The sequence below is a fragment of the Bacillus sp. ISL-46 genome, assembly GCF_018613205.1.
The window spans coordinates 1-57,671 of the sequence record NZ_JAGGQR010000027.1 but is presented as its reverse complement, the minus strand read 5'-3'; the positions used below and the strand labels follow the sequence as shown (position 1 = coordinate 57,671).

General features: G+C 38.8%; 57 protein-coding genes and 6 pseudogenes. 7 read left to right on the top strand and 56 right to left on the bottom strand.

Annotation, left to right across the window (positions count from 1 at the left end; genetic code table 11):
- Positions 1-254 precede the first annotated feature (254 nt).
- From J7E67_RS15315 to pabB, 5 genes are all read right to left on the bottom strand, one after another.
- The gene (locus tag J7E67_RS15315) at positions 255-1,904 is read right to left on the bottom strand and encodes a copper resistance CopC/CopD family protein (protein ID WP_251026791.1); all 1,650 of its coding nucleotides are present in this window, start codon (positions 1,902-1,904) and stop codon (positions 255-257) included.
- A gap of 159 nt (positions 1,905-2,063) precedes the next feature.
- Positions 2,064-2,834 (bottom strand): nucleotidyltransferase domain-containing protein, encoded by a 771-nt coding sequence (locus J7E67_RS15310; RefSeq protein ID WP_214732285.1) that lies wholly within the window; start codon positions 2,832-2,834, stop codon positions 2,064-2,066.
- A gap of 2 nt (positions 2,835-2,836) precedes the next feature.
- Positions 2,837-3,703, bottom strand: coding sequence for an aminodeoxychorismate lyase (gene pabC, locus J7E67_RS15305; protein ID WP_214732284.1), 867 nt, complete (start codon positions 3,701-3,703; stop codon positions 2,837-2,839).
- 2 nt (positions 3,704-3,705) lie between these two features.
- Positions 3,706-4,299, bottom strand: coding sequence for an aminodeoxychorismate/anthranilate synthase component II (pabA, locus tag J7E67_RS15300; protein ID WP_098933128.1), 594 nt, complete (start codon positions 4,297-4,299; stop codon positions 3,706-3,708).
- Between the two features lie 6 nt (positions 4,300-4,305).
- Positions 4,306-5,697, bottom strand: coding sequence for an aminodeoxychorismate synthase, component I (pabB, locus tag J7E67_RS15295; RefSeq protein WP_214714767.1), 1,392 nt, complete (start codon positions 5,695-5,697; stop codon positions 4,306-4,308).
- 144 nt (positions 5,698-5,841) lie between these two features.
- Here pabB and J7E67_RS15290 point away from each other — a divergent pair, with 144 nt between their 5' ends.
- Entirely contained in the window at positions 5,842-6,078 is a 237-nt protein-coding gene (locus tag J7E67_RS15290; RefSeq protein ID WP_214732283.1) for a hypothetical protein, read from the top strand.
- 79 nt (positions 6,079-6,157) lie between these two features.
- Here the strand turns inward: J7E67_RS15290 and J7E67_RS15285 are convergent, their stop codons facing one another.
- Entirely contained in the window at positions 6,158-6,352 is a 195-nt protein-coding gene (locus tag J7E67_RS15285; protein ID WP_214714770.1) for an IDEAL domain-containing protein, read from the bottom strand.
- A 362-nt stretch (positions 6,353-6,714) separates the two neighbouring features.
- On the opposite strand from J7E67_RS15285, the gene J7E67_RS15280 reads away from it, so the two are divergent.
- Positions 6,715-7,563, top strand: coding sequence for an alpha/beta fold hydrolase (locus J7E67_RS15280; RefSeq protein WP_214714772.1), 849 nt, complete (start codon positions 6,715-6,717; stop codon positions 7,561-7,563).
- A 52-nt stretch (positions 7,564-7,615) separates the two neighbouring features.
- Here the strand turns inward: J7E67_RS15280 and J7E67_RS15275 are convergent.
- The 3 genes and pseudogenes from J7E67_RS15275 to J7E67_RS15265 form a co-directional block, all read right to left on the bottom strand.
- Positions 7,616-8,847: pseudogene (locus J7E67_RS15275) on the bottom strand (multidrug effflux MFS transporter).
- Between the two features lie 173 nt (positions 8,848-9,020).
- Positions 9,021-9,620 (bottom strand): response regulator transcription factor, encoded by a 600-nt coding sequence (locus J7E67_RS15270; RefSeq protein ID WP_088086152.1) that lies wholly within the window; start codon positions 9,618-9,620, stop codon positions 9,021-9,023.
- Positions 9,617-10,756: a sensor histidine kinase gene (locus tag J7E67_RS15265; RefSeq protein ID WP_214732282.1), complete on the bottom strand. Its 1,140-nt coding sequence runs from the start codon at positions 10,754-10,756 to the stop codon at positions 9,617-9,619. The genes J7E67_RS15270 and J7E67_RS15265 overlap by 4 nt, the downstream gene beginning before the upstream one ends.
- Before the next feature lie 330 nt (positions 10,757-11,086).
- Here J7E67_RS15265 and J7E67_RS15260 point away from each other — a divergent pair, with 330 nt between their 5' ends.
- The gene (locus J7E67_RS15260) at positions 11,087-11,869 is read left to right on the top strand and encodes an alpha/beta fold hydrolase (protein ID WP_251026790.1); all 783 of its coding nucleotides are present in this window, start codon (positions 11,087-11,089) and stop codon (positions 11,867-11,869) included.
- Positions 11,870-11,946: 77 nt separating this feature from the next.
- Here J7E67_RS15260 and J7E67_RS15255 read toward each other — a convergent pair whose 3' ends face one another.
- From J7E67_RS15255 to J7E67_RS15230, 6 genes are read right to left on the bottom strand one after another with little or no spacing between them, the layout of a single operon-like run.
- Positions 11,947-13,020 (bottom strand): alpha/beta fold hydrolase, encoded by a 1,074-nt coding sequence (locus J7E67_RS15255; protein ID WP_214714774.1) that lies wholly within the window; start codon positions 13,018-13,020, stop codon positions 11,947-11,949.
- A 21-nt stretch (positions 13,021-13,041) separates the two neighbouring features.
- On the bottom strand, positions 13,042-13,608 hold the full coding sequence (locus J7E67_RS15250; RefSeq protein WP_214714776.1) for a polyhydroxyalkanoate biosynthesis repressor PhaR: 567 nt from the start codon (positions 13,606-13,608) through the stop codon (positions 13,042-13,044).
- A 22-nt stretch (positions 13,609-13,630) separates the two neighbouring features.
- Positions 13,631-14,254 carry a hypothetical protein gene (locus J7E67_RS15245; RefSeq protein WP_214732281.1) on the bottom strand — a complete coding sequence of 208 codons (624 nt, stop codon included), beginning with the start codon at positions 14,252-14,254 and terminating at the stop codon, positions 13,631-13,633.
- A complete protein-coding gene (locus tag J7E67_RS15240; protein ID WP_214714780.1) occupies positions 14,238-14,720 on the bottom strand; it encodes a hypothetical protein in 483 nt (160 codons plus the stop codon). The genes J7E67_RS15245 and J7E67_RS15240 overlap by 17 nt, the downstream gene beginning before the upstream one ends.
- A 36-nt stretch (positions 14,721-14,756) precedes the next feature.
- On the bottom strand, positions 14,757-15,536 hold the full coding sequence (locus J7E67_RS15235; protein ID WP_214714781.1) for an SDR family oxidoreductase: 780 nt from the start codon (positions 15,534-15,536) through the stop codon (positions 14,757-14,759).
- A gap of 18 nt (positions 15,537-15,554) precedes the next feature.
- Positions 15,555-17,189, bottom strand: coding sequence for a long-chain-fatty-acid--CoA ligase (locus J7E67_RS15230; RefSeq protein ID WP_214732280.1), 1,635 nt, complete (start codon positions 17,187-17,189; stop codon positions 15,555-15,557).
- A 498-nt stretch (positions 17,190-17,687) separates the two neighbouring features.
- On the opposite strand from J7E67_RS15230, the gene J7E67_RS15225 reads away from it, so the two are divergent.
- Both J7E67_RS15225 and J7E67_RS15220 read left to right on the top strand, forming a co-directional pair.
- Complete coding sequence (locus tag J7E67_RS15225) at positions 17,688-18,110, top strand: alpha/beta fold hydrolase (protein ID WP_251026789.1); 423 nt, start codon at positions 17,688-17,690, stop codon at positions 18,108-18,110.
- A gap of 82 nt (positions 18,111-18,192) precedes the next feature.
- A complete protein-coding gene (locus tag J7E67_RS15220) occupies positions 18,193-18,966 on the top strand; it encodes an alpha/beta fold hydrolase (RefSeq protein WP_214732279.1) in 774 nt (257 codons plus the stop codon).
- A gap of 228 nt (positions 18,967-19,194) precedes the next feature.
- Here J7E67_RS15220 and J7E67_RS15215 read toward each other — a convergent pair.
- The 6 genes and pseudogenes from J7E67_RS15215 to yknW all read right to left on the bottom strand — a co-directional run bounded on the left by J7E67_RS15215 (position 19,195) and on the right by yknW (position 25,006).
- Positions 19,195-19,814 (bottom strand): annotated as a pseudogene (locus J7E67_RS15215) (YitT family protein).
- A 168-nt stretch (positions 19,815-19,982) separates the two neighbouring features.
- Complete coding sequence (gene trpB, locus J7E67_RS15210) at positions 19,983-21,146, bottom strand: tryptophan synthase subunit beta (RefSeq protein ID WP_214732278.1); 1,164 nt, start codon at positions 21,144-21,146, stop codon at positions 19,983-19,985.
- A gap of 179 nt (positions 21,147-21,325) precedes the next feature.
- Positions 21,326-22,519 carry an ABC transporter permease gene (locus tag J7E67_RS15205; RefSeq protein ID WP_214718822.1) on the bottom strand — a complete coding sequence of 398 codons (1,194 nt, stop codon included), beginning with the start codon at positions 22,517-22,519 and terminating at the stop codon, positions 21,326-21,328.
- Positions 22,516-23,208, bottom strand: a complete 693-nt coding sequence (locus J7E67_RS15200; protein ID WP_214718820.1) for an ABC transporter ATP-binding protein — start codon at positions 23,206-23,208, stop codon at positions 22,516-22,518. The genes J7E67_RS15205 and J7E67_RS15200 overlap by 4 nt, the downstream gene beginning before the upstream one ends.
- Positions 23,205-24,335 carry an efflux RND transporter periplasmic adaptor subunit gene (locus J7E67_RS15195; protein ID WP_214732277.1) on the bottom strand — a complete coding sequence of 377 codons (1,131 nt, stop codon included), beginning with the start codon at positions 24,333-24,335 and terminating at the stop codon, positions 23,205-23,207. Before J7E67_RS15195 ends, J7E67_RS15200 begins: the two co-directional genes overlap by 4 nt.
- Positions 24,335-25,006, bottom strand: coding sequence for a YknW family membrane protein (yknW, locus tag J7E67_RS15190; protein ID WP_214732276.1), 672 nt, complete (start codon positions 25,004-25,006; stop codon positions 24,335-24,337). Before yknW ends, J7E67_RS15195 begins: the two co-directional genes overlap by 1 nt.
- A 175-nt stretch (positions 25,007-25,181) precedes the next feature.
- Here yknW and J7E67_RS15185 point away from each other — a divergent pair, with 175 nt between their 5' ends.
- A complete protein-coding gene (locus J7E67_RS15185) occupies positions 25,182-26,282 on the top strand; it encodes an AI-2E family transporter (RefSeq protein WP_214732275.1) in 1,101 nt (366 codons plus the stop codon).
- A gap of 85 nt (positions 26,283-26,367) precedes the next feature.
- On the opposite strand, the gene J7E67_RS15180 is transcribed toward J7E67_RS15185, so the two are convergent.
- From J7E67_RS15180 to J7E67_RS15140, 9 genes and pseudogenes are all read right to left on the bottom strand, one after another.
- A complete protein-coding gene (locus tag J7E67_RS15180) occupies positions 26,368-27,123 on the bottom strand; it encodes a TPM domain-containing protein (protein WP_214732274.1) in 756 nt (251 codons plus the stop codon).
- Positions 27,123-27,683: a LemA family protein gene (locus J7E67_RS15175; protein ID WP_214732345.1), complete on the bottom strand. Its 561-nt coding sequence runs from the start codon at positions 27,681-27,683 to the stop codon at positions 27,123-27,125. Before J7E67_RS15175 ends, J7E67_RS15180 begins: the two co-directional genes overlap by 1 nt.
- 171 nt (positions 27,684-27,854) lie before the next feature.
- Positions 27,855-28,412 carry a hypothetical protein gene (locus J7E67_RS15170; RefSeq protein WP_214732273.1) on the bottom strand — a complete coding sequence of 186 codons (558 nt, stop codon included), beginning with the start codon at positions 28,410-28,412 and terminating at the stop codon, positions 27,855-27,857.
- Positions 28,413-28,414: 2 nt separating this feature from the next.
- A complete protein-coding gene (locus tag J7E67_RS15165) occupies positions 28,415-29,047 on the bottom strand; it encodes an SCO family protein (RefSeq protein WP_168242542.1) in 633 nt (210 codons plus the stop codon).
- A 101-nt stretch (positions 29,048-29,148) separates the two neighbouring features.
- Positions 29,149-30,831: pseudogene (locus J7E67_RS15160) on the bottom strand (cbb3-type cytochrome c oxidase subunit I).
- A 14-nt stretch (positions 30,832-30,845) separates the two neighbouring features.
- Positions 30,846-31,313, bottom strand: a complete 468-nt coding sequence (locus J7E67_RS15155; RefSeq protein WP_214732272.1) for a cytochrome c oxidase subunit II — start codon at positions 31,311-31,313, stop codon at positions 30,846-30,848.
- A gap of 15 nt (positions 31,314-31,328) precedes the next feature.
- Complete coding sequence (locus tag J7E67_RS15150; RefSeq protein ID WP_168242539.1) at positions 31,329-31,478, bottom strand: hypothetical protein; 150 nt, start codon at positions 31,476-31,478, stop codon at positions 31,329-31,331.
- A 216-nt stretch (positions 31,479-31,694) separates the two neighbouring features.
- A complete protein-coding gene (cyoE, locus tag J7E67_RS15145) occupies positions 31,695-32,636 on the bottom strand; it encodes a heme o synthase (RefSeq protein ID WP_214732271.1) in 942 nt (313 codons plus the stop codon).
- Between the two features lie 245 nt (positions 32,637-32,881).
- Positions 32,882-33,286 (bottom strand): annotated as a pseudogene (locus J7E67_RS15140) (NAD(P)-dependent oxidoreductase); the annotation flags it as partial.
- Between the two features lie 223 nt (positions 33,287-33,509).
- Between J7E67_RS15140 and J7E67_RS15135 the strand changes: the two are divergent.
- Entirely contained in the window at positions 33,510-34,406 is an 897-nt protein-coding gene (locus tag J7E67_RS15135) for a DNA glycosylase (RefSeq protein WP_374223928.1), read from the top strand.
- Between the two features lie 100 nt (positions 34,407-34,506).
- Here the strand turns inward: J7E67_RS15135 and J7E67_RS15130 are convergent, their stop codons facing one another.
- The 26 genes and pseudogenes from J7E67_RS15130 to J7E67_RS15005 form a co-directional block, all read right to left on the bottom strand.
- Positions 34,507-36,009: an amino acid permease gene (locus J7E67_RS15130; RefSeq protein WP_214717095.1), complete on the bottom strand. Its 1,503-nt coding sequence runs from the start codon at positions 36,007-36,009 to the stop codon at positions 34,507-34,509.
- Between the two features lie 103 nt (positions 36,010-36,112).
- Positions 36,113-36,391, bottom strand: a complete 279-nt coding sequence (locus J7E67_RS15125) for a YokU family protein (RefSeq protein ID WP_214732270.1) — start codon at positions 36,389-36,391, stop codon at positions 36,113-36,115.
- 2 nt (positions 36,392-36,393) lie between these two features.
- Positions 36,394-37,803: a lysine 2,3-aminomutase gene (gene kamA / locus J7E67_RS15120; protein WP_088086127.1), complete on the bottom strand. Its 1,410-nt coding sequence runs from the start codon at positions 37,801-37,803 to the stop codon at positions 36,394-36,396.
- A 73-nt stretch (positions 37,804-37,876) separates the two neighbouring features.
- On the bottom strand, positions 37,877-38,356 hold the full coding sequence (locus tag J7E67_RS15115) for a GNAT family N-acetyltransferase (RefSeq protein WP_214732269.1): 480 nt from the start codon (positions 38,354-38,356) through the stop codon (positions 37,877-37,879).
- Complete coding sequence (locus tag J7E67_RS15110; protein WP_214732268.1) at positions 38,344-39,864, bottom strand: M81 family metallopeptidase; 1,521 nt, start codon at positions 39,862-39,864, stop codon at positions 38,344-38,346. Before J7E67_RS15110 ends, J7E67_RS15115 begins: the two co-directional genes overlap by 13 nt.
- Positions 39,865-39,896: 32 nt before the next feature.
- Entirely contained in the window at positions 39,897-41,357 is a 1,461-nt protein-coding gene (locus J7E67_RS15105; RefSeq protein WP_214732267.1) for an aldehyde dehydrogenase family protein, read from the bottom strand.
- A gap of 42 nt (positions 41,358-41,399) precedes the next feature.
- Entirely contained in the window at positions 41,400-42,695 is a 1,296-nt protein-coding gene (locus J7E67_RS15100) for an aspartate aminotransferase family protein (RefSeq protein ID WP_214717090.1), read from the bottom strand.
- Positions 42,679-44,064: an aspartate aminotransferase family protein gene (locus J7E67_RS15095; RefSeq protein WP_214732266.1), complete on the bottom strand. Its 1,386-nt coding sequence runs from the start codon at positions 44,062-44,064 to the stop codon at positions 42,679-42,681. Before J7E67_RS15095 ends, J7E67_RS15100 begins: the two co-directional genes overlap by 17 nt.
- Positions 44,052-45,242: a thiolase family protein gene (locus J7E67_RS15090; protein WP_214717088.1), complete on the bottom strand. Its 1,191-nt coding sequence runs from the start codon at positions 45,240-45,242 to the stop codon at positions 44,052-44,054. Before J7E67_RS15090 ends, J7E67_RS15095 begins: the two co-directional genes overlap by 13 nt.
- The gene (locus tag J7E67_RS15085) at positions 45,242-45,904 is read right to left on the bottom strand and encodes a 3-oxoacid CoA-transferase subunit B (protein ID WP_285290659.1); all 663 of its coding nucleotides are present in this window, start codon (positions 45,902-45,904) and stop codon (positions 45,242-45,244) included. Before J7E67_RS15085 ends, J7E67_RS15090 begins: the two co-directional genes overlap by 1 nt.
- A 1-nt stretch (position 45,905) precedes the next feature.
- Entirely contained in the window at positions 45,906-46,562 is a 657-nt protein-coding gene (locus J7E67_RS15080) for a CoA transferase subunit A (protein WP_214717087.1), read from the bottom strand.
- A gap of 190 nt (positions 46,563-46,752) precedes the next feature.
- On the bottom strand, positions 46,753-47,082 hold the full coding sequence (locus tag J7E67_RS15075; RefSeq protein ID WP_168242528.1) for a DUF3870 domain-containing protein: 330 nt from the start codon (positions 47,080-47,082) through the stop codon (positions 46,753-46,755).
- 214 nt (positions 47,083-47,296) lie between these two features.
- On the bottom strand, positions 47,297-48,178 hold the full coding sequence (gene pdxS, locus J7E67_RS15070) for a pyridoxal 5'-phosphate synthase lyase subunit PdxS (protein WP_214732265.1): 882 nt from the start codon (positions 48,176-48,178) through the stop codon (positions 47,297-47,299).
- A 469-nt stretch (positions 48,179-48,647) separates the two neighbouring features.
- A complete protein-coding gene (locus J7E67_RS15065) occupies positions 48,648-49,901 on the bottom strand; it encodes an MFS transporter (protein WP_214732264.1) in 1,254 nt (417 codons plus the stop codon).
- Between the two features lie 78 nt (positions 49,902-49,979).
- Positions 49,980-50,252: a protein YhfH gene (gene yhfH, locus J7E67_RS32320; RefSeq protein WP_374102999.1), complete on the bottom strand. Its 273-nt coding sequence runs from the start codon at positions 50,250-50,252 to the stop codon at positions 49,980-49,982.
- Between the two features lie 201 nt (positions 50,253-50,453).
- Complete coding sequence (locus J7E67_RS15055) at positions 50,454-51,377, bottom strand: phytanoyl-CoA dioxygenase family protein (RefSeq protein WP_214717084.1); 924 nt, start codon at positions 51,375-51,377, stop codon at positions 50,454-50,456.
- A gap of 686 nt (positions 51,378-52,063) precedes the next feature.
- The gene (locus J7E67_RS15050; RefSeq protein ID WP_214717083.1) at positions 52,064-53,182 is read right to left on the bottom strand and encodes a Gfo/Idh/MocA family protein; all 1,119 of its coding nucleotides are present in this window, start codon (positions 53,180-53,182) and stop codon (positions 52,064-52,066) included.
- Between the two features lie 28 nt (positions 53,183-53,210).
- Entirely contained in the window at positions 53,211-53,390 is a 180-nt protein-coding gene (locus tag J7E67_RS15045) for a hypothetical protein (protein ID WP_214717082.1), read from the bottom strand.
- Positions 53,365-54,237 (bottom strand): annotated as a pseudogene (locus J7E67_RS15040) (ROK family glucokinase); the annotation flags it as partial. The pseudogene J7E67_RS15040 and the gene J7E67_RS15045, both read right to left, overlap by 26 nt.
- A 21-nt stretch (positions 54,238-54,258) precedes the next feature.
- Positions 54,259-54,618, bottom strand: a complete 360-nt coding sequence (locus J7E67_RS15035) for a hypothetical protein (protein WP_214732263.1) — start codon at positions 54,616-54,618, stop codon at positions 54,259-54,261.
- Positions 54,611-54,862: a hypothetical protein gene (locus J7E67_RS15030; protein WP_214732262.1), complete on the bottom strand. Its 252-nt coding sequence runs from the start codon at positions 54,860-54,862 to the stop codon at positions 54,611-54,613. Before J7E67_RS15030 ends, J7E67_RS15035 begins: the two co-directional genes overlap by 8 nt.
- Positions 54,847-54,996, bottom strand: a complete 150-nt coding sequence (locus J7E67_RS15025; protein ID WP_214717079.1) for a hypothetical protein — start codon at positions 54,994-54,996, stop codon at positions 54,847-54,849. The genes J7E67_RS15030 and J7E67_RS15025 overlap by 16 nt, the downstream gene beginning before the upstream one ends.
- The gene (locus tag J7E67_RS15020) at positions 54,997-55,221 is read right to left on the bottom strand and encodes a helix-turn-helix domain-containing protein (RefSeq protein WP_214732261.1); all 225 of its coding nucleotides are present in this window, start codon (positions 55,219-55,221) and stop codon (positions 54,997-54,999) included.
- Positions 55,222-55,377: 156 nt separating this feature from the next.
- Positions 55,378-55,980 carry a hypothetical protein gene (locus tag J7E67_RS15015; RefSeq protein ID WP_214717077.1) on the bottom strand — a complete coding sequence of 201 codons (603 nt, stop codon included), beginning with the start codon at positions 55,978-55,980 and terminating at the stop codon, positions 55,378-55,380.
- Between the two features lie 254 nt (positions 55,981-56,234).
- Entirely contained in the window at positions 56,235-56,678 is a 444-nt protein-coding gene (locus J7E67_RS15010; RefSeq protein ID WP_214717076.1) for a helix-turn-helix domain-containing protein, read from the bottom strand.
- Between the two features lie 752 nt (positions 56,679-57,430).
- A pseudogene (locus tag J7E67_RS15005) lies at positions 57,431-57,671 on the bottom strand (IS110 family RNA-guided transposase); the annotation flags it as partial.

The window sequence follows — 57,671 nt, the reverse complement described above, 5'->3', positions numbered from 1 at the left end:
TGAAGGACCGATAATATTATTATAGTTCTTTCTTATTTAGAATTATAACAGTTCTAAGGGAAAATTTAGTATTTTTTACAAATAAAAGTATTAGCCATTACAAAATTTTAATTACTTTATATAAGAAAAGCTTATAAAAAAACAGAAGATACACATGGCATCTTCTGTTTTTTTATTATTTTTACGGATTGCTATAACCAAGGCTGCTAATGAAAGCAATGAAGCTATTCCTGATTAAATTAGTGATAAGTTTTTTATTGACTTCCCACTAAAACTTTGAAATCAGTGTCGATACTTTCTAACGACTTGGTTAGAACATGGACATGTACGTTCCAATGACCAGCCATGCTAAAATGCAACCCCTTCACTTCATACTTGCCTTCAGCCGTTTTTGTTAAACTAACGGTTTCTTTTCCCATGTCCATTTCAAGCATGGTAAAGGTTAAGTGAATTTGTTCAATCTCTTTAATTGGTTTTCCTTCTCGGTCTTTTAAGGTAATTTCAAATAAATTCACTCCAATAATATTAGGTGTTGCTTCCAAAGTCACTTGCTTGCCTTGGTTCACTATGTTAGTTTCCTTAAATGGTCCCGGAGATTGAATGGCTGTTGGTAAATTGGTTAAAACAACGGATAGAACTAAGATTAACAAACCAAAGGTAAGCTCACCCTTTAGAGATGCCTTCAGTCCCTTAGTGGTTCCCCTTTTTCCTTTAATAAAATTCACAGCTGCAAGGAGCAGCATCACCAAAAACAAAATAAGTTTCCACATTAAGACTTTTCCATAGTTCGTTTGGATAAGTGCTGAAAGGTTTGGAATATATAAAAAACTGGCAAACAATCCTGTTAAAGTTAAAAAAAGAACAAGGATCAGTCCCCATTTGGAGAAACTTTTTATCATTTTCAAATAATTTTGCTTTATCTCTGTGTTCTTACGTAATGAAAGCAATGAGACAAAACCGGTTAAACTTCCGATCCAAATCGATGCAGCAAGTAAATGAAGAAAATCCATTGCTATTGTTAATAACTGATTTGGTTGTGCTGCGGCATGACTCGTCAATGCCTTTGTCAATAACAAGGCTGCCCCAAGACAAAAGCAAGTCCACAAAATGGCTCGCTTCGTGCTCTCGGCCATGCCTATAAAAGAAGTGAGCAGGGCAAGAGTTATAAGGAGAGCTATTTGAATAACCCAAAATTGACCATAATTTGTGTTCATTAAGATATTTTCGATGATTGAGAAGTTAAACACTTCACTCCAAGGATAACCAGATTCAAGCGTTGCCTGTAATGGCAGACTTAACAGAATACTAAGAAATAGAAGAATCAAACCTGTGCTTATTAGCTTACGGAACTTCTTATCGACTGAACCTGTTTCCCGTAATTCCTTGGGCACAATAACCATATAAAAAAAGATGAGCCCGACATAGAACGCATTGCTCAGATATTGCAGCCATCGGATAATGATTAGATCCGCTTTAGGGGTGTAGCCTTTCGTTTCATTATCAATGGAGGTAGAGTCTTGACCTTTTTCACCAATTTGAAAAGGAATTACACCTTCAACAGGATGGCCGTCGCTTGAAACCACCTTCCACTTTATTCGATAGGATCCATATGGAAGGTTCTTCTTTAATCCGCTCTTTAGGATAAAAGGTTGCTTTGGATCAATCCGTCCATTTTTTTGATCGACTCGATTTCCTTCTGAATCAAAAACCTTAATTGAGTTAAAGGCAGGCTGGATGGTTTCATCAAATTTTATCGTTACTTCGGTTGGTGCTTTTTCCACCGTCTCATTTTCTAATGGTGTCGATTTTTTTATATAGGCGTGTGCTGATGAAATAGACGGAAATAAAAGTAAAAACAGGGACAGGATAAAAAGAAATGAGCTGACTTTTTCTTTTATTTGCAATCCATCACTCCCCTTGTTGTTAGAATCGTGTAGTAGTTGATATATATCACATGCAATAAAGTTTTCACTGTCGATACTATAATAATGATAAATAAGAATATTAACAATATCTTTATAGGAGCAACTTGTGAATAATTGTTGAACTTTTTGCAGTAATATTTAAGCCCAAACCTCATCGAGGACTTCTCTGAATAAATCATCTAGAATTGGAGTCATATCCTCTTTGGAGGCTCTAAGGGTTTTGGTGTATTCTTCAAGCCGGTTGATTTCTTTCTCCAAAAAGTCATTAATGGAAGTAATCTTTGGTTCGAGGTTTAGTTCATCCCCGCTAATTTTCCTTTCTAACAAGGTAAGGATTTCCTTCTTAAGTGGCCCCTCAACAAGGAGTTCCTCTACCAATGTCTGAAATTCAATCGGCGGTACTGAATTATATCTTTCAATCCACATACAAGCTAAAACTGGACGAAGGACATAAAAGTATTTTTTAATTTTCACTTGATCGCTTCGGAGGTAATCACGAAAATTACCTTTTGCCATATTTAAGTAGTGGTAGAGTGCTGACTGTGGCAAAAACACTTGATTTTGAATTGCTTTCAATTTATCTACTAACGAAAAAGCCTGATAATAAACTATCCCCGAATGGAGCCACTCCATTAGCGGGGGATTTGATTTTCTAAAAAGTTGGAGGGCTTTACGCAATTCCCAGCCATTAATATCAAGGAGATCATTAATTGGCAGTTCAATCACATCTCGCTTTTGATCAATGCTCAAATACCAGTCCTTTTTATGGACATAAATAAACCGGACATCGTAATCACTATCCTTGGATGGGAAGCCCCATGCTCTGCTTCCTGACTCTACAGCAAGACAGATTCTTACTCCATATTCTTCTTCTATTTTTTTGATTTCTGTTAGTATTTTTTCTTTCAAAGTTATTCACTCCCTAAACCATTCCTTGACCACAGACTTTGACAATAATGGCGATATTCGCGATGTAATTGTTGAACTACTTGTCCCTGTTTACCTGGTAATTGATGACCCTCAAATGTAGTAATTGGTACGATTTCCTGTATTGAATTGGTCACAAACATCTCATCGGCCTCAAGAACGTGTTTTAATAAGTACAATCCCTCTTTAACACAAAGATTATGTTTCTTCGCTAATTCGATAACAAACTGCCGTGTAATCCCATTTAAAATACCTGTTTGTACTGAAGGAGTATATAAGACGTTCCCTTTTACCCAAAAGATATTAGATACGATCCCTTCAGCCAAGTATCCATCCTCAGTTCGGAAAATACCTTCAATATCAGCAGCAGTTCCAATCTCTCTTTTTGCCAGAATATTATTCATAAAATGATGTGACTTTACTCGTTCAATTCCTTCTGGACTGTTCCGCCTCAACTTCAATAAAACAGCCTTTTTTTCCGATAATTCTCCTGCCAGCGGTAACGGCTTAGGAAAAATAAGGATGTTCGGTTCCTTGTAAGGTTCCACCTGCAAACCAACATCACCTATTCCGGCTGAGACATTCAAGCGGATATAGGCATTAGATAAATTGTTTATTTTCAGTAAATCCTGCAAGATTCTATTCGTTTCTTCACGATGAAATCGGTAGTTAATGTTAAGCACGTCTAAACCTTGATTTAGACGTGCTAGATGATCATCTAATAAAAAGGGAAACCCTTCATATACTCGAAATGTTTCAAATAATCCCATTCCATATAAAAAACCATGATCCAACGGGGAAATCATCGCATCTTCTTTTTTTAAAAATTGTCCGTTTAAATAAATCACCATACTTAATGACCCTTTTGCATTACAATATTTTTATAATGATGGACGAAGTTGCGCAAAAGATCTTTTCCCGAAGTAGTCAAAATAGATTCGGGGTGAAACTGAACTCCTTCAATTGGTAATTCCTTATGACGAATCGCCATAATTTCCCCGTCTTTTGTCCATGCAGAAATCTCAAAACAATCTGGAAGAGTCTCTCTTTTGACAATCAATGAGTGGTATCGTGTCGCTGGAAAAGGGTTCGGTAAACCTTGAAAAATCGTCTTTCCATCATGATACATATCGGATGTTTTCCCGTGCATGAGTCTTTCTGCTCGAATAACCTCTCCATTAAAAGCTTGGGCAATTGCTTGCTGACCTAGACACACACCAAATATCGGGATTTTCCCTGCAAATGCTTTTATTGCATCCAAGCTTATTCCCGCTTCATTTGGACTACATGGCCCTGGAGAAACCATTAAGAATTCAGGCTGTAGTTCTGAAATCTCGGCAATTGACGTTTGATTATTTCGCTTGACCACTAATTCTTCTCCAAGTGCACCTAAATATTGCACTAAGTTAAAGGTAAAGGAATCATAATTATCTATCATAAAAATCATTTTTGCTTACTCCTCTGCCATTTCTTTTGCCTTCCATAATGCAGCAGCCTTTTTCATAGATTCTTTGTATTCATGCTTTGGATTAGAATCAATAACAATCCCGGCACCAGCTTGAACATGTGCCATTCCATCTTTAATGAGCATGGTTCGGATGATAATGTTTAATTCTAGATCACCACTAAAATCAATCCAACCGAGTGATCCCGTATAAATTCCCCGTTGGACAGGCTCAAGCTCTTCTATTATCTCCATTGTTCGAACCTTAGGCGCGCCTGTAATGGTTCCACCGGGGAAAACAGCATCTATAATATCAATGCTAGATTTGTCTTCCGCCAATTCCCCCCTTACATTGGAGACGATGTGCATCACATGTGAGTATTTTTCAATGACCATAAATTCATTGACCTCAACTGTTCCGTACTTACATACCCTTCCAAGATCATTCCGTTCTAAATCCACTAGCATTACATGTTCCGCTCGTTCCTTTTCGTTTTCAATTAATTCATTGGCCAGTTTGATATCTTCTTCGTGGTTCTTACCTCTTGAACGAGTGCCGGCGATGGGTCGGGTGCTTACTTCTTGTCCATTTTTTTTAACAAGCAGTTCTGGTGATCCACTTACAAGCTGAAAGTCTGGTGTATGAAGATAGGCCATATATGGAGATGGATTTAAGTATCTTAATTGTTCATACACTTTAAGTGCCTCAACTTCAATCGGTTTTGATTGGCGGACTGCTAGGTTCACCTGGAACACATCACCTTGTGAAATATATTGTTGTACTTTTGTTACTGCCTGTTTAAATTCATCTTCTGTCATCGAAACCTCTAATTGATCCAAGTCAATCTTATCTGCTTTATGAGGTGGATTAGATGATGATTCATGAAGCCAGCGTTGTTCCCAAAATGCTAACCGATTATCAATATTCTGATCGTTTTCAGCCACTATCAACAGCCATAATAGGTCTTGTTCATGATCGTAAATAAACCATTCCTTTACTATGAAAAAGTAAATTTCCGGCATTTCTAAATCATCTTTTGCTATCTCAGGCAGTTTTTCTATGTTACGAGCATGATCATAGCTTATGTAACCAATCGCACCGCCGAGGAAACTCGGTAGACCTTCTATTTTATCAACATGATACTGGCTCATCCATTCCTTCAATAAATGAAGCGGATTTCCTTCCAACCTCTCAGAACCCTTTTCATTGTGAATTTCAAGTATACGATTCTTACCTTTGATAATCGTTTCAGGCTGGAACGCAGCAATACTGTAACGCCCGCCACGCCCACTTTCCAATAGCACATGATGGGTGCTATTCTCAGCAAGTACACGAAACTGACTGAAAAATCTTGAATAAGAATAAGGAATTTTTTTACTGTACAAATGAAGTTGATGCAAACATTCCACCCCTAATTGTTTTTCTTTTTATATCATACTTGAAATGGGTGTCAGGCACCACTGAAGAATTGGTAACTGACACACATGGAGAGAGAACTTTTATTCAGTCCTTAATGGTTACTTATTTTGGGTGGAGCAGTGGCTGTGGGAGCTTCAAAAAAGGATACTCGAATGGATGACTCGATTCATCAGGATGACAAAAAGATAGGATCAAAAGTTAATGGGAAAAAGGTAGAAATTAAAACAGAACATGGTCAAACAGTGATAAAAGTAAAAGCTGATGATAATAACAGTGGTGATATTACAACTGCCGATGACGGTGCTCATCAGAACAGACACAGCGGTGATGACGATAACAAGGCCGATGACGACAATAGCTGAGCTGAGAACAGAAAGAAGCCCATCCAATGGTTGGATAGGGCTTCTTTTTTAATAGTAATAGGATTAGTTAGTAAATGATTTAAGAAATTTTCTTTAGCTCTTCTGTTAACCTTAGGAATAATTCTTTATCCCCATGTTGTAATGTGTGGTCGATTTCCTTGCGGATTTTCTCCCTCTTAAACTCTAGCAGGGCATTGTTTAGAAACATCTCAGCAACTACAGCATCTGTATTCTCATCCGAATGTTGTGGTGAATTAAGTAATTTCTTTTCCATGGAAATCAACTCCTTACGTTTTTTCTAATTATACAAGGAGTTTTCTAAAAATTCAAACACTTTATTTCAAAAATCTAAAAAAAATTTTTACCAAATGATCAAAATCACAAAAAGCTGGTGTCAGGCACCGCAAAAAGACACTTTCCCCATTTGTCCACGACGGATGGACGCACACCAAAAATATCCATTTATTTTAAATATTATCAGATTTGTATAGGTTTTTTGTACTAACTTTTTGAAAATTTTTATTTTAGAACTATGTTTGGGCTGTTTTGCTATCTGCAGATTTTTTTGTGTATGTATCGATTTTTGGGGAACATTATACTCATCTATTTTATTGACGGAGCAGGTGAGGGATTTAGATGGAACAAACAGTCTTATCAGGTTATCGACCAGTTAATAACATTAATGTATATTATGAATTTTATCCAAATCAAACATCGGAAAAAACGTTTATATTATTACATGGTTTCCTTTCTTCCACCTTCACATTTCGCCATTTGATCTCATTATTGAAGAAAGACTACCAGGTACTATCCGTTGATCTTCCCCCATTTGGGAAAAGTGCGAAATGTAACCGTTATGTCTATTCCTACAAGAATTTAGCCCAAACTGTCATAAAACTTACGGAGTCTTTGGGGTTAAAAAAAATGACCTTTATTGGTCATTCCATGGGTGGGCAAATTGTATTAAATATCCTTCATATGATGCCAGAGCTAGCAGACACAGCCATTCTACTCTGCAGTTCAGCTTATCTTAAACGCTCTAAATTGCCCTTAATCTTGACTAGCTACCTTCCCTATTTCCATCTCTTCGTAAAATATTGGTTTGCACGGACTGGTGTAAAAAAGAATCTTCAAGACGCACTATTTAACCATGCCATTATCAACGAAGAAATGATAAATGGGTACTTACAGCCTTTTTTAGAAGATGAGATTTTCGTCGCGCTTACAAGAATGATTCGTGACCGTGAGGGAGACTTGCCCGTTGAGATCCTAAACCAAATCAAAACACCTTGTTTATTACTTTGGGGGGATCATGATAAATCGATGCCGCTTAATGTAGGAGAAAAGCTAAATAAAGACCTAACCAACTCTGAGTTGATTGTGTTAAAAGATACTGGTCATGCCCTTCCAGAAGAGCGCCCTTTGGAAGTATTTGAATATATTAAAGGCTTTATTGATAATTACAAAACGGCAGCTGAAGCGTAGCTGCCGTTTTTACAGTAGAATTTGAAGCCGAAATTTACTTACCCTTGTAACCTCAATTTGTTTGGTTTCTGTTATGTACAAGAAACATGTATAAAAGGACCGCTCCCCCACCAGCACAAGCGATGACAATTCCCATTGGTATCGCTGTATGTTCTCCTCCTAATCCCACAAGGGGAGCAACAATTCCTCCAAAGGAAAGAGACATGACTCCTAAAAGAGCAGATGCACTGCCTGCAGACTTCCCTTGTTTTTGCATAGCAAGGGAAAATCCTGCCGTATTAACCACCCCGACACTGGTTACCACAAAGAATAGTGGCAGTAAGACAATTAGTAAGTCAGCATGTAAAATCAAAAGAAGCAGTAGTATAATTCCACCAAAAAAAGACATCCCGATTCCAAAAACGAACAGCTTTGACTCGTGTATTCGACCAGCCAATCTTCCTGTCGTTTGACTAGCAATCATGATTCCAATCCCATTTATAGCAAAGATCAAACTAAACATTTGGGCAGAGCCACCATATATATTCTGCACCACAAAAGGTGAGCCTGAAATATACGCAAACATAGCAGCAAAAACAAGTCCTTGTACTAAGCATATCCCATGAAACTGCGATCTAAAATGAGGTTTTTAAAGGTAATAAACGTATTTTTCAACCCTCCTGCAGCCCTTTTTTCTTCAGGATGTGTTTCTGGAAGCCAAAAAAATACAACAATGGACATCAGCAATCCGATTATACTTAAGACGATAAATATACCTTGCCAAGGTACAATTTTTAAGAACTGTGCACCCACAACAGGTGCTAGAATCGGAGCGAGGCCATTAACCAATGCAAGCAACGCAAAGAATTTGGTTAATTCTGAACCTGAATATAAATCCCGAACAACCGCCCGTGAAATAACAATTCCAGCGGAACCTGCGAGCCCTTGAATTAATCGTAAAATAATAAATGTCCAAATCGAGGGACTAAACACACATAATAGTGAAACAACAAAATAAGTGATTAATCCGATAAGCAACGGCTTACGGCGCCCATAAACATCACTAAGTGGACCAGAAAACAGCTGACCAAAAGCTAATCCCAGCAAGAAAAAGGTTAAACTAAATTGAACCAGTGACGGATTTGAGTGAAAATCTTTTGCTAACTCAGGAAGAGCAGGTAAATACATATCAATCGACAAGGGACCGAATGCTGCTAACGTACCGAGGATACCAGCCATCCATAACCGTTGGGAGCGGGGCATTACCTTGCTGCCATCTATCTCATCTTTTATTGATTCTCCCATCAAAAAATCAATCCCTTTCTGTAATAAACTTCCTTTATTTACTTTCTATTATAGTAAACTACACTTTTCAAAAAAATAAAACTTATTTGCAATCTTAATAGAGTGTCTGACCTACTTAGATCATGCGAAAAAAAAAAGTGTTTTAACGGTGCCTGACACCGTAAAAACACTTTTTATTTGAACCAGCCCTTTTCTTTAGATTGAGTAATTGCTTCGATTCTATTTTTAACCTCAAGTTTGTCGAGGATGATCGAGATGTAATTTCTGACAGTTCCTGTTTTGATGCTAAGTTCTTCCGCGATTTCTTTCGTATTTTTTCCGTCAGCTACAAGCTCTAGCACCTCTTTTTCCCGGTCAGTTAACGGGTTTTCTTCTCCATATACATCGTCCATTAATTCTGGCGCATAAATTCGTTTTCCTGACATCACACTTCGGATGGAGTTAGCCAACTCTTCACTAGGACTATCCTTCAACAAATAGCCGCTCACACCAGCTTTTAATGCCCGTTGGAAGTAACCGGTCCGGGCAAAGGTGGTTAAAATGATAACTTTACAGCCAAGACCCTTCAACTCTTCAGCCGCCTCCAGTCCGCTCTTGCCAGGCATTTCAATATCCATAATACAGACATCAGGTTGAAACTTTTTCACCAGCGCAACGGCCTCTTCTCCGTTTGAGGCCTTTCCAACAACTTCCATATCATCTTCTAAATTTAGTAATGAACCAAAGGCTCCTAAAAGCATTTGCTGGTCTTCAGCTATCACGATTTTAATCATTTTTTATCCTCCTTATCCAAACCAGGTTTGACATCATTAGGTACACTTATGATTAACGTTGTTCCCTCTTTTGTCAAAATATCTAGACTTCCATTAATAAATTCCAGCCGTTCTTTCATGCCAATCAGCCCATGACCTGCTGCTAACTTTTCCTTCTCTCCCTTAAAGATACCATCATCCTGAACTCTTATTACCAATTCCTTCATCGTTTGTTCCATCGATATGGAACATGACTTAGCTTCACTATGTTTAACGACATTATTTACGGCCTCTTTCAAACACATGCTTAAAATATTCTCCGTTAACAGCGAGACATTTGATGGTGTAAAATCCCCTTCACGCACAAAATTTATTTGGGCAGCGTTTAGGATTTGTTCAACACGGAGGATTTCGTCCTTCAAGCGGATCCCACGCATCGAAGAAACCATTTTTCTAACTTCACTTAATGCCGTCCGAGCTGTTTGCTGAACATCCTTCAATTCATTCCGTGCCTGATCAGGATCTTTCAAGATTAACTTTCGTGCCAAATCTGACTTCAATCCAATGAGTGAAAGCTTTTGACCGAGTGTATCATGAAGGTCCCGGGCAATCCGCTGGCGCTCTTCTATTTTGACTAGTTCCGAAATCCGTTTATTCGCATCCACTAGCTTTTCTTCAAGCTGCCCTCTCTCCTTCCGGTTATGGATGCTAAACGGGAGAAGGATCACACTAATCCAAATGATGATTACAAAAGGCAATTGCTGTAGAAATAATTTTTCATGCATGACGATACTGAAGTTAATTGATACCGATGTACTAAACAAATGAATAAAATACAAGGTCAAAAAGGCAATCCTATCTTTAATATTGCCGATAAAGTAGGCAAGGAAAAATGCAAAATAAACATAATTGAATAGGCTGTTCGCAGTGATCGAAATACCGATCAAGATCAACGTCCATAGATAAACCGGCCAGCCTTTTGAAATAAACGCAATTCGGTAAAAGATAAAGAATAGCAGCGTGAGTAAAATTCCTACAACAATTTCAATTGTGGAAGGTGATTGAAAAATAAAGTAAAACGGTAATATACCAAGAATTGTCCAAATATACGGTGCAATACCATTATTTTTTTGAAATTTCATATATTTTTTTATCATGAACGAAACCTCATTTTCACTTAAAATCCTCTTATCTATCATAACTCAAAGCAGCTTAGTTTTTCTCCCTTACAGCATTCATTTTAGCTAAAAACTTTACTCCTTTAAACCTGACAACATTTTTTCATTTTAGTTACCATCTGCATTCCTTCCACTTGTTTTCTCACTTTAAAGGATAAGGAGACTACCTGTACCTATATATGTGTTTTACACCCATATGTAATACTTTTCCATTAATATTTATATAATAAGATAATCAGAATATTATACCCGTTTACTCCGTTCCAATATTGGGCATAAAGGTTATTATAAAACAACTAGGAGGAATGAATGATGAGTGAAATATTCAAAAGTTGCTCCGGAATTCCTTATTTGCGTCTTGGTGCAGGTGAGCCGTTAGTCTTTATTCACGGTCTTGGTGAGGTGAAGGAGGGATGGTCACATCAGTTTGAATTTGCGAACCAGTTTGACTTAATTATCCCTGATTTACGCGGACATGGAGAGTATACTTCACCTGGGGAGATATCGATAGAAAGCTTTGCTCGTGATGTAATTAGTCTAGTGAAAGGGCTTGGATTTGAAAGCGCGCACATATGTGGACTTTCTATGGGTGGAGTGGTAGCGCAAGAAATATATCGTCAAGCGCCAGAAATGTGCCGTTCCCTAATGCTGGTAAGCACTTTACATTATGCTCCAAGAGAACTGGGCAAACTATTTATAAAACTCAGGAAATTACGCGCAGAAAATAAAGCTCTTGAGGCTATAACAGAAAGTTCAGCAAAGGTCTGCCTCTATTCTTGGTCAAAGGAAAATTTCGAAAACTTTTCAAAATTTTACAAGCCTAACAAAGAATTTTTCTTTAAAGCAATGGAGGCATGTCTAAAAGTAAATAATTTAACTTTACTCCCTAAGATAAAAGTTCCAACCTTAATTATTGGCGGGCAGTATGATACCGTAACCCCTATATGGATTCAATGCATGATGCATAAACAAATTCGCCATTCAGAATTTGTTATTTTCAGAAATACTGGCCATATTGTTAAGTTAGAGGCAAAAGATGAATTTAACGAAGTTCTTCGGACATTTTTGAACAAACATAAAACGGCAAGTTAGAGAGGAAGGATTCTCCTTCCTCTACTTCATTGCCTATATTTATTATATATTTCCTTGTACCAAACTTTATTACACAATCATTTTGAAAGCGGATTTGAGCGACTGGATGCCCATTGATCAACAATTCCTGCAAATAAGCCAGATAACGCTAGTCCGACATGGCCTGATTCAACGCAAAGATACGTTTTATCCTTACTAGATACTAAATCCATAATTGGCTTACTTTGTTCTTCTAGAACTAAATTGTCTCTAGATCCAGAGATAACGAATAGATTGGCATCAATATTCCGCAAATCTGCCTTTTTGTTTCCAACTACTAATTCCCCTTTAACCAGCTTGTTATCCCTAATTAGGTCATTACCCAATTGTTTATAAGCCTCCCCAGTAAAAGGAACCTGATCAAGAGTCCACTTATTCATTCGACGCCACTTATCAACATACCGCTGATCGTGGGCTCGATTTAAAAGCATCGTATAGTTAGTAAAATAAATAGGTGATCCAACCGCTCTAAACATCATTTCAACATATTTAGGCGGGACCACCCCATAAACATCAAGGAAATGATCAATGTTAAAATCTCCCTCTTTGAGGCCCTCAGCCCATTTATCTTGTCCGATAAATGTAGAGAAATCAATTGGTACGGTTGCAACAATTAAATTTTTTATTGGTTCTTCCGCAATCGATGCATAGATTGCGGCAATCGTCCCGCCTAAACAGTAGCCAATTAATGTAATTTCTTCTACTCCAGAATGGCGAACAGCCCGTTTCACCGCTGTTTTTAAATATTTCTCGATATAGGTGTCAAGACCGATTTTTTTATCTTCATAGCCTGGTGTACCCCAATCCAATAAATACACATCATAGCCCATGTCGGTTAGGTTCTTAATTACACTTGTCTTTGGGTCTATATCTAAAATGTAGGGTTTATTAAATAACGAATACACGAAAAACAAAGGAATCTCATACTTCTTCTGTTTTGGAGGATAATACCATAAAACTGATTTATTTTTTTTCCATACTTCAGTTCTTGGAGTCTGACCTGTCTTAGGCTCAGGTTCACTTAAAATCTTATAGACATTAGCCCAACGTTCCATTTCTTTCTGATAATCCAATTCGGGAATGAACCCCATTAATGGTGTTTCAGTTGACAATGTCATACCACCGTTTCATTTTTATTTGGATGAGCCTGATCCAGTTAACTCTTGTTCCGTACTTGTGCCTTTAAGAATAAGACCCTTTAAAGTCTCAAATTCTTCTTTAAAATTTGTTAATTTCATGATTTCAAACTTCATTTCTTGAAGTTCGGCATGTAATTCTTTTGTGTCTATCTGCTCTTTTTTCGTTTTTACTAATTCCATTTTAAGCTGCTTTGTCAGTTTAATAATTTCTTTGGAAATTTCTACAACACTCTCAATCTCTTTGCTTTGCGTCTTCATGGAATCTTGAAGTTCCCAAATTTGTTCCTCAAGTGCTCCAATTTTCTCTTCTGCTTGGATCGTTAAAGTAGCAACATTAGAGACATCATTTTTAGTAGGCAAATTTAGTACACTAGCAAGTGCTTCTTGATTCTTTTTTAATTCCTCAAGAAAACGGGAATTAATTTCAGTCCCAAATTTGGACGTTTTCACGAAATCTTTGTTATCAGTCAACAGATAGATAAAATCATTAATCTGTTTTTCCCACAATAAACTTAACTTATGAAGGGATTCATATGGATCGTAAGGTTTTTTACCTGACATTACTTACACTCCTATATTGTTATTATTTAGGTTGCTCGGTTACGTCCTTCATATAATTTTGAAATGGCAGCATCGCTGTTTTGACTTGTTTAGTTAACATGTTCACAAATACTTTTTGATTTTCAAATAAAACATTGCTAGTTTTCTTTACACTCTCAATATATTTTTCTCTGCCATTTTTTCGATAAGCAATATATTGTTCAACTGTTTCCACATATTTATCTAGTGCTTCCAATTGACCAGTTATTAACGCTTGAGTAGGTGTTAATAATAGATTTGCAGTTTTATTTTGAATGTCATCTACTACTTGGTTAATTTCTTCATAGGATTTCACTGGAAAAAAGTTCTGTAGTGAAGTTGTGGTCACAAGCAATTCTTCGCGTGCTGCTTTCTCCCACCCTTTAAGTTCCATGCCAAATTGAGCAGCAATCGTGATAGCATTTTCCTGATTCTGTTTAAGCTTTTCCACATAGTTCTTTACAGCCTCTAAGAAAAGTTCATCCTGTTTGTTAAAGCGCTCTGCCCAGGCATCCAATTCATTAAAGCCAAGTTTCCATACAAGGTCTAGACTTGTTAAATCCTTTTCCCCATCTACCACAGTTTCTTGGTTTTCAACTTCTAGTACAGTTTCAGTTTTTTTCGTCATTGTTATTCTCCTCCAAATTTAAATGATTTGTAAAAAATAATTGTTTTAATTCTAAAAGCTCTGATTCTAGGCTTTTTATCTTGCAGTCGTGGATATCCTTTACTTCCATTTCTAAAACGGATAGTAGGGCTTCACATGACTTCCGAACCATTCTTAACTGGGTATTGTTCTTCAACTGGCTTTGTTTAATATCGTAGATCGCATCATCAAAAAAATCTAATTTTTCCTCATAATCTACGATTCTTACAGAAATTGCACTTATTTCATCCTTATTCGGAAGGTCTAAATGCTTTAACCACCTAGTTGTTAACCTTTTGTGAATTCTTATCTGTTTCACATGTACTTCCAATGCCCTCCCAAAAGCTAAAGTAAAGCTCCGTTTGTTGGTACGGGCATGGATTTGTTCATTCCATTTTTTTTCAAGCTTTTTATAAAAAGCATCCATTTCTTGATGGGTGTACTTCATTTATACCCCTCTTAACTACCAGTCAGTATCTACCTTTTACTGTACACTGGCAGTCGTGCCCCCGTCAACGACAAGTACATGACCATACACATAGTTAGAAGCATCCGAAGCTAAGAAAAGTGCAGGTCCTTTCATATCATCATCAGAACCAAAACGGCCTGCTGGTGTTCTCTCAAGTATTTTTTCACCTGAATAGTCCAAGATGGCTTTAGCCATTTTAGTCGGGAAAAATCCAGGGGCAATTGCATTCACATGAACATTAAATGGTGCTAATTTAACGGCTAAATCCTTTGTTAATGTAATGACAGCGCCTTTGCTTGCAGCATAACCAATCGCATCCATTACTAATGGATCTTGACCGCCCATGCCAGCAATTGATGCAATGTTGATAATCTTACCAGCCTTTTGCTCCACCATTATTTTTCCAACGGCTTGAGAAAATAGGAACACCGCCTTAAGGTTAATATCCATTACCTTATCCCATTTATCGGCAGGCATCTCTAATGCAGGTGCTCCCCAACTGGTACCACTGTTATTAACCAAAATATCAATCCGTCCAAATTCCTTCATGGTTTCGTCGACGACAAGTTGGATATCGTTTGGAATGGATACATCACATTTTAATGCAAGCGTACGAACCCCCTTTTCTTTGAGGGCTTCACTAAATTGCTGACAGGCATCAAGATTACGCGAACAAACCACCACATTTGCTCCTGCTTCCGCATATGCGACTGCGATTTGCTGTCCTAAGCCTCTTCCGCCGCCAGTGATAATAGCCGTTTTCCCTTTTAAACTGAAAAGTTCTTGATTATTCATCGATTTTTTTCCTCTCTATTAAGCTTTAACCCCTGATTTCTCTTGATCTCTTAATACTCTTCTAAGGAGTTTTCCGACAGATGACTTTGGAAGCTCCTCAAGTATTTCTACTAGTTTTGGTGCCTTATAAGGGGCAAGGTTTTCCTTACCAAATTGTTTGATTTCCTCAGCAGAAATAGTATATCCTTCTTTCAATTTGACAAATGCCTTTACGGTTTCACCGCAGTATAAATCTGGGACACCAATGACAAGCACCTCTTCGATAGCTTCTAGATGATGAAGCACTTCCTCGATTTCACTAGGATAAACATTGTATCCGCTCGCAATAATCATATCCTTCTTCCGGTCTACAATATAAAAATAGCCGTCTTCATCCATTTTTGCGATATCACCTGTAAACAGCCAGCCATCCTTTAATACTTTGGCTGTTTCTTCTGGGCGGTTCCAATAGCCTTTCATCACCTGCGGACCTTGGATAATTAATTCCCCTTCTTCTCCAACTGGTGCATTGACATATCCGTCATCCGTTTCAAGAACTATTCTTGCGACCGTACTTTGGATAGGAATTCCAACACTTCCATATTTCCTCGGGACGAATGGTGGACTAAAAATGGCTGTTGGAGCTGACTCGGAAAGACCATAGCCATTATAAAGCATTGCACCTGTTTTCTTCTCGAAGGCTTTTACAGTTTCAACGGGCAGCGGTGCTCCACCACAGCTTATGTAGTATAAATCATTAAATCCGCTTTCTTCTAAACCTAATTGACTGTTTAATGCAGTATACATGGTTGGAACAGCTGACATTTGAAATGGTTTTTCACGCTTTACTGTTTCCATGATTTCTTTAGAATCAAAGCGAGGTAAAACGATTTGATTTGCCCCTTCCCTAATACCACATAGCGCAATGCTAGAGAGTCCATAAACATGGAACATTGGCAGAACCGTAATCATCTTCAAATCATCAGGTAAATTTTTACATGGTCGATAGCTAAAATCACAAACTTGGGTGACATTGGCTAGAATATTGTAATGAGTAAGCATAACACCTTTAGAAACACCAGTCGTTCCTCCTGTGTATTGTAAAAGTGCTACGTCCTCATTATGATTAATCTCAACCTCTGGAATATTTACTTTCTTATGCAGGAATTCATCAAAATAATGATCGCCTTCAGCAAGGTCTATTCTAGCTCCACCGAAACTGACAACGATTACCTTTTTTAAAGATGTAGTTGATTGAATCGCTTTAATCTTTGGATAAAATGCATCTAGTACGACTATGTATTCTGAGCCAGAATCATTTAATACATGTTCAATTTCTCTTTCTACATACATTGGATTAACTTGAACAGCGATTCCACCAAGACAAAAAGTGCCAAAAAGCGTGAATATGTAATGCGGGGAATTTGGAAGCATAATAGATAAACGATCACCTTTAGCAAATCCAGTTCGATGTAAGGCAGACGCAAATTGATCTGTAATCACTTTTGTATCGTTGAAGGACCAAACCTTGCCATAAAAGGTGAATGCAGGCTTTTCGTTATAAAGGTTTACTGAACCTTGTAAAAAATCGTAAAGTGATTTGTGTTCAATATTTACATGCTCGTCAAGACTTGGGTCATAAATTTTTAACCACGGTTTTTGCTGATAAACCATTAGATACGTTGCCTCCTTAGGATGATTTAATGTCAAATAATAAATATTCCGTATAAATAAGGCTGCAAATTCATCGAAGCTTTCGTCATTATCCTTAATTAAAATATTAATATAGTTACGATTATTGTAGTTAAATGAAAACTTGTAAACCTCGCACCCTCGACAAAATTCAACAAAAATCCACATTTCCTCAAAAGACCAAAGACGAGCCTCTAGAATACCAAGCATTAGTTATCTAGCTATTTTTGCAATTACTAAAAATATAGCGAAAATTGTCGGAATATTTTTTTATTCCAACATTGTCCAAATGGTGAAATTTGAGTGAGGTGTCTATTAGTTGCTCTAAAATTCCTTACTTACGTTTTGGTGAAGGTGAACCTTTGGTCTTTATTCATGGTCTTGGGGAGGTAAAGGAGGGCTGGAACAATCAGTTTGAATTTGCGGATCAGTATGACTTGATTATTCCTGATTTACATGGACATGGTGAGTACATTACTAATGAAAAAATATCTATCAAACTATCGGAGAGTTCGTTCACTTTCAATTAATCCTAGTCTTCCAAAAGACATAGCTGCACGTATTTCACTTAATTCATGGAAAGGAAAAATTTATGAAGACTTTCAAAAATTTTACAAACCAAACCATGAAGTCTTTCTTAAATCAGTTAAAGCCTGTCTAGAAGTCAATAATTTAAATTTACTTCCTAAAATTAAAGTCCCTACGTTAATCATGGGGTCGCAATATGATTCAGTAATTCCTGTATGGATGCAGCTTTTAATGCATAAAAAAATTCGACACTCTGAATTTGTCATTATAAGGAATACTGGTCATATTGCAAAGTTAGAGCAAAAGGATGCCTTTAACAGGATTCTTCGCAATTTTTTGAAAAAAACAATCAAAAGTAAGTTAAGGGGAGGATGATTCCTCCCCTCTTCTATGTTCTTTACTATTGCACATTATCATATAATTTACCGTTATCTATGGAAAGGAGGAGTTTTTTAGAATGCCAATAACCAACGGGAATGGAATTAATCTTTATTATGAGATTCATGGTGAGGGTGAACCCTTACTATTAATTATGGGGTTGTCACTAAATTCAAAATCTTGGTTTAGAACTCTACCTACTTTAAGCGAGCATTTTAAGGTAATTATTTTTGATAATCGCGGTACAGGTCTTAGCGACAAACCAGATACTCCCTACTCCATCGAGAAAATGGCAGAAGATGCAAGGTGTGTCTTGGATGCTGCCGGTGTTGACTCAGCCCATGTATATGGCATATCAATGGGTGGGATGATTGCACAAAGATTAGCACTTATGTATCCCACACGGATCCGTTCGATTGTTCTAGGTTGTACAACCTCAGGCGGAGTAAATCATGTACAACCTAGTGCCGATGTCTCGATGTTAATGCTTTCAAGGGGCTCCTCTATTGCAACACCAGAAGAAATGGCATGGGCCACGGCTCCAATCCTTTACAGTCAAGCATTTATCGAAAATCAGCGGGAATTAGTTGCAGAGGACATCCAAAAAAGAATAGAAATACCTGTTCTTCCCTATGCATATATACTTCAGCTCCAGGCCTGCTTAGCCCATGATACTTACAGCGAGATTGACCAAATCAAGGTTCCTACATTGGTGATCCATGGGGACGAAGATAAATTGGTCCCATACCAAAATGGGGTAACATTAGCAGAGAAAATTCCGAATGCTGAATTTTTGACTATACAAGGTGCAGGTCATATCTATGTAACCGAAGCCAATGACTTAGTGAATTAAAGAGTGCTAGAATTTTTAAAGAAACAATAGCTCTCTAGTTACCTACAAAATGCCCGGTCACATAGGTGACCGGGCATTTTGGTATGGTAAGATAAGGTTTTCCAATTCTCTATGATCGACCACCATTTTTGTTTCCGAGTAGCTAAAAACCTTTCCATAAAAAGTAAAGGCTGGTTTGACACAGAAACGGTTTACTGCACTTTCTAACACCAAGGAAAAACTTTTAAATTAATGAGCCTGAATAGAAATATCAATAGTCTTATAGGCTATGAGAAAGGTTGCTATAGAGTAAAATGCCTCTTTAGGACCAAATATGAAAATCGAACTTCCAAAGATGAATATATTAAATAACAGAATAATTTGCCCTATTGAAAAAGAGGAACGTTTACTAAACAAAATGGCCAAAACCTCTGTCCCATCAAAACATCCCCCAAACCGAATGGTTATTCCAACTCCGAGTCCTAAACTAATACCTCCAAGGACAATCACCACGATCGGGCTATCAGTTATGACAGGAAACGGTTCTAATAAATAGGTTTCAATTGATAGGACAAGAATAGCAAATAGGCTTAGCATGAGAAATCTTCTACCCAGAAATCGATAAGCAATTAGGAAAAAGGAGTATTTAATATCAACAAAAACAATCCTATTTCTTCACTTGTAATATGTGAAAGAAGGATGCTTATTCCAATAATCCCCCCGTCAATAATATGATTTTCTACCAAAAATAATTGCAAGGAAATAGCGACCAGAGATGCCCCCAAGAAAATAAAAAAAAACCGCTGATAAAAAGGGAATCCACCTGACCTGCTAAAATCAATATAGAATTTTATTTTTTTCCTATACATACTTGTCCCCTTATGAATCCAAAGTGCGGTCACATGTGTTCTTAAATTATATTCAATTTATAGAGAAAAATTCTTTATAGCTCAAATGAATAAAAAAAGAGCCGCTGCAACAAATTCACATTTGTTACTAACGACTCTTTTTTAGGTCAATATTTTAATGCTGTTAAATTATTTTAACATCTTAAATACTTGCTCCACATCTTTATCGCCACGGCCTGATAAGTTAACAATCAGCACATCGTCGTTTGCCAATTCTTTTGCCAACTTAATGGCGTATGCTACAGCATGAGAACTTTCTAACGCAGGAATAATGCCTTCAGTCTTGCTTAATACCTGAAACGCCTCGAGTGCTTCTTGCCCGGTTACGGTTACATATTCGGCCCGCCCGCTGGTTTTCAAATGGCTGTGCTCAGGACCGACACCAGGATAATCAAGTCCTGCAGCAATCGAATACGTTGGTTTAGGCTCGCCCTTCTCATCAAGTAACGTTAAACATCTAAAGCCATGGATCACAGCTGGGACCCCTTCAGTCATCGTCGGTGCCTCAGCTGGTTCAACTCCAATTAAGCGCACATCATTTTCGTCAATATAATGGGCAAAGGCACCAATGGCATTGCTCCCGCCTCCTGCACAGGCAATTACAGCTGTTGGAAGCCTGCCTTCTTTTTCAAGAATTTGACGTTTCGATTCTTCGCTGATAATTGCTTGGAAGTGTTTGACCATTGTTGGATAAGGATGAGGACCCACGGCCGAACCTAATAAATAGAAGGTATTTTTATAGTTTTGCACCAAGTCGCCCAAGGCTTCATCGACGGCATCCTTTAAGCGGCCCTGCCCTTTATCAACAGGTACAACTTTGGCTCCTAATAATTCCATTCGAAAGACGTTGAGCGCTTGGCGTTCCGTATCCAGTTTACCCATATAAATAATACATTCCATCCCAAACATTGCACATGCGGTTGCAGTTGCCACACCGTGCTGGCCTGCTCCCGTTTCAGCAATAATTCGCTTTGCACCCATTCGTTTTGCTAAAAGAATCTGACCAATTGCATTATTAATTTTGTGTGCCCCTGTATGATTCAAATCTTCTCGTTTCAGATAAATTTTTGCCCCTTGATTTTGCTTGGTTAAATTTTCAGCTAATGTTAACGGATTCTCTCTGCCTACATATTCTTTTAGGTAATATTTGAATTCCTCAATAAATTCCGGGTCATCTTTATAACGGAAAAATTGCTCCTCTAATTCGTTCATTACTAGTTGTAAATCCTCTGGTACAAAACTTCCGCCGAACTCTCCAAAATATCCTTTATTCTCTACACTCACTTTCTCCATGCTCTGCTCGACTCCTTCTAATTTATTATTCTAACTCAGACAAAATTTAATTATATTAACTGAATATTCCTATAATTATTCTATCATACAGTCCATTTTCTGCAAACATTTAACTATTTAGCAATAAATAGAAAAAGCCTACACAGCGTGTAGACTTTTTAGATTACTTAAAAAATACTTTACTCATATCTCAATGAGTCAATCGGATCAAGTTTGGAAGCTTTATTTGCTGGAAGCAGTCCAAACACAACACCAATTACCATCGAAAACAACACGCCGCCTAACACTACTTGCCAAGACACCAAGGATGGCCAGCCAGCAAAGAAACTCACTATAGTTGACGTTCCCCAGCCTAGTAATATTCCAAGGATGCCGCCAATAAAGGTTAGTGTCATCGATTCTATTAAAAATTGGGTCAATACTTGGCCTCGAGTTGCGCCTAATGCCATGCGGATTCCTATTTCCCTTGTTCTTTCTGTCACCGAAACAAGCATGATATTCATTACACCTATCCCGCCAACAAATAAAGAGATACCGGCAATACTCCCGATAATTAAGGTCATGATTTTTGTAATTTGCCCTACTCCTTGAGCGATTTCCTCCATATTGATAACCTGATAAGACTTTTCCGTATTATGCAGATTATTTAAAAGCTTAGCAGCCTTTTTACCTGCAAGCTGCAATTGCTCAGCAGACTCTGCTTGAAGGGTTACTTGATTAAAATCGCTGCTTCCGTAAATAGTTTTCCATGTTTGGAAAGGTAGATAAACTTCCATTGAACCAAAGGAAAAAAGGCCGGTTGGTTTTTCTAAAACCCCAATGATTTCAATTGGTTGATTGGCTACCGTAACAATATCTCCGACGGGATTTTTCCCTTTAAATAATTCCTCCTGCAATTTGTTACTGACTAACCCCACACGGCGCCCGCCCAGAAAATCAGAAGCTGAAAAATTTCTTCCCTCTGCTACTTTCAACTCATTTAAATGGATATAAGCTTGATTTATACCGGTGGTAGACACATCTCCTGTTTCCTTTTGAAATCGAAAAGTAGACAATTTTGTGCTTGATGCAACCACACGATTAATTTCCGGAATTTGTTCAAGCGCCCTGATATCTTCCTGTTTGAATGGAGCTTGCTGAAATACATTAGGGTTTGCACGCATTTCTTCATCAGAAGGCTGATAAAATATCTCAATAGTATTCCCTGGACCAGTAATCTGTGATTTAAGCATCGCCTCTCCGCCCTGTCCGATTGCTACCACGATTATGACAGCACCCACACCAATAATAATTCCAAGCATCGTTAGAATACTTCGCATCTTATGGGCTTTAAGTGAGCTTAAAGCCATAAAAAGATTTTCCATAAAACTCATAGGGCCGGCCCCCCAACACCCATAGAAGGAGATTGAATCATTCCATCTCTAACCATAATCGTTCGGTTCGCGTATTCCGCCACTTCTGATTCATGGGTAACGACGATAATGGTTACACCTTCCTCATTAAGTTCCTTAAATTGTTCCATAATGTCCTTGCTTGTCTTCGAATCAAGAGCACCCGTGGGCTCATCCGCTAATATCAACTTTGGTTTATTGACAATTGCTCTCGCAATAGCTACACGTTGCTTTTGTCCCCCAGATAGGGAATTGGGAAGATGGTTCATTCGATCCGAAAGACCTACTTTTATTAGTGCCTCTTCAGCACGGGCCTGTCGCTCTTTTTTTGAGATTCCAGCATAAATCATTGGCAGTTCGACATTTTTTAAAGCTGATAAGCGCGGTAGCAAATGGAACTGTTGAAAGACAAAGCCAATCGATTGATTTCTAACTCTCGCCAATTCTTTGTCATGATAATGCGATACATTTTCCCCGCCAAGGTAATACTCTCCCTCAGTCGGTTTATCCAAACAGCCGAGAATATTCATTAAGGTTGATTTCCCAGAACCTGATGGACCCATAATGGCAGCAAATTCACCTTCACGAATCGTGAGACTGATACCGTTTAAGACATGAACGCTCTCTTTTCCAAGCAAAAACGATCTTGTGATGGATTCTAGCCGGATCATTTGATTGTCACTTCCAACCCATCCTTAATATTGTCAGGTCCATTAATGATGACTTGGTCTCCTTTTGATACACCTTCAAGGATTTCAATTTTCTTTCCTGATGTGATGCCTGTTTTGACATTCTCCTTATTAGCCTTGCCATCCTTTACAAGATACACATATGGCTTATCTCCATCATCAAATAATGCATCGAGCGGCAGAACCATTGCTGTCTTTTTGTCCGTTTCAATCACCATAATGACTTGGAAACCTGGTTTTAACGTTTTTGTATCACCGGAAATTTTTACAGTTACGGGATACTGTACAGCCTGGGTGCCATTTTGCAAACTAGTTGGGTTCTGCTCTGGCAAAATAGCAGTCTTGGTAATTACACCCTGCCACTCTTTTCCAGGTACTGCATCAGATCGGATAATCACTTTTTGTCCACCACTAACTTTTAGTGTATCGTATTCAGACAAAAGGCCCGATGCAGTCATTCCTTCTAACTTACCAATATGTATAATAGGCTCGTTTGCTGCTTCGATCGAAGATGATACTGGCTTTTTTGCTGCTAAAACGATTCCATCCATTGTACTCTTAATCTCTAAGTCACCCTGGCGTTTGCTAATCAGGTCTTTTTGAACCTCTGTTTGTTTTAGTTCTATGTTCGCTAACTCTTTTTCCATCTCAAGCTGTTCAAATTCAGGAGCAAGCTGTTTTTTAGCTTCTTTTTTACCTACTCCAGCCTGCTCACTCAAGGTCTTTTCTTTCTCTTCTAGCTGTTCTATTTTTTTATCTATTTGGCTTATTTTTAGGTTAGCTGATTGGATCGATAATTTATTTTGCTCAATTTCAAGCTCTAACTGAGCGTTCTGCAATTTGGCCAAGACAGTGCCTTTCTTTACTATTTGTCCTTCTTTTACTAGCAGTTCCTTGATCTCCCCTTTATCAGGAGTTGCATACACAAGTTGTTCCTCTGGAAGTTTCACGGTACCGGGAATCATCAAAAGTGAGGAGATCTCCTCTTGGCTGATTTCTGCGGTTTTAACGGAAGGTCCTTTTGCAAAAACTTGCCGGTAGACACTGACAGAAATCATAATGATGACCAAACTAATTACACCTAGCGCAATCCAAGTTTTCTTTTTCATTATAAATTCGGTGCTCCTTGCAATAGAGTTCCTATCAATCCAAAGCCAATACTAATTAGGAAGAATATGATTGCAATCGTCCATGCAAGCCCTTTAGAAAATTGTGCTGTTTTATTCAGTCCAAGTGCAGTTAATATAACTGACCAAATCCCAAATACCTCGATAGAACCTAAGACACCTGCTTTTTCTTGATCCAGCAGCCCTGCTAAACTAGTAATATATATTTCTGGATTTCCACCGATTGCAAAGCTAATTGCCATATTTAAAATTAGACCTGCCGCACCGATTATCATGATATAAGTATTCATAGAAAATAATTGTTTAAAAGAAACCGTTGAACTAGCAATTTTTGCAATCGCTAATTGGATCACACTGCTGATTAGCACACCAAAAATAGGCGTAATGATACCTGTTACCATAACGGTTACTTTTGTAATGGTTAACACCAAATCTATCTGGTCTTTTGGCACTCCCTGTTCAATTAAAGTATCCGCATCCAAAGATAGTGCCATAAAGGACATTCCGATCACATAGAGAAAACTAATAATAATAAGCGGTACCCATATTTTCGGGCTTTGCTTAATCCTCTCAAACTGCATACCTGGACTTGTAAACATTCCTAATAACTTCGGATTCTCATTCAAAGTATTTACTTCTTTTTGCAATTCCATGTTTAACACCCCTATTCCACATATGTAAAATATTCCTATTAAGTATACGATAAAATGAGGCGAAAGTTTCATTTTTTTTGAGTGGTGCCTGACACCATGAAAAATTCTAGAATTTGTCTTCTGTTCCATGTTTTTGATATAATTTTAGCTATAATAAAAGAAAAAGGGGTACATAATGTCAAAAAGAAAATTCCAATATGGGTTAATCCAGATCCTATTAATTTTAACCATCATCTTTGTCTCAACAAAGATTTCATTTTTATTCATGCCGATTGGGATCTTTTTCTCTACTCTTTTTTTCCCAATTCTTATTACCGGATTTCTATTTTTCTTACTAAATCCAATCGTTAATTTTCTTCAGCGTCAAAAAGTGCCAAGAATTCTTGCCATCCTCATCATTTATATCGTGTTTATTGGCATTCTTGTATTAGCGATTGGGAGCTTGGTCCCTGCCATCACAGAGCAATTCACCGCCCTTGCGAATGCACTTCCTGATTATGCTAACAAGACCTTGCAGTATTTTGATAAGCTATCACGCAGTTCTGAATTCAAATGGATCATGAAAGAGCAAAATGACCTTTTGGAAACAGGTAAACAAAAACTGATTGCCTACGCAAACACCTTACCGGATAGGGTTACCGGTGGCATTACAAATATACTCGGTGTGTTTGCTAATATTGCGGTCATTTTAGCCACCGTTCCTTTTTTATTATTCTACATGTTTAAGGATGGACATAAGTTCCCTAAGGCCCTCGCTAAATTCCTTCCTGCAACATATAGAGATGCCGGGTTGATTATGTTGAAAGAGACTGGTGAAACACTTTCCTCCTATATTCAGGGACAAGTCATTGTAGCCCTGTCAGTAGGAACTCTTGCTTTTGTTGGATACTTGATTATTGATTTGCCATTTGCGCTAGTTATGGCCTTAATTGTAGCGTTTACCAATATAATTCCTTATGTCGGGCCAATTCTCGGCGGTGCCCCTGCTGTGATTGTTGCTCTTTTTGATTCACCTACCAAAGCCTTATTGGTTATCGTGATTATCGTTATCGCTCAGCAGGTTGAAGGCAATGTCTTATCTCCGCTCATCCTTGGAAAATCATTGGATACCCATCCAGCGACAATTATTATTGTTTTACTCGCTGCAGGAAATTTAGCTGGAATCTTAGGGATGGTGTTGGCAGTACCGTTCTATGCCGTAGTAAAAACGATTGTTTTAAATGTAATAAAGTTTCTAAGGGCTCGAAAAATGGCAACGATAACTGACGAACCATAAGAATTTATTAATAAAAATTAATAGAATATAAAAAACTGTTAGGAGAAAGGCCTCCTAACAGTTTTTCGATTTTCTGGCAAGGGTATCACCATCCTCGGCCTGCACCACCGCCACCGGATGAACCTCCTCCGCCCCCTCTAGAACCACCACTACCACCGCCTCCTCTACCTCCACCTCTGGAGATTATAGATAAGAGAAGGTAGGTGAGCGTTCCTCCAAAAAACTTAAAATCTAAAAACACAACGCCAATAATAACAATGACCATTAACCAACCGGGAATACCAAATCCTTTTTCACCGGTTGCCTGTGTCTGCTTACTAACGTCTCCTTCATTGCCATACTCAGCGAGGACTTCTTTTGTTAGAGCTTTATAGGTTTCAACAATTGCTAGATTTGGCTGTTGATTTTTTAAAAATGGAATGGCATATCCATCAAGAATTCGACCTGCTTTTCCATCCGGAATTCTGCCTTCCAATCCATAGCCTACTTCGATCCTTACTTTGCGTTCTTGCATAGACAAGACGAGCAATACACCGTTGTTTTCCTGTTTATTTCCGATTCCATATTGTCGAAAAGCTTCATTTGCAAACTCTTCTATCGTTTGGTCTCCTATTGTTTCTACTGTCAAAACTGCAATTTGTGCCGTTGTTTGGTCTTCAATGTTCCTGCCTAAATTGATTAATTCTGCTCTTTCTGTTTCGTTTAATACATTGGCAAAATCCTGTACGTAAATGTCTCCAACAGGTGCCGGAATTTGGACATCCTCAGCTTGTGCATTCACAGCACAAAGAAAAAAAGTGATAAACACCAACAAAAGGCTGAAGATCCGTTTTATTTTCATTATTGATCGTCCCCAAAGTCAACTTTTGGAGCCTCTTTGGCACTAGGGTCCGCTTTAAAATATTCTTTTTCTTCAAACCCAGTTATGCCTGCAATAATTGCCCCAGGGAATCTTTTTACTTTTTTATTGTACTCCGCTACTTGATCATTATAATCTTTACGTGCGACAGCTATTCTGTTTTCTGTTCCTGCAAGTTCATCCATCAATTGGGTAAACTGCTGATTTGCTTTAAGATCGGGATAATTTTCTACGACTACAAGTAGACGGCTTAACGCACCTGAAAGTTCTGCGTTGGCTGTGGCTTGTGCCTGCGGCGTATTCGCACCGGCTAGTTTTGCACGTGCATCTGAGATTGATGCAATCACTTCTTTTTCATGCGAAGCAAAACCCTTCACTGTATTTACTAAGTTCGGAATTAAATCCAGCCTTCTTTGCAGTTGGTTTTCAATTTGAGAATAGGACTGGTCCACATTTTCCTCTAAATTGACAAAAGAGTTATAGCTGGAAATTAACATTGCACCAAAAATAACAATCACTGCTACAATTATTCCAATCACCATATAACCTTTTTTCAAAACATCACGTCCCTTCCCTTATAGTATATTTCAATTTCAAAAAATTTTCCTTTTCCAACAGTTATCATTTGTAAAAAGTACCAAATTACATACGTATTTTAGCCTTTTCACAAAATAGAGCCTAATCCATAAAGGATTAGGCTCATCTGTATTTAATTATTCATATTTCGATGGATCAACAAAAGCGATATAAACCTTATAAATTACCATGCAGATTGCCATCGTCAAAAATCCCCAGCCAAGCGTGATTTGCTCGATTACAAGGTAGTTATTACATAATTGCACAGGTGAGTCAATGTACAACCAGCCCATTCCAAAAAACAAGATTACAAAAAGGTAAAAAGTAATGTCCTTCTCAATTGAGCGAAGTTTTTTCCAGCTATCCCTTAGAGCTATACCAGCTAAAAATGGTAAACTGACAAATTTAAATAGTTCCATGCTTTGTTCATTCAATGCTTCATCCATTGAACGAGGCAGCGTCCAGTAAACAACTATGATAACAAACAACAAAATTCCTGGTACACCATTGCCATTCCATTTTTCAAAAAAGTGAGGGAATCGCAGTTGAAAAAATCGTGCTATTAGAAATCCTGTAAAAATTAACAAAGGCATTTGCATATGCATGTGAATAACCATGACTGATTCCATAAAATTTGCAACAGGAGGAAGTATTAAGGCAAGAAGTAACAATAAGCCATAGATTGATTGCTTCAAGATTACTCCCCCGCTTCCTTCTTAAGAATGCCTACAAGCTTATTAGCTGCTTCATCAATCTTTTTATAGTCTAAGACATCAAGCAGACTGCCATTTTTATCCACCAAATAAAAAGCTGAATTATGTGCAAAACTTCCATTTCCGTCAGGAATAACAATAACACCAAATTCTTTTAACAACGAATCTAATTCAGCTTGATTTGGTATTCTTGCCATCCTCCATGTTTCTCCATCACTATTAAAATAGCCCCGGTACTTTTCTAATGTACCTGGATCATCCCTGACAGGATCAAAACTTATGCTTAAAAATTCAATATCTTTGCCCATATATTTGCTTGGTATCTTATCGTAAACCTTAGACATGTTCATTTCTAATTGCGGGCAAACTGTTGTACAAGACGTATAAAGAAAGGTAATAAATACATACTTACCCTTAAACTCAGAAATAGAATAATTCCGCCCTTTACTATCCTCAAAGCTTACTTCTGGGAATTTGGGCTTATCGCCAATTAGTTTATTGACCCGTGCCGTTTCTGACGTAAATGCTCGGAATCCATCGGTTCCTATATAGAACAACGCACACCCAAATAAGATAACAAGCAAACACGCAAATGTATTATGCCGATTTTTGATCACGAAGATCACTTCCCAAATTATTGATTTTGCAAATATATGACTAAATTAAGTATAAAGAGATAGCCCAAACACGAGCTATCTCTTTTTTAATTAATATTATATTACCAAGTTTTGAATGGTGGTGATCCCGGAGGTGCATTAACGATAAATTCAGTTAATGGGATGACATAGGCCATTGCAACAACTAATAGCATTATTACAATCCAAAGGCCCCAACGCTCTGTCCATTATGGAGTTTTAGTTGCATTATCTTCTTCCTCAGCGATAGGAAATTCTGTTTCTCCCTTTGGTGCAAAAAACATCATATTCATTACTGCATACACTTGAAGAATAACACCGATAATTAATAAGGTACCGCCAACAGCTAAGCACATTAAATATGAGCTCCAGCTTAATGCTGTTGCATTGTCTCCATAAGTTGTAAAAGAAGTTCTACGCGGGGAACCAAGTAATCCAACCCAATGCATAGCCCCTGACATAAAGATCATTCCGATTGTCCAAATCCAAGTTTGGATCACACCTAGTTTATTTATTTGCGGTGTTAATACACGTTTTGAAATATATGGAACTAACCAATAACTAATGCCAAAGAACGTCATCACTACGGACATGCCAAGCGTTAAGTGAAAATGTCCAACAATCCACATCGTATTATGAACGACCTGATCCAATTGGTTAGTGCTTTGAGCAATTCCACCAGCACTAGCAGGTATAAAGGCAATCATCGCAATCATTGGAGCTAGGAAACGAACATCGCCCCATGGCATTTTTTTATACCATCCGATTAAGCCTTTTCCACCTTGTTTTCTTGCTGTACGTTCAAAAACGGCAAACATGGCGAATGCTGTCATTAAGGACGGGAATCCAATCGCCAAACTCATAAATACGTGCATAAATTTAACGGCTGGATCAATTCCTGGGTCAACAATTTGGTGATGGAATCCACCTGTAATATTCATAACTACTAAGCCAATAATAACGACACGAGTTAACGTATCACTCCAGCATTTTCCACCAATAATTTTAGGTACAATGACATACCATGCGGAAACAGCAGTTAAATACCAAATATTAACTAACGTATGTCCAAAGGCCCAAAATAGGGTACGTGCCACCATAACATTGATTGTTTCGACCCAGCCAATTGACCAAGGAATAATCATAACGATTACTTCTATCGCTACAGGCATGGAACCGAAAAATAATAGGACAAATACTCCAGTAGCAAAGTAAGCAAGGATTGGTACATGCTGTCCTTTGTTATTCTTTCTCCAATTCGCAACTTGGATAAAGGCACCGAAAGCACACATCCAAACACCAACCACAATTAATGCTAAACCAATATAAAACATTGGTGCAGCTGCCATTGGCGGATAGAAAGTATACATTACAGATGCATCACCCAAAATGATTGGAATTAATGCTAAAACAAACCCGACAATCTTCAATCCAAAGCCAATCCATGCGATCTTTCTTACTTTTGGAAGAATCCCCCCTAAAGTATGTGAAAGACTGGCATAAAAATAACCAATCGTAAAGAAAGCAGTTAATACAACAACTAATAGTAAACCATGTGCTGTCAGAACTTGATAATAGTTAATCCATGATGGTAATTCCAGAATTCCTGCACGGTTCAGTCCCTGCACAAGGCCAAGAATTCCGCCAAGAAGTAATGCTATAAATGCTACAAATATATATGATTTCGTTAATTGGGCATCTTCCTTGCTGATTCCCATCACTTTACCTGCTTTATCTTTAAATGTCTGTGATTTTGCTGTTTGCATTTTGCTTGCCCCCTTTATTTAATCGTAATCGTTGTACTCATCATTTGGTGACCGGCACCGCAATATTCATTACATAAGACTAAATACGTTCCCGCTTTATTAAACTTTTGAGTGATTTTTTGAATATGTCCTGGCATGACCATTGCATTTAGGTTTGTACCTGCAACTTCAAATCCATGGACAACATCTTTTGAGGTTAATGTAAAATGCACTGTCGATCCAGCAGGGACTTCGATATTACCTGGATTAAAACTGAAAGCTTGTAATGTCATAACTACTTCATATTCATTTTCGCCAATCTTTGTAATACCCGGTTTATTGAATGGCGCTGTTTGGTCTACCTTTTGTGGATCAATAAGTTCATTATTACTCGGCGGTCCCATTTCCAAGGCAAATGCTTGATAGCCAGTAATAAGCATGAATATCATGATCATACCGAAACTCAAGGTAAGCCATATTTTTTCATCAAGATGCATTTTCATATCTGTCATCCCCTCCTATACTCTAGCCATATAAAGGCCATATAATATTAAATACGTAGCGAGAATTACGACCCCAACCACTCCTACAGAAATCCATGTTCCTTTTAATGGTGCCTCTTGCCCTTCACCATGCTTTTTTTTGTTGTTAACTTTTGTGTCCCCCACTGAAAATCAACCCCCTTATATTTCATACCTTAATAATAGATGGGAATGATTATCATCGAAGTGAACTGTATCACATTTGCTCAGCTTTTTTCGTGAACACCCAAAAGGAACTGCCTTTTTCAAACACAAAAAAGCTGCTCCAATAGTTTGCAAATAACTTGCATACTCTCGGAACAGCCTTCACTTATCTATAGTTTGAGTTTCATTTGATCTCGACTAACTAAATACCGGCAATGTAACAATTACCATCAAGAGAAACAATATAGTTATATAATTAACGGAATATAGAAAATTCACATGTGCCCATTTTAAATCATCTTTAGTAAAAAATCCGCTGATACTCACAACCAACCATCCAACGTTAAGCAATGTAGCAATCACCATAAATGTAGTTCCAAGCATCGTTAATAAAAATGGTAATGGAAATAAGCTAGCAATATAGATCACCATTTGCCGTTTAGTCACAGCCAATCCGCGAACAACGGGAAGCATGGCTACTCCAGCTGCTTTATATTCTTTATATTTCTTTACGGCAATCGCAAAGGTATGCGGCATTTGAAAAATAAACAAGATAAGAAACAAGATCATTGGGACTCTTTGAAAACCAGGTGCGATGGCTGTCCATCCTATTAAAGGTGTAACGGCACCGGAAATACTTCCAATTACTGTATTAATTGTATAACGCCGTTTTGACCACATGGTATATAAAAAAACATAAGTAAACCATCCGACAAAGGAGTATATCGCCGCTTCAACAGTCGTAAAGAGTAAAAGGATTTGACCTAATACACTTAGAGCAATACCTATTGTTAAAACTGCGTTCAAAGAAATATTCCCCGTTACTGTTGGACGACCCTTTGTTCGATCCATTACAGTGTCAATATCAACATCGTACCAGTTATTGAGCGCGAGGGCCCCGGCCATTACCATTGTACTTCCGAAAATTGTTAAGAAAAATAGATCCAGATGTGCTGTAAAAGAAGTATTGGTAAAATGTAAGGCTAACCAGAATCCTGCAAAGACAGGCAAAACATTAGCGATTAATACATTTGCTTTAAAAAGTAACTTTAGATCAGTCATTATGTTAGATGTATTTCGTTGATTCAATATCGTAACTTTCCCATCCTTCTGTAGAGAAGGTATCTCATTATTGGTCATCTAATATCCTCTCCTAAGAAGTCTTCCAAACAAACCAAAGATAATTCTATCATACTACATTTCGATTATCTCACAAAATCCGGTGTCAGGCACCTGGAAATGGCTGTTGGATATTTCCATTTGGAACTTCTAGTATTATTCTCTTGTCCTTTCTACAAAAACTCCATACTCTATGTTTTAATCGTAGATTAAAAAAACAGGCGTGGAGAATCCTTTGTTTAAGAAGATTCTTCACGTCTGTTTTTTTAGCGAACCTCGGTTAAAACATCGTGATTAATTAATGAAAGCGGCTGTTTACCCTGCAATCCAAGGACTAGATTTTCCGCTGCAAGTTTGGCCATTTTCAAACGAGTTTCGTAGGTAGCTGACCCAATATGCGGCAGGGTGACTACATTATCCATTGATAAAAGTGGGTGATCTGGACTTACTGGTTCCTGTGCGAAGACGTCTAAACCTGCAGCTAAGATATCCCCATTTTGAAGGGCCTGAACCAAGGCATCTTCATCCACAGTTGCTCCACGCGAACCATTAACAAAAATGGCGGATTTCTTCATTAGTTTAAATTCCTTTTCTCCAATTAGCTTAACTGTCTTTGGTGTTAGTGGTGCCATTAAGCAAATGAAGTCTGCGTGCTGACAAATTTCTTCAAGGGAACAGTTGGTTTCATCTAAGATTCCTCACATGCAGAATTAGATACTCTTTCATTCAGCGATTAACATTACTACATAATCAATATACACTTAATTACATGAATAATAAAAAAATTTTGAACGTAACAGCAAGATAAATAAATGATTTTTTTTACTTTTGTGATAATAATAGAATATAGAAAAAGGAGGGTAGGATAAATTGTCCAACACACTGGGGGAAGAAATTAACGAAATTAATGAAGATATTGTCATTCCATTGCCTGAAGCGTTTGATATGAAAGCAAACTTTGGATACCTGCAGCGGAATAAAAATGAATGTATGTATGAAATTGAAAATGATAACATTACAAGAGTCATCGCAAGTGGCGAAATTCAAACACTTGTACAAATAAAAGTAAACGAGAAAAACCAAATGGTTGTACACTTTTTAAAAGGTAAACCGCGCGATCCTAATAAGGTAGTCCATTATATTCGAGAATGGTTTGACCTCGATAACGATTTAACTCCCTTTTATGAAATTGCCAAAGCTGATCCCTTACTTAAAATGCCCGTAAAAGACTTTTATGGATTACGCCTTATCGGCATTCCCGATTTGTTTGAAGCTCTTTGCTGGGGGGTCTTAGGCCAGCAAATTAACTTAGGATTCGCTTACACATTAAAAAGACAATTCGTTGAAAAATTTGGTGAATCCATCGAATGGGACGGCAAAAATTATTGGATATTCCCGTCCTATGAACGAATTGCACAACTCACACCAAAGGATCTCGCAGATATAAAAATGACCGTCAAAAAGAGTGAATATATTATTGGAATTGCCAAATTAATGGCGAGCGGCGAATTATCCAAGGAAAAATTAATGGAAGCCGGTCATTTTAAAGAGGTCGAAAAAAGCTTAATTAAAATACGCGGGATCGGCCCATGGACAGCCAATTATGTGCTGATGCGCTGCCTTCGTTTTCCGACTGCCTTCCCTATCGATGATGTCGGTCTAATTAATGCGATAAAAACGCTACTAAATATGGATAGAAAGCCGACCAAAGAAGAAATCCTTGCATTATCAATCCCGTGGGCAAATTGGGAATCCTATGCAACCTTCTATTTATGGCGAGTTCTCTATTAGTCAAAAAGCACTAGCTAGGTTTAGCTTGTGCTTTTTGGCAGGTGCCATAACTATTCCATTTTAATTCACCTTATAGAATTTATACCGTCCTCTAAACCTTCTATTTTGATGACATCTCATCAAAAGAACATTCCTTTAGTGGAACGACCTTCGATTTATGAACGAGTTTATACCCGAGCCATAATGCCAGAAAGATCGGTAAACCAATATACGATACGGCTACTCCATACCAATCAATCTCACTTGCTAAAAAAGCTTGATAATTTTGGCCGAAAATGACAAAGACACACATCGCAAAAGCGAGAATCGGACCAAGCGGGAACCATTTCGCTTTAAATTTCAAATCATTCATGTCCCTGCCCTGGGCCATATATGCTTTTCTAAAACGATAATGGCTGACTGCAATTCCTAGCCAAGCAATAAATCCAGTTAAGCCTGACGCATTTAATAACCATGTATACACTTGATCTCCAAAAATGGACGTTAAAAAGGCAAAGCCTCCGATAATCGTCGTCATAACAAGGGCATTCATCGGAATCCCGCGATCATTTACATTTTGTAAAAATTTAGGCGCCTGACCGTCTTTTGCCATGGACCAAAGCATGCGTGTCGATGCATATAAACCGGAACTCCCTGCCGATAAAACCGATGTCAAAATGACCGCATTCATAACAGATGCTGCAAATGCAATGCCTACTTTCTTAAATACAAGGGTAAAAGGGCTGACAGCGATGCTATCGACATCCCTGCCTAACAGGTTTGGACTTGTATATGGAATGATAAGGCCAATGACAGCAATAGCAACGATATAGAATAGAAGAATACGCCAAAATACTTGTCGAATCGCCTTTGGAACGTTTTTCTCCGGCTCTTCACTTTCTCCTGCAGCAATCCCCACGAGTTCCGTTCCTTGAAAGGAAAAACCTGCAATGAAAAAAATACTTAAAATGGACAAAAGGCCGCCATTAACCGGAGCATCTCCTATAGTAAAGTTTTTAAACCCGATAAACTGTCCGCCCAGAATACCGAAAATGGTGAGCAAACCGACTCCAATGAAAACAATGATTGTCACTACTTTTATTAAGGAGAACCAATACTCGGATTCTCCGTAACTTTTAACCGACAATGCATTCAATAAAAAGATTAAGCCTAAAAACAGTGCACTCCAAACGATGCTTGGTACATCCGGAAACCAGAACTTCATAATAATTGCTGATGCAGCTATTTCAACCGCCAGTGTAATAGCCCAGTTGAACCAATAATTCCAACCAAGCGCAAAACCAAATGCCGGATCGACAAAACGACTCCCATATGTTGAAAATGATCCCGAAACCGGCATTAAGGTCGCCATTTCTCCGAGACTTGTCATTAAAAAGTAGACCATGATGCCGATAGCCCCATAAGCTATTAATGCTCCACCAGGTCCAGCTGATTGAATGGACGCCCCTGTCGCTAAAAATAACCCTGTCCCGATTGACCCTCCAATAGCAATCATCGTCATGTGACGTGCCTTTAGATTGCGTTTAATATGCTCTTTACTTTCCTTATTATTCTGATGTTTCTGATTATTTTGGTCATTATTATAGTTGTTGATTGCTTCCATTCTTGTCCTCCTTAATTCTTCATCTATTAGCATCTATCTAACTTTTTAGAAAACATATGCCATCTCCCACTTACTATTGAAAAATGAGAGATGGCTAGGCTAATTATTTCGAAAAATCAAAGTAGTTTCGCTTCAATAAGCGTGGAGCGGCCATAAGTGTTTCATACGTCATACTTTTTTCGAGCTTTGAGCAATCAATTAAAAATAGATGATCCTCAATTTCTTTCACTGTATGATCTGTTTGATAGGTCATACCGCATTCCAAGCAATGAATGGATGGTGTGTCCTTAATTTCGATCGCATTTGTTCCATCTGGAAGTTCCCAATACACTTTGTTGCTCGTTTCACGTGCTGTGTCAGATTCGCACCATTGACAAATCAAAATTATTCCTCCTTTGCTCCAACTGTTTCATATTTCTTCATTTGTGATTGGAATTTTTTCTCTTTTAACTCGTCACGTTTGTCACGTTTATCCTTTAAAGAGCTATGCTCAGTATTTTCCTTATACGTTTTGCGGCGATCTAGCCGTTTTAATCCTTCAGGTGTAAGGTTAAATTTCGTATCATCAATAATGGATAGAACACCATTACTTTCAAACTTTTCAAACACTTCAGGATATACCTTTTTGTAGTAATCCTCTGCACTGCCTGACTGATAATTTGTTGGTTCTGGATAAGATGTAATGACACCTTCAAAGTTACGTAATACGACTTTATTAGAACTTTGAGAAATGATATAGTTCGGCTGCAATGGAATTTTACCACCTCCACCCGGTGCATCAACAATAAATGTCGGAACAGCATAACCCGATGTATGGCCGCGAAGTCCTTCCATAATTTCCAATCCTTTGCTGATTGGTGCACGGAAATGGCCAATCCCTTCTGATAAATCACATTGGTAAATATAATATGGACGAACGCGAATTTTAACAAGGTCATGCATAAGCTGTTTCATGATCGGTACACTGTCGTTAATGCCTGCTAAAATAACCGCCTGGTTACCAACAGGTACACCAACATTTGCAAGCATTTCACATGCACGCTTCGATTCTTCCGTAATTTCAATAGATGTATTGAAATGTGTATTCAACCAAACTGGATGATACTTTTTCAAGATATTACAAAGATTTTCGGTAATACGCTGTGGGAATACGACAGGTGCTCTTGTACCGATACGAATAATTTCTACATGCGGAATCTCACGTAAATTCTTTAAAATATATTCTAAAATATTGTCATTAATAAGGAGCCCGTCTCCTCCGGAAATTAACACATCTCGAATTTGTGGGTTAGATGCGATATAATTAATAGCTGTGTCTAACTGTTTCTTTGGTACGCCCATTCCGATTTGTCCGGAGAAGCGTCTTCTTGTGCAGTAACGGCAGTACATGGAGCATTGGTTTGTGACTAGGAACAACACGCGATCCGGATAACGATGTGTTAACCCAGGTACTGGTGAATCTTCATCTTCGTGAAGGGGATCTTCTAAATCATATCTTGTTTTATGCAATTCCGCAGAAATCGGAACAGACTGCATTCGAACCGGACATCTTGAATCATCCGGATCCATAAGCGATGCATAATATGGCGTGATGTTTAATGGGATTGTTTTTGTTGAGATTAAAACCCCTTCTTCTTCCTCTGGTGTTAAGTTAACTACTTTCTTTAAGTCTTCTAAATTTTTGATAGTATTCGTCAATTGCCAAACCCAATCATTCCATTGCTCATCCGTTACATCCTTCCAAAGCTCGATTTCTTTCCAATGTCTTTTCGGTTTGAATAAATTGTTTCTCATCATAAACTCCTCCTAAAATTAGCCTATTTTTTATTGACCATTTTTGATGAATTTTCCTCTGATCATTACTATATTAAGAAATGAGGTATTCCATATAATAGCGATTTTCCCCTTCACCAAATTCATCGAATCTCGTCTCTTTTATGACAAACCCTAATTTTTCATATAACTTGACGGCTGCCTTGTTTTTAGTACTGACCGTTAAGCAAACCTTACGAAAACCATCTTGCTTTAGAATCGGATAAATTTCCTGTAAAAATAATTTCCCGATTCCTTTCCCTTGCTGGTCGGAGCGGACATAAAACCCAAAAATGTAGGCTTTATGAATATCATCGTAAGCTCTCATCACTTCGCAAATCGCAATCGGCCTTGGATCATTTTGCTGCCGGTATTGAATGAGTTTCCCGTAGCGTGTAAGCGGGACAAGGGCTTGTTCATCTACTGCTCCTAATCCCGGAAACGCATCTTGTTCAAGCTCCATCATCATTTTTAGCTGTTCTGGATTCAATGAAGCTGGTACTTCGACATAATAGGTTTTGTTCAATGTTTCCATTTTTCTGTCCCCCTCCGTTCTACTTCATATTGGATATCATCCAGCGGCCAAATTGGCTTTGGAATGTAACGATACGTAAAAGTTGTTAAACGATTGGATGCAATACCAGGTGCATCCACATAAATGATACGGCCAACAATCGGCTCAAACGCTGCCCGAAAATGATTTTTAGCCTTTAACCCAAGAATTCTCTTTGCCTGCGGCTCAAGGCCAATATGACGAAACATTTCCGGATCATTCGCTGACATCGGCCTTCCAATGAGGAGGATATCCATCTTGCCAACGCGAATGTGAGCCGCCCCCTTTAAATCAACTCTTAAATGCTGATTGAACGGCCCAGAATTGTGAAATACACCGTCTGATAAGGCCACTACCGTTGCTTCGACCTGCACGGGCTCCCCAAATTCAGGCGATACTTTCCCTCCAAGTGACAACAATACCTTATTTCCGGCTCCCTTCTTGCGGCAAGCCTCAATAGATTCTGGATCGTAGAGTCCTCCAAACAGCGTGTTAGGAATGTTCATCTTCACCATCTCCCGAAGCAGCTCTGTTGTATCCCCGCTTCCACAACTTAACGGATTATCTGAGATATCCGCCAGCACGACCGGTTTGTCATCTTCAATCGACATTGCCAAATCGAGTCCTTCTTTCACACCAGGCAAATCCATGATAAATTCTTCTCTTACACTCCAGAACAAGGAAGCCATCTTTTGGGCAGTCTCTTTACCTTTTTGCTGATCGAGCGAAACAACAAGTACACTTGCACCGACCCAGGGAATATCCGAGTAAGGAAAGCCACCAAATACGGACACATTATAAATCCCTTCTTCCTCTTCGGCTTGTTTCGCCCACTCTATCATTCTGTACATCGGCCCTTCTGCAGTTCTCATATTGATAGAGGGGGGCATCATTGGCAATTTTTCAAAAGAAGCATAATAATGCACACCTTCCTTTAATTGCTTCAATAAAGCAATGGATGCATGAATGCCTTGTTCATACATATCAACATGTGGATATGTTTTAAATCCAAAATGAAGTGGTGTGTAATGAATCATTTTTTCACTTAAATTGGCGTGCATATCCAGTGTTGTCGCAATCGGGACACTAGGTCCGATCAGCTCACGAATTTTTCCTAGTAAATGCTCTTCTGGGTCAAAGAGGTCCTCCACGACCATTGCCCCATGTAGTGCCAGCAATAAACCGTCCAGCCTTCCCGCCTGCTGGATGGACTCCAGCATTTGTTTTTCGATAATGGAGTACGCTTCTGTTGATACCAACCCCGAGGGAATCGCAGCCGCACATAGCAGCGGTACGATTTCTACATCCTTTTCTTGTTTCAATACATCCAAAAACCCGCCCACTTCCGTTTTCGTACCAATATAGGCATCATAAATTTCATCGCCGATAAAGTAGCCTTCATTTCGAAACTGTTCGATTTCAGTTTTCATCGGGCTGAAACTGTGGGATTCATGGTAAAAGAATGCAATACCGATACGATGTTTTCTCATGTTCTCCCCCCTTTATATTTGACATAGGCGTTTCAATAGTTCGTATAGATTGACTTCCACTCTGTCATGACATCAAATGCATGATGGGAAACTTCACGGTGACCGTTACCGGACATTTTCATACCCCCAAATGCCACTCCCATCTCGGCATTGGACGTTCCATTATTAATATAGACAAGTCCGCTTACTGCTTCCTTTGCAGCACGGTTCGCATAATGAAGACTCTCAGTATAAATAGAAGTTGATAGCCCATAAATCGTCCCGTTATTTACCTCCACTGCTTCCTCATATGAATCTACTTCAATGATGGCAAGAACAGGGCCAAATATTTCTTCCTGTGCAATGGTATCATTCGGTTTCACATTCTCAATGATTGTCGGCTCATAATAAAAACCGCCCAATTCTTTGACACGCTGCCCACCTGACACAATTTTCCCACCTTCTTCAATCGCTGTTTTTACATATTTTTCGACTGTATGAAGCTGTTCTTCATTTACGAGAGGGCCCACTTGTTTCCCTTCTTCAAGTCCATTTCCTATTTTCATAGACTTTGTTAAGTCTACTACTTTTTGTATAAGCAGTTCCTTTACTGGACGCTCGACGATTACTCGACTTGCCGCTGTACAGCGCTGACCAGTTGTCGTAAACGCTGATTTTACGATTCCGTCTGCCGCCTTGTCCAAGTCCGCATCCTTCAGGACGACCACTGCATTTTTTCCACCCAATTCCAATGAAATACGTTTTAATGTTTTACTGCTCATTTCAGCCAGCTTTTGTCCGACTTCAGTTGAGCCCGTAAACGAAATAATTTTAACATCAGAATGCTCTGCGAGTGATTGCCCGACTGTTCTTCCTGAACCGGTAATTAAGTTCACAACTCCTGCTGGAAATCCGGCTTCATCTAACACTTCCACAAATATCTTTGCCGATAGCGCAACCTCTGAAGCAGGCTTCCATACGACGGTATTACCAGAAATCAGAGCTGAAAAGATTTTATAGGAAGCAAGCGCAACCGGGAAGTTCCAGGGGGTAATGCACGCCGCAACTCCAAGAGGTTCACGAACCATTCTTACGTTCCGGTCTGGGAAGCCGGCAGGGACCGTTTCTCCAAAGAGGCGTCGTCCCTCACCTGCCATATATTGAGCAGTTGCGATGACCACTCCAACTTCGCCTAATGACTCTGGCAGCACTTTTCCCATCTCCATTGTCATCACACTAGCAAGTTCCTCTTTTCGTATTTCAAACAATTGGGCTGCTTTCGTTAAATAAGCCGCTCGTTCTGGAATGGGAGTGTTCTTCCATTGTGAATACGCGTCATTCGCTTTTGCGACAGCCTCATCCACTTGCTCTGTTGTGGCGGCCGCACATACGCCGACAAGTTCCCCCGTTGCCGGATTTAAGCTTTCAAAGTAGGACTGATCGGGGGCATTTACCCATTTACCATTTATATAAAGATTTCCCTGAAGAATTTCTGTTTTGATTTGACTAGACATAAACTTGACCTCCTTTTTCGTGGTATTCCGAGGAATCGAAAATTAATTTCCGGATATAGTTTCTGTTATCACATCTTCTAAAATCGTTAATCCTATATCTAGCACATCTTCTTGAATATTAAGAGGCAGCATTAATCGGATCGTTTGCCCGCTTACACCGCAGTTCATAATAAGCAATCCATTTTCCAGTGCTTTCGATTTAATTTTCGGTACAAAGAAAGCAGCAGATTCCGAATCGAATTCGATACCAATCATCATGCCGACTCCTCGAACTTCAACAATGCCCGGTAAATGTCCTACCGAGTTATGAAGTCGGCCGACAATCTCGGCACCGAGTTTAGCACTCCGTTCTACTAACTTCTCTTCCTCAATGACCTCAATGTTTGCCAATGCCGCAGCACAAGAAACTGGATTTCCTCCAAATGTCGAACCATGACCTGCCGTCGGCCATTTTTCATGAAGCTCACGACTTGCTACAATGGCACCAAGAGGCATTCCGCCGGAAAGGGCTTTTGCCAGTACTAAAATATCAGGAGTCACATTCGCATGCTCTGCCGCGAACATTTTGCCTGTACGGCCAAATCCTGTTTGTACTTCGTCAAAGATAAGCAAAATGCCGTGTTCCTCTGTAATCTTTCTTAACTCCTGCAAAAAGCTTGGCGGTGCCGGATAATAGCCGCCTTCACCCATTACCGGTTCAATGATGATAGCCGCCACACGTGAAGGATCCACGCGTAGATCGAACAATTTTTGAAGCTGATTCAAGCAATACTCTTCAGCTTCTTCTTCTCTAATGTTTTTCAGCTGGCTGGGATACGGATATGGAACGTGATACACCTCACCTAAAATTGGTTCATAATAACGGCGGTATTTAGAGCTTGATGCCGTAATGGCTGTTGCTCCTAATGTACGGCCATGAAACGATCCTTCAAAAGCAATGATGGCGGGTCTCCCTGTGGCTGCCTTTGCTAGTTTAAGTGCACCGTCAATAGCTTCAGCTCCCGAATTGGAGAAAAAGACAGTGTCTAGATTTCCTGGTGTGATTTGAGCAAGCTTTTCCGCCAAATTCACTGCCGTTTCATAATAACCATAGTTCAATCCAAGATGAATCAAATTTTCAGCTTGCTTTTTAATGGCTTCCACCATTTTTTCGTTCGTATGCCCGACTGCATTGACGGCCACTCCTGAAACAAAATCGATATATTCCTTTCCGTCTGTCGTCCAAAATTTGGCACCATGCGCTTTTTCAATGACAAGCTCCGTTACCCTTGTCATGACCGGTGATAAATGCTTTCGTGCTTTTTCTTGAATTTCGTTTGTTTTACTTTGTAATTTCATATGCCTCATCCTTTCTAAATTGGCCCTCGAATATCGATAATGATTCATCTAGTATTCTCACAATTTCATCAATTTCTATTTTCGTGACATTTAAAGGAGGACTGATGATAAAGTGCTCCCCCATGGTGCCGTCAATTGAACCGGAACCGGGATAAAAAACCGCACCGAGTTCCATCGCAATTCCATTCAATCTTTCAGCAGCTTTTTCAGATGGATCGAACAACAGATCCTGCTCACGATCTTTCACAAGCTCCATACCGATTAAAAGCCCTCTGCCCCGAACATCAGATATATAAGAATGTTTTTGCTTCAGCTCCATAAGACGGTTGAAAAGGTAGGTCCCTTGTTTTTTGACGTTTTCCAGCACCATATCTCGCTCATATACGTCTAATGCAGCAAGACCGGCTGCTACAGCCACAGGATGCCCACTATATGTGTAACCGTGAATAAATTTCCCGTCACTGTTTTGAATGAGCCCATCGATTAACCGATCATGAACGATCATACCGGCAAGCGGAGCATATCCTGCTGAAACCCCTTTTCCAAATGTGATGATATCAGGTTCGATTCCAATCTGTTCTGTCGCAAAGTTGGTACCAGTACGGCCGAACCCAGTCATCACTTCATCGATAATTAAGACGATTTCGTAACGGTCACACAGCTCTCGAACTTTCTCAAAATACCCAAGCGGCGGTGGAACAGCACCTTGCTGGCTTCCGACAATCGGTTCGGCGATAAATGCCGACACGTTCTCAGGACCAAGCTCTAAAATGGTTCTTTCAATATCCGTTACACACGTCCAGTTTTGTTTGGAGAGACAATCAGCTTTTTGACGATCGTATGGACATCGGTGGCAGTACGGAGAATAGACATGGGCATAGTTTAAAAGATTAGGAGTGTATGCATGCCTTCTTTTAACGTCTCCTCCTGCTGATAAAGAACCGATGGTGTTACCGTGATACGATTGCCATCGACCAATCACCATGTGTTTTTGGGGTCTGCCTGCGTCCCTATGATATTGCCTCGCCAGCTTCAAAGCACTTTCATTTGCTTCGGAGCCTCCGGTTGTAAAATACACTTTATTTAAATGGTCCGGGGCCATTTTTCCGATTGTTTCAGCCAATTCATGTAACGCTTTCGTCTCGAAGCGCATTGTATGGACGAAAGCTGCTTTTTTTGCTTGTTCTGCCATGGCCTCTCCTATAGAAGTAATCCCATGGCCCAAGTTGGCTGCAACCGCTCCCGAGCAAGCATCCAAATATTTTTTCCCGTTCTCATCTATAAGATAGACCCCTACACCGTGGGTAATAATCGGGTACTCCTTTTTTAAATCACGATGAAACACGTAGTCTTTTTTTATTCCATCCATCTTTCCACCACCATTGCCATTCCTAATCCCCCCGCCACACAAATCGTCGCAAGGCCATATTGCCGTTTTTGTTTTTCAAGCTCATGACATAATGTAGTGATGATTCTTGCACCGGAGCACCCAAGTGGATGGCCTAAGGCAATCGCCCCTCCGTTTACATTCACGTTGTCTCCTTTTATGCCCCATTCTTTTAAACAAGCAAGACTTTGAGCGGCGAATGCTTCATTTAATTCAATCAAATCGATATCTTCCAAACGAAGACCCGCTTTTTTCAATGCAATTTGGGATGCAGGAACCGGACCAATTCCCATTTCTTTTGGTGATACACCCGCTGCAGCAAAGGAACGAATCCTTGCCATCGGGACCACTCCAAGTTGTTTCGCTTTTTCTTCCGACATCAACAGCAGCATCGAGGCTCCATCATTTCTTCCGGATGAGTTTCCGGCAGTTACCGTACCATCCTTTTGAAATACAGAACGCAAAGCTCCTAACTTTTCAATGTCCGTCAATCTTGGGTACTCATCTATCGCAAAGTGTCTGATCCCCTTTTTTCCTTCCTTCACCGGTACAGGAATGATTTCTTCTTCAAAATGGCCCATTTCAATTGCACGTTTCGTTTTCTGCTGACTCTTGAAAGCAAATTCGTCTTGTTCACTGCGGCTAATGTTATATTTTTCAGCCAGCCACTCAGCTGTTTGCCCCATCGTGAAACGGCCGTATATCTCCTCTGGCTGCGATTTTGGCTGACTCTCCGTATTTGAATCATACAGCGTCATATCTCCCATCTTAAGGCCGAATCGAGTGCCAACCGTATAATGAGGCGCTTGTGACATGTTTTCGACGCCTCCTGCTAAAACGACGTCCGCCTGACCAGTCAAAATGGACATCGCCCCGTTAATGACAGCCTGCATACCCGAACCGCACTGACGATGAACAGTATAAGCAGGAATTGATTCTGGAAAATGGGCCTGTAATGCCGCGACTCTTGCAATATTCGGAGCATGCGCACTCTGCTTTGTTTGTCCGACGATGACTTCATCGACAATATTGGCACCGTAACCGGAAGCAGAAAGATTATTTTTCATGATGAGGGATACGAGCACTTCCGGAGGCGTATCTGCCAGTGATCCGCCGAAGCTTCCGATAGCAGTCCGAAATGCATTTACGATTACAACCACTACACAGTCACCTCTTTGCCTTTATTGAAAGATTCAGCAATTTGGAAGGGTGCGTCCGTTTTCTGTTGAACTTCCTCAAGGGAAATTCCAGGGGACAGCTCCATAAGATGAAGTCCATCTTCCTTTACAGCGAACACAGCCAAATCGGTAATAATTAAATCCACTTTTCGTTCCGATGTGATCGGATAGGTTAATTCCTTGACAATTTTTGACTCACCCTGGTTAGACGTATGCATTGATGTTACGATTACCTTTTTGGAGCCTTCCAATAAATCCATCGCCCCGCCTACACCAAGAACACTTTTTCCTGGGACGGCCCAATTGGCGATCCGCCCAATTGCATCAATTTGCAACACGCCAAGAATGGATACACTTACATGTCCTCCGCGAATCATTGCAAAAGAGGAAGCACTATCAAAAAAGGATGATCCTTCCAATACTGTGACAGGCAGTTTCCCTGCATTGACAAGATTTTGGTCTATATGCTCTTGATCAGGCGTAGGACCTACTCCAAGAATTCCGTTTTCCGAGTGTAAAAAAACTTTAACATCTGATGGAATATAATCAGCCACCAGCGTTGGAATCCCTATCCCCAAATTGACGATATCCCCATCCTTCAATTCCTTTGCTGCTCTTGCAGCAATGTATTGTTTCATGTTCAAGCTAGTTCACGCCCTTCACAACGATATAATCAACGTATAAATGAGGGGTCACAATTTCTTCAGGAGAAATTTGGCCTACCTCCACAATCTCGTCCACCTCGGCAATAACCACATCCGCTGCTGTTGCCATCATCGGATTAAAGTTTCTTGCCGATTTGTTGTAGATGAGATTTCCTAATTGATCCGCTTTTTTCGCTTTAATTAATGCAAAATTGGCTTTAAGCGGCTCTTGGAACACAAATTTTTTACCGTTAAGGGTACGCTCTTCTTTGTTTTCGGCGATTTTTGTTCCTACGCTGACCGGTGTATAAAACCCTCCGAGTCCCGCACCACCCGCTCGAATGGCTTCAGACATCGTTCCTTGAGGGAGAAGCTCCACTTCCATTTCCTTATCCTGATAAGCCTTAACCACCTCCGGGTTGCTTGTAAAATACGAGCCTATCGCTTTTTTCACTTGCTTTTTCCGTACCAAAACTCCAAGACCTCTGCCTGGTTCACCAAGGTTATTACTAATAATCTCTAAGTCTTTCACTTTCGATTGCGCCAAAGCGGCTATTAAACTAAGCGGACTTCCTACAAGTCCAAATCCACCTACCATAATTCGAGAGCCGCTTTTAACCTTTTTTACAGCTTCTTCGCATGTAATCAGCTTGCTCATGTTTTTTTATCCCTGCCTCTCCTTCGACTTTTGTGAGTGTAACAGTTCGGTAAAATAAAAAACCGAGCAAAACATAAATCTCTATAAAGAATGTCGTTCCAACGAACATTCCTTACAAAGAGTTCATGTTTGCCCGGTTTTAATAAGACCATGGGAAGAGGTCATCTTCCCACTTTATTATAACCAAACGTTATGTATTCATTTGCTTCACATTATCCCAGTAACGTTGAACTGCAGCTTGTAGAGCCACAATGATCGCTTGCTGGGATGGAGCAAAATAAAAACTTTGAATTCGTTTAATCAACTGCTCGACACCGTCTTCAAGACAGTAGCCTATCAGCAGTTTTTGAAAATAATTTTTAGTTAGTTCAGTTACGAATGTGAATTCAGCTCCGATAATCTTATGATCTTTCAGATTCACTTCGAGAACAATTCCCGCATGCTTATACATTTCATACATGGAAGTTCCCTGTGGAGCTTTTGCATATCCTGTAACAATCACTGTTTCCAGTGTTTGCATGCTATAATCCACCTTTCAAAAATCCACTGAACATGTTTCTAACACGAGTATACGGGTCAGAATAAACAATGTCAATGTGAATATTTTAAATTTTCAAAAATGTTAAAGCGCTTTCACTAACAAGAAAGAGCTTACGACTATTTTTTAGACCTATACACAATAAATAGATTATTCTCCCCTGTATGTTAAAACCTTCTAGAAAGATTTGAAATTTTTACCAACCACGTTCCTGCATTCGCGCTTCAGGAGACAGAGTTGAAATCTCAATACCTTTCATTGCAATTCCAAGATTTTTTGAAATCTCTGCAATTAGTTTATATTCCTTATAGTGGGTTGTTGCTTCCACGATAGCTCTAGCGAATTTTGCTGGGTTATCAGATTTGAAGATTCCAGAACCAACAAATACTCCATCAGCACCTAATTGCATCATAAGTGCAGCATCAGCAGGCGTTGCTACTCCACCAGCTGCAAAGTTTACTACAGGTAGACGTCCGAGACGCTTAATCTCTAGAAGAAGTTCATAGGGAGCTCCAAGTAGTTTAGCCTCTGTCATCAATTCATCTTCACTCATTGTAGCGACTTTACGTACTTGTGCATTTACCTTACGGATATGACGAACAGCTTCTACGATATTACCAGTTCCCGGCTCTCCTTTTGTACGAAGCATGGATGCACCTTCACCTATACGGCGTGCTGCTTCGCCAAGATCACGGCAACCACAAACAAATGGAACAGTGTAATCATTTTTATTTAGATGGTACTCTTCATCTGCTGGTGTTAAAACTTCACTCTCATCAATATAATCAACACCCATTGCTTCAAGTACTCGGGCTTCTACGATGTGTCCGATACGTGCTTTTGCCATAACTGGAATAGAAACCGCATTCATAACTTCTTCAGTAATTCGTGGATCTGCCATTCTTGCTACTCCGCCACTTGCACGGATATCAGAAGGAACGCGCTCCAATGCCATTACAGCTACCGCTCCTGCTTCCTCTGCTATTTTTGCTTGCTCAGCATTCACAACATCCATAATGACGCCGCCCTTTTGCATTTCAGCCATACCTCTTTTTACACGATCCGTACCTGTTTTCATTGTTAAGCCCCCTTAGATGATTTTAAACGTATCTACTTCTTTTAACAGGAAAATCTCTAATTTTCACTTATAAACTTGCAATTACCGTGCCAATATTAAAAACACCTATTTGTTCACTATTTGCGGAAACAATATGCAAAATTTATTGGCACTATCCTTGTTTTTTTGCACGTAAACTGCAAAAATTATGTTGAATTTTAGAGGTAATAGAATTTGCCACCAAATCATTTGTATTACTAAACTAAATTTCCTGTTATATAGAAAAAACCTTGATAACACAATGGTTACCAAGGCTCTTTATGAATGACCTGTGAGGGGTTCGAACCCCCGACCTCAACTTTGTCAATGATGGATATACTTTATGATTATAACAGTTTAATTATGAAAGTATTGATAAGACAGGGATTTCATTAAGTCTCTTAATGATTGAGTTTAAGTCCTTTTTCAAAATATTTAAATTTAGATTGTGTCAAGCCCCTAAACGCTCTGGTTCATTATTTAGCTCACCATTTACGGAAGATTGTCTTTTATCCTTAAAGAGGAAGAAGAATACTACTGCGACGATTGCCGCAACTACTGCCGGATAAGTCCAGAAAGCTTGCCATTGAGCAAGAGAAGCGGTTCCAGTTTCCGTGACTGTTTGATTAAAGAGATTTCCAGCAAAATAGGATCCTACAAACATACCAATACCCTGAGTAAACATAATAATTAATCCTTGCGCTTGACCCTTTATTTTTTCATCTGCCACTTCATCAGTATAAAGGTATCCTGAAACAAAGAAAAAGTCCCAACATAATCCGTGTAAGGCAACACCAATATACATTAATGGTACGATTCCTTCAGGTGCACCAAACGCAAATAACGACATCCGTAATACCCATGCGAGCATGCCAACTAAAAACATCCATTTGAATCCTAATTTGCGATAAAAAAAAGGAAGTAATAACATAAATATCACTTCAGATATTTGACCAATTGTCATAACGGATGAAACATCTTTCACTCCAGTATCACCAAGAAATACTGAGGTAAAAGACATGTATGTTGCATGATCTAGAAAAAGCACTGTTGTACATAATATAAATACTAAATAGTAACGATTTTTTAACAATTGCAGTGCATCAAGAAAAAATATGTCTCTTAGTGATAACGGTTTCCCTTTACCAGACGCCGGAGTGTTTGGCAAGGTAAAACTGTATAGGCCAAGCAGAATTGACATAACAGCACCGATTTGTAGAGCAACTGGGCTACCTGAAAAACCAAGGCTTCCAATTAAAACGCTTGCAACGATAAACCCAAGAGTTCCGCATACACGTATAAATGGAAAGGCTTTAACAGGGTTTTGAACATTATGAAAACTTATATTATTCGTTAAGGAATAAGTTGGATTAAAACACAACATATAAAGAAACATTAGCCATAAAAAAGCGGTTCCATTATTTGAATAGATTTGTGCCGGAAGAAACCATAACAAGATACCTCCAATAATATTAACAATCCCTAACATTTTTTGAGATGGAAAGAATCGGTCCGAAATCATACCTATGAAAATCGGAGAAATAATAGCTGCAATACCACCAATCGAGTACGCAGTACCAATTATAGAAGATAGTCCATGTTGACTAAGAATATAACCCAAAGTAGCCAACCATGTACCTAGGGTAAAGTATTGAAAAAACATCATTGCTGAGAGACGTGTAATTATATATGAATTACGTTGCAAATTTTTCACTCCTATTAATAAAATTACCAGGGTTTTACCACTAAAAACTTATCTGAACTGTGTACAGCAGTAAATCGATCAATGGACTCTGTATTCATTTTTCATGTGGCAGGATGCAGATGCCTTAGCCTCTCTTTCCTGCTTGTGAAAACAACTCATTGTGCATTTCATTCTTTTTGAATTAAGACACTCTACTGAAAATACCGAATCTTCCTTTTTTGACACCATCTCAAAAGTAAACGATTTTGAACAATTATCACACGTGTTGACATAAGATTCATATTGTTCTTCTATTTTCTTACCACAATTTGTACAAGTTTTACTTGGTAAATTCTTAAAAAATTCTGTCATTTTAATCAGCATTTTCATTACCTCCACTTGTCTCTAGTTTTACTCCCCGTAGTAAAGCGTTTTCTTTTTTGTTTTTAAAAAACCTTTCCCACTTAAGAAAAACCTAGCATTGCTGTTTCTAACAAAAATATATTTTTATACCGATTCTGTTATGATTCTACAGAATCGGTATATTCTAGCTTATATATCTTGAAATCCAATTTACCATTTTTTAAGTCCCAATAATTTCTCACCTAATTCAGTAAGTTCAGCTCGTTGGTATTTTTCTTTCTCCCAATTTCGAGGATCTCCCAGGAATGCAATTCCCTCTGGAATCTCTCTATCTCTCATTTGTGTAATTCTCCATTGTTTTAATTCTTCATTGTGTTCCTGTGCCGGGAACATAGAAATGTATTGATGAATATTTGGTGTATTCGAAACATTTTTACGTAAACCATGTGGTTGCATGACATGGAAAATTAACAAGTCTCCCGCTTTCAAAGTTACAGGTGTTGGTGTATAGCCTGTATAATCTGGGTGATAAGGATCTCTATCTGCAGGTTGAGTTTTTACCCACTCAGGAAAATCTTTAAATAACTCAGGAATGACATTCAATCCACCATTTTCTACATCCGTATCTGTTAAGAAAAGAATACCCTGAACATTTACTGGAAGCGGATCTAATGAAGTATCACCATCCCAGTGGATAAATCCTTCAAATTCAAAAGTTCCTGGTTTATTAGGGAAGCTCATGTTACATCTGTCAATACTTGTCCATAATTTTTCTGTTCCCCAAATATCTACAAACGCATCGTATACTTTTTGATAGGAACGATTGTCCCAGAAGTATTGATGATTATATAACTCCACCATTCCAGCTCCACGGAGTTCTGGCATTAGATGCTCACGAAGTGGTGCTCTGTACCAGGTAGAAGGATCAGTAGGATCTTTTTCTTCAAAATCCCAAATAAGGTTAACAGTTCGATCTATATACTCTTTTGGAACAACATTAGGAACGACTACGTATCCGTTTTCTTTCCAAAATTTAAATTCCTCTTCCGTTAACACTCTTAATGGTTCGTTGTTAGGACGTTCATTCAATGGAATATCAATCTCAAGAATATTATTTACTTTTGTTTTAGCCATTTTTAAAATCCTCCTCTATCGGGGTTAGATGTTTTATGTTGTATATTAAATTAATCCACTTACCCTATACCAAAACGCTTACTAATGCTGCCAAGATGATACACGCAGTAGCATCTTTGATAAATAGGTTAATCTTTTGTTGTCAGTTTCACTATTGTTTTTAAGTAACCTGACAATTTAAATATACTATTGTCATAGTGGTAATACTATTAACTATCGTGTTGATTTGATAAAAAAACTACAATATATTGCTATTTGACGTTATTCATTTGAAAAATGAACAGGTTAAAAATCGGATTTATCATGGAGATTTCAAAAAACCAGAAGGAAAGGCAAAATAAACATCACAAGAAATAAAGAAGACTTAGCATAAAAAATTAATAGGGAGAAATTTTAATTATCAATTCAAAAATTCAATATATTGTTGTAGCACTAAAAAAACTATAACATCTTGCTATCCGAGTAAGATTTCCAACAAAAATGTTGTCCCTTTTTAAATGGTTAACATTTTTTCCTGACATATAGAACACTCTCGTAATAGCATTCTCGTAGATAAAAAAAAGACTGTCTAAAAAGGTCTATAATTAACGACCTTTTCGGGCAGCCTTTCCTTTTTCCTTTTAACGAATATTTTTTAATTTATACTTTTGATTCTAGTTTTTTGATTCAATTCTTATTTAATACCTTTATGTTGTGAGAACTTCTTCTTCATTCGTGAATTCAATCGTTTTGCTTGTTGCTGCAGATTCATAAATAGCCTCAAGTATTCTTGTAACCTGGTATGCTTGTTCAGGAGTGACAACCGGTTCCTTGTCTTCAAGAATCGCATTAATCCATTGACCAAGTTCACGATCCGCATCTGATTCTTCATTTGGTGAGTGGTAAGAAATCTCTGCGGCATTTTGTAATTTCGTCTCAATAAGCTGCCCATACATTTCACCGTTAAAGACTAATTCGTGTTTATTTGTTAATTTGTTTCTCCTCATTTCTGCTCCGCCTTTAGTTCCTGACAAAGTGGTCATTGCTTCGCGCTCATCTAAAGTATTCAGTAACCAAGCCGTCTCTAAATAAATGGTTGCTCCGTTTTTCATTTTTATAAAAGCAAAAGCAGATTCTTCTACGTCGAATCTATTCGGATCCCATGGTCCGAATAGATTTGCTTGATTTTGGTTTTTTAATTTGTTAAAAGTAACTCCCGTAACCGTATCAACTTCATAGTTATTCATACACCAGAATGTCAAATCAAGCGCATGTGTTCCGATATCGATTAACGGCCCTCCTCCCTGTAATTCTTTATTCATGAATGCTCCCCATGTTGGAACACCACGACGTCGAACAGCATGAGCTTTTGCTACATAGATTTCTCCTAAATCTCCTCTATCACAAGCCTGTTTTAATAATAGCGAATCTACTCTAAACCGATTTTGATAAGCAATAGTTAATTTTTTTCCTGATCGCTTTGCAGCATCTAGCATTTCTTTTGCTTCCTTTGAGCTAGTAGCCATCGGTTTTTCACACATGACATGCTTACCTGCATCGAGAGCTGCAACTGTAATAGGAGCATGCAATGCATTAGGCGTACACACATGGACTACATCTATATTGCTATCTGCCACTAACTCTCGGTAATCTGTGTAAATCCTTGCATTTTTACTGAATTTTTCTGCAGCATTACGTGCACTTTCTTCATTTCCACTACAAAATGCAACTACTTCTACCTTATCACTTAACTTTATTAAGGCCGGCAGATGTTTCTGTAAGGCAATTGCCCCACAACCAATGATCCCAACTTTTAATTTATTCATGGGTAGACCTCCGCATCTTTCTTCCTGTTTAGATATTTAGACCTGTCTGTTTGATAACTTCAGGCCAACATAGTTTTAACCTACGGCAAATCGTTGTACTATACACTTGCCCTTTTTTCTTCAACAAATCATAATCCCTTTGAGTAGTTGAACCAATTCGAAGCAATTCTTTTTTTAAATTTTCAAGAGTTTCTTCCTTTGATTTCAAACAATTCACCACCATTTTTTGTTGAAAGTGTTTCTTTCGCCAGCCAGGCTCCGCCAAGTACACCAGCATCATTACCTAATGTTGCAACAACTAGTTCCACACCTTGAGCAACTTTTGGAAAAGCAAATTGAGCAAATTGCTCTTTCAAAGGTATCATCAAGCTATCGCCCGCATTCGAAACGCCGCCACCAATAACAATTTTTTTCGGATTTAAGCTGTTAGCTAAATTTGCCAGTGATAATCCTAAATGGAATGTTACTTGGTGAATAATACGTTTTGCCGTTTGATCACCTTCATTTACTGCATCAAAAATTTGCTTCGAAGTAACCGTTTGATGTTTAGTATAATAATCTTTTAATTTACTAAATTCTTCAGTATGAGTGAGCTCTTCTAAAGCCAGACGGACAATTCCTGTAGCAGATGCTACCGTTTCTAAGCATCCCTTTTTCCCACAATTACAAAGAAAGCCGTCTCTTGGGATGGATGTAATATGACCTATTTCCCCACCAGCTCCATTTTCACCGTGAACGATCTTGCCATTGACGATAATGCCGCCTCCAACACCAGTTCCTAAGGTTATAAATATCAGGTTTTTAGCACCATTACCCGCACCTTTCCACATTTCACCGATTGCTGCCAAATTTGCATCATTCTCAACAACTACAGGCAAGGAGGTTTCCTGTTTTAAAATGTCTCGTAAAGGGAAGTTGTCCCAGCCTAAATTTACAGCCACTTCAATCGATCCGTTCTGAACATTTACAGGACCCGGTGCTCCAATTCCTATGCCAATTAACTTATTTTTGTTTTGCTTCAATACTTCTAATTGTTGATCAATTAATCGGCTAATTAGGCGCTTAAAACACGTATTTTAGTCCTTAAACCGTCGTTTTCTCTCCTTGTATTCACGGTCTCTTTGACGCCCATTTTCTTTCTCGGCAAACTCTCCGCATTTCTTACAATATCGCTGTCGATTGCTTTTTCGTTCGTAAGGCTGCTGACAACTATCGCAATAATTGCCTGACATGGTAACACCTCGCTCCGACCAATAAAGCACCTCGACTTTATGGTCGCCAGGAATGACGCAATTTTCTGCGTAAGAGCAACGGCCTCCATGCTCACGAAAGTAAACGCAGGTCCGATCGCAATTGGCGCCAGTTTCGAGAAAACATTTACCGTCACCGTCATAGGTCGCACAATTGGAGGAAATAAATCGTTGAAGTTTATTCATCGTCTGTTACCTCCGCCGCTTTCTTTTCCAGGATGTCACGGACGACCAATCGGATTGTCTCCATGCTTATGTCGAAATTTTTTCTTGGAGACGCCTCAAATAGGATTAAGAGCGTTAATTTCTCGATGTACTTCGTTTTCTTTTCCTCATCCATCTTCTTGTAGTTGCGAAAAACTGTATAACTTTCCACAAATTCAATTACTTGATGAAAAAACAGTTCAATTGGGTCTAACTCGTCACACACTGTTCCTCATCCTCTTCTTCGTATTCTGGCTCCGACAGGTATACAAGCATGCCGTTTTCGTACAGTTTCGCTTCTCTTGTGCCTTCAAAATTGTTGCAATTGTAATGGTGGACATTAATAATTTCGTATTTCATCTAGTTCAGCTCCCCGTCGAATAATCGCATCTTGTTCACAATTTCGAATAATCCTTCATCAACTTCGCAAGCGGTTAATATTCGTGTTTTTACTCTAGTTGAAATTGGACTAATGCCAGCTTCTATCTTTGTTAATAAAGATTCACTAATTCTGAGTTTTTCGGACATTTCTTTAATTGATAAGTCCGAGCGATAGCGTAAGATTTGCAAAGTTTTTCCGTTCAAGTCAATTCAGCCCCTTTCAATAAATTTCAATTGAACCCAATAAAAACGGCTTTTTGGCCATAAAAAATGCACCAGTCGTTTTGACTAGTGCGATAAGGGTAATAACAACTGTCCAACTTGTTATTTGCCCTCATACATTCGGATTTTATCCCTTTTTCAAATAACCTTATATTTCGGCTTAATTTTTCCGTTGATTCCATAGTCGATTGTAGGAACCTTTTTCGCCATTTTTTCGGTCAGATGGACTTCTTTTTCTTTCCTCATCCGTTCGGCTGTCTCGTCTCTTTTCGGTCGGTACTTATCGCGGTAAAGCGCTAGGTATGTTCCCGTTTTTTCAAACCGATCATTGGCGTCCATCTGCTCCTGACGACATTTTTCGGAGCAATATTTCGTTTTACCCCTTCGTTTGAATAGCTGGTTACAGTTCCAACATCCGCAAACTTTATAGCAGTCCGGAATATCAAGAGGTTTTGACGGAATAAATTGCAGCTCAATCTCCGCCCATTCTTCCCGTGATCGTTGCGAAATGTTCATTCGTTCGATATTTTCGTGTGTCTTGGCTAGTAACGCGCTCATTAACGACAATTGGTTTGGGATTTCCATAATTGGATGATAGCCCCCGTTTCTCATAAATTCCTCGATAATGTCGTCCGTTTCAGCCATCAGCCAATCTATATCGGAGAACTTAGCGTTTACTTTTACTTTAATTCGATTTAAGCGTTTCTTTACTTGCAATGTTGCTCCTTCCCGTTTTTCCATCAGTCGTTATCCCCTTTTGGCAGTTCATGCCTGAATTAATGTTACACGCTCAATTAGGTGAACACTTATCTCTTGTTTTCTTTTAGAAAAGAATATCAGCGAATAATACCATATACGCATTCACTGAATCGTGGCGTCTAATGTAATGAGACGCAATCTTTTTAAATCTCGTTCTTTAAGTCTCGTTATTTATATCTAGTTAACACCTAGATGACACGCTTGTTACCCTTGTTGATTAGGTGAACATTACCATGTTAATCCGTGTAACCATTTTCCTGCCTCCATTTCCGCATTCGTTCTGCAGCGGCTTTCCTTCGATTATCGCATCTCTGTATTGCCTCTTTGTAATTTCCCCAGGCGTCCGGAAACGCAGTAAAAAAGTCATCATCGGTCAATGGAATAAGCGGCACATAGTATCCTTTTTCAGGAGGAAAATTAATAAGCCCGACTTCCTTTAAATCATCTAAGTGTTTGCTCGTAGTATCCGGAACCTTCCCGTATTTGACCGACAGTGTTTCGAGCGACGGAAAAGCGAAACCTTCTTGCAGATTGTAATAATCGATAATTAACGCATATAGAAATAGTTTGTCAGCGTTAATTCTATCGTGGTGAATATAGTGTCTGGCATCGCTAGGCAACGGTATAAAGTGCTTACCTCCTTCCGTTGGCGTCGTTTTGTTAAATACCTTCCTTTCCATTTCGCATCCCCTCCGTTAATTTTATTTATGTGAACGCGGATTGGCCGCGGAAAAAACCTTACATCCCATTTGACGTTTTAGAAGGCATTTTCGGACAGTAAAAAAAGCTCTTACCTTAAAATAAGGATAAGAAAGAATAGTCGCGCGGCCTTTTCAATACGTATGTCGCACGAACTAAGATAACTGCGCACCTTTCTACCCTTCATGCCTCGTAAGAAACTATTTTCGGACAGCAAAAAAGAACTTTCTATAAAATAATAGGAGCGAGCAAACAAAGCTGCGCAGTTTTTCGCAAAGTATCCCTTTACTTTATAAAACGCGTAAATATATAAAGTCGCGCAGACCTTCAATAATATGTCACGGAAGAATTTAATTTCGGACAAATAAAAAAAAGACGAGGTTTCCCTCGTCTCATTCAATCGGCCAGCTGCAACGGCACTTCGTACAAAGTCAACGCTTGTCGGTCGTTAACTTTCCAAGAAAAGTCGCTCACTCACCAAGTCATTTTTTCCGCTTTACACCTAGCATATCTTAATAAATTCTACAATCGTGGCATTTTTCTGCAACAAAAAAGACAAGGAAATCCTCGGCTAGATATTTGAAAAATTGTGAAGATTTGCACTAAAACTACTATGAAAATTCACTTCTATAACATTGGAAAAAGGCAATACTAAAGAAGACGCAGCTCATTCATTTTTTAAAAAAGGAAGAGAGCGACAATTCATTGATCTATTGTTAATAAATGAGTTGGATTAGGATGCTTCTGGTTCTTTAATTGATACGATATAACCAAAACTTTCAAGTCTTCTTAAGGAATGCCGAACAATAGATTGCTGTCTTTGTTTATCGAAGTAGTCTTCGCCTAAATCTACATACATTTCTTTACGGGTTAATAGATAATAAGCGATTCTTAACATCGCATGGGCTACTACTATTCCAGCTTTTTTCTTCCCTTTTCGTGATGCTGTACGTCTATACAGTGCTCCGAGATAG

What these genes read in the sequence shown, in the direction of transcription:
- pdxS (WP_214732265.1), bottom strand. Translation starts at nt 48,178, where the DNA reads ATGAAAACAGGTACGGATCGTGTAAAAAGAGGTATGGCTGAAATGCAA.
- J7E67_RS15280 (WP_214714772.1), top strand. Translation starts at nt 6,715, where the DNA reads ATGGAACAAACAGTCTTATCAGGTTATCGACCAGTTAATAACATTAAT.
- J7E67_RS15205 (WP_214718822.1), bottom strand. Translation starts at nt 22,519, where the DNA reads ATGAGTTTTATGGAAAATCTTTTTATGGCTTTAAGCTCACTTAAAGCC.
- J7E67_RS15115 (WP_214732269.1), bottom strand. Translation starts at nt 38,356, where the DNA reads ATGGAAACATTGAACAAAACCTATTATGTCGAAGTACCAGCTTCATTG.
- J7E67_RS15035 (WP_214732263.1), bottom strand. Translation starts at nt 54,618, where the DNA reads ATGAATAAACTTCAACGATTTATTTCCTCCAATTGTGCGACCTATGAC.
- J7E67_RS15195 (WP_214732277.1), bottom strand. Translation starts at nt 24,335, where the DNA reads ATGAAAAAGAAAACTTGGATTGCGCTAGGTGTAATTAGTTTGGTCATC.
- J7E67_RS15100 (WP_214717090.1), bottom strand. Translation starts at nt 42,695, where the DNA reads ATGAAATTACAAAGTAAAACAAACGAAATTCAAGAAAAAGCACGAAAG.
- J7E67_RS15095 (WP_214732266.1), bottom strand. Translation starts at nt 44,064, where the DNA reads ATGGATGGAATAAAAAAAGACTACGTGTTTCATCGTGATTTAAAAAAG.
- yknW (WP_214732276.1), bottom strand. Translation starts at nt 25,006, where the DNA reads ATGGAATTGCAAAAAGAAGTAAATACTTTGAATGAGAATCCGAAGTTA.
- pabC (WP_214732284.1), bottom strand. Translation starts at nt 3,703, where the DNA reads ATGGTGATTTATTTAAACGGACAATTTTTAAAAAAAGAAGATGCGATG.
- J7E67_RS15225 (WP_251026789.1), top strand. Translation starts at nt 17,688, where the DNA reads ATGAAAAAATATCTATCAAACTATCGGAGAGTTCGTTCACTTTCAATT.
- J7E67_RS15250 (WP_214714776.1), bottom strand. Translation starts at nt 13,608, where the DNA reads ATGTCAGGTAAAAAACCTTACGATCCATATGAATCCCTTCATAAGTTA.
- J7E67_RS15025 (WP_214717079.1), bottom strand. Translation starts at nt 54,996, where the DNA reads ATGAAATACGAAATTATTAATGTCCACCATTACAATTGCAACAATTTT.
- J7E67_RS15265 (WP_214732282.1), bottom strand. Translation starts at nt 10,756, where the DNA reads ATGATAAAAAAATATATGAAATTTCAAAAAAATAATGGTATTGCACCG.
- J7E67_RS15200 (WP_214718820.1), bottom strand. Translation starts at nt 23,208, where the DNA reads ATGATCCGGCTAGAATCCATCACAAGATCGTTTTTGCTTGGAAAAGAG.
- J7E67_RS15080 (WP_214717087.1), bottom strand. Translation starts at nt 46,562, where the DNA reads ATGAGCAAGCTGATTACATGCGAAGAAGCTGTAAAAAAGGTTAAAAGC.
- J7E67_RS15010 (WP_214717076.1), bottom strand. Translation starts at nt 56,678, where the DNA reads ATGGAAAGGAAGGTATTTAACAAAACGACGCCAACGGAAGGAGGTAAG.
- J7E67_RS15185 (WP_214732275.1), top strand. Translation starts at nt 25,182, where the DNA reads ATGTCAAAAAGAAAATTCCAATATGGGTTAATCCAGATCCTATTAATT.
- pabA (WP_098933128.1), bottom strand. Translation starts at nt 4,299, where the DNA reads ATGATTTTTATGATAGATAATTATGATTCCTTTACCTTTAACTTAGTG.
- J7E67_RS15240 (WP_214714780.1), bottom strand. Translation starts at nt 14,720, where the DNA reads ATGAAGTACACCCATCAAGAAATGGATGCTTTTTATAAAAAGCTTGAA.
- cyoE (WP_214732271.1), bottom strand. Translation starts at nt 32,636, where the DNA reads ATGACCAATAATGAGATACCTTCTCTACAGAAGGATGGGAAAGTTACG.
- J7E67_RS15050 (WP_214717083.1), bottom strand. Translation starts at nt 53,182, where the DNA reads ATGAATAAATTAAAAGTTGGGATCATTGGTTGTGGGGCAATTGCCTTA.
- J7E67_RS15155 (WP_214732272.1), bottom strand. Translation starts at nt 31,313, where the DNA reads ATGAAAATGCATCTTGATGAAAAAATATGGCTTACCTTGAGTTTCGGT.
- J7E67_RS15245 (WP_214732281.1), bottom strand. Translation starts at nt 14,254, where the DNA reads ATGACGAAAAAAACTGAAACTGTACTAGAAGTTGAAAACCAAGAAACT.
- J7E67_RS15015 (WP_214717077.1), bottom strand. Translation starts at nt 55,980, where the DNA reads ATGGAAAAACGGGAAGGAGCAACATTGCAAGTAAAGAAACGCTTAAAT.
- kamA (WP_088086127.1), bottom strand. Translation starts at nt 37,803, where the DNA reads ATGAGAAACAATTTATTCAAACCGAAAAGACATTGGAAAGAAATCGAG.
- J7E67_RS15235 (WP_214714781.1), bottom strand. Translation starts at nt 15,536, where the DNA reads ATGAATAATCAAGAACTTTTCAGTTTAAAAGGGAAAACGGCTATTATC.
- J7E67_RS15110 (WP_214732268.1), bottom strand. Translation starts at nt 39,864, where the DNA reads ATGAGAAAACATCGTATCGGTATTGCATTCTTTTACCATGAATCCCAC.
- J7E67_RS15180 (WP_214732274.1), bottom strand. Translation starts at nt 27,123, where the DNA reads ATGAAAATAAAACGGATCTTCAGCCTTTTGTTGGTGTTTATCACTTTT.
- J7E67_RS15285 (WP_214714770.1), bottom strand. Translation starts at nt 6,352, where the DNA reads ATGGAAAAGAAATTACTTAATTCACCACAACATTCGGATGAGAATACA.
- trpB (WP_214732278.1), bottom strand. Translation starts at nt 21,146, where the DNA reads ATGGAGAAAGTGAGTGTAGAGAATAAAGGATATTTTGGAGAGTTCGGC.
- J7E67_RS15105 (WP_214732267.1), bottom strand. Translation starts at nt 41,357, where the DNA reads ATGTCTAGTCAAATCAAAACAGAAATTCTTCAGGGAAATCTTTATATA.
- J7E67_RS15260 (WP_251026790.1), top strand. Translation starts at nt 11,087, where the DNA reads ATGATGAGTGAAATATTCAAAAGTTGCTCCGGAATTCCTTATTTGCGT.
- J7E67_RS15055 (WP_214717084.1), bottom strand. Translation starts at nt 51,377, where the DNA reads ATGGCTAAAACAAAAGTAAATAATATTCTTGAGATTGATATTCCATTG.
- J7E67_RS15220 (WP_214732279.1), top strand. Translation starts at nt 18,193, where the DNA reads ATGCCAATAACCAACGGGAATGGAATTAATCTTTATTATGAGATTCAT.
- J7E67_RS15230 (WP_214732280.1), bottom strand. Translation starts at nt 17,189, where the DNA reads ATGGTTTATCAGCAAAAACCGTGGTTAAAAATTTATGACCCAAGTCTT.
- yhfH (WP_374102999.1), bottom strand. Translation starts at nt 50,252, where the DNA reads ATGACAGAATTTTTTAAGAATTTACCAAGTAAAACTTGTACAAATTGT.
- J7E67_RS15175 (WP_214732345.1), bottom strand. Translation starts at nt 27,683, where the DNA reads ATGGTGATTGGAATAATTGTAGCAGTGATTGTTATTTTTGGTGCAATG.
- J7E67_RS15270 (WP_088086152.1), bottom strand. Translation starts at nt 9,620, where the DNA reads ATGATTAAAATCGTGATAGCTGAAGACCAGCAAATGCTTTTAGGAGCC.
- J7E67_RS15075 (WP_168242528.1), bottom strand. Translation starts at nt 47,082, where the DNA reads ATGCAAACACTGGAAACAGTGATTGTTACAGGATATGCAAAAGCTCCA.
- J7E67_RS15130 (WP_214717095.1), bottom strand. Translation starts at nt 36,009, where the DNA reads ATGGAAGCAATCAACAACTATAATAATGACCAAAATAATCAGAAACAT.